Annotated in this window: 43 protein-coding genes (1 of these 43 running past the window's edge); 12 read left to right on the forward strand and 31 right to left on the reverse strand. The window is 72.5% G+C overall.

The features are described 5' to 3' along the window. Positions 1-329: 329 nt before the first annotated feature. From ACFV4P_RS32750 to eccD, 9 genes are all read right to left on the reverse strand, one after another. Positions 330-2,015: a ribonuclease J gene (locus tag ACFV4P_RS32750; protein ID WP_380477141.1), complete on the reverse strand. Its 1,686-nt coding sequence runs from the start codon at positions 2,013-2,015 to the stop codon at positions 330-332. 172 nt (positions 2,016-2,187) lie between these two features. Continuing rightward, positions 2,188-3,087 (reverse strand): 4-hydroxy-tetrahydrodipicolinate synthase, encoded by a 900-nt coding sequence (dapA, locus tag ACFV4P_RS32755; protein WP_380477142.1) that lies wholly within the window; start codon positions 3,085-3,087, stop codon positions 2,188-2,190. 317 nt (positions 3,088-3,404) lie between these two features. Next, the gene (gene thyX / locus ACFV4P_RS32760) at positions 3,405-4,190 is read right to left on the reverse strand and encodes an FAD-dependent thymidylate synthase (RefSeq protein ID WP_035866708.1); all 786 of its coding nucleotides are present in this window, start codon (positions 4,188-4,190) and stop codon (positions 3,405-3,407) included. Between the two features lie 33 nt (positions 4,191-4,223). Further along, entirely contained in the window at positions 4,224-4,685 is a 462-nt protein-coding gene (locus ACFV4P_RS32765) for a hypothetical protein (RefSeq protein WP_380477143.1), read from the reverse strand. 1 nt (position 4,686) lies between these two features. Next, the gene (gene dapB, locus ACFV4P_RS32770; protein ID WP_380477144.1) at positions 4,687-5,433 is read right to left on the reverse strand and encodes a 4-hydroxy-tetrahydrodipicolinate reductase; all 747 of its coding nucleotides are present in this window, start codon (positions 5,431-5,433) and stop codon (positions 4,687-4,689) included. A gap of 30 nt (positions 5,434-5,463) precedes the next feature. Continuing rightward, the gene (locus ACFV4P_RS32775) at positions 5,464-6,819 is read right to left on the reverse strand and encodes a M16 family metallopeptidase (RefSeq protein WP_380477145.1); all 1,356 of its coding nucleotides are present in this window, start codon (positions 6,817-6,819) and stop codon (positions 5,464-5,466) included. Positions 6,820-6,967: 148 nt separating this feature from the next. Next, complete coding sequence (locus tag ACFV4P_RS32780; RefSeq protein ID WP_380477146.1) at positions 6,968-9,178, reverse strand: polyribonucleotide nucleotidyltransferase; 2,211 nt, start codon at positions 9,176-9,178, stop codon at positions 6,968-6,970. A 376-nt stretch (positions 9,179-9,554) separates the two neighbouring features. Then, on the reverse strand, positions 9,555-9,845 hold the full coding sequence (gene rpsO / locus ACFV4P_RS32785) for a 30S ribosomal protein S15 (RefSeq protein ID WP_073818791.1): 291 nt from the start codon (positions 9,843-9,845) through the stop codon (positions 9,555-9,557). Between the two features lie 91 nt (positions 9,846-9,936). After that, entirely contained in the window at positions 9,937-11,403 is a 1,467-nt protein-coding gene (eccD, locus tag ACFV4P_RS32790) for a type VII secretion integral membrane protein EccD (RefSeq protein ID WP_380477147.1), read from the reverse strand. Between the two features lie 588 nt (positions 11,404-11,991). Here eccD and eccCa point away from each other — a divergent pair. Further along, complete coding sequence (gene eccCa, locus ACFV4P_RS32795) at positions 11,992-15,951, forward strand: type VII secretion protein EccCa (RefSeq protein WP_380477148.1); 3,960 nt, start codon at positions 11,992-11,994, stop codon at positions 15,949-15,951. 471 nt (positions 15,952-16,422) lie between these two features. Beyond that, positions 16,423-17,832, forward strand: a complete 1,410-nt coding sequence (locus ACFV4P_RS32800; RefSeq protein WP_380477149.1) for an APC family permease — start codon at positions 16,423-16,425, stop codon at positions 17,830-17,832. A gap of 101 nt (positions 17,833-17,933) precedes the next feature. Here ACFV4P_RS32800 and ACFV4P_RS32805 read toward each other — a convergent pair whose 3' ends face one another. From ACFV4P_RS32805 to eccB, 4 genes are all read right to left on the reverse strand, one after another. Continuing rightward, positions 17,934-19,241: a S8 family serine peptidase gene (locus ACFV4P_RS32805; RefSeq protein WP_380477150.1), complete on the reverse strand. Its 1,308-nt coding sequence runs from the start codon at positions 19,239-19,241 to the stop codon at positions 17,934-17,936. A 131-nt stretch (positions 19,242-19,372) separates the two neighbouring features. Then, positions 19,373-19,657 carry a WXG100 family type VII secretion target gene (locus ACFV4P_RS32810; protein WP_073818801.1) on the reverse strand — a complete coding sequence of 95 codons (285 nt, stop codon included), beginning with the start codon at positions 19,655-19,657 and terminating at the stop codon, positions 19,373-19,375. A gap of 72 nt (positions 19,658-19,729) precedes the next feature. Then, positions 19,730-20,032 (reverse strand): WXG100 family type VII secretion target, encoded by a 303-nt coding sequence (locus ACFV4P_RS32815; RefSeq protein ID WP_073818803.1) that lies wholly within the window; start codon positions 20,030-20,032, stop codon positions 19,730-19,732. A 181-nt stretch (positions 20,033-20,213) separates the two neighbouring features. Continuing rightward, on the reverse strand, positions 20,214-21,782 hold the full coding sequence (eccB, locus tag ACFV4P_RS32820; protein ID WP_380477151.1) for a type VII secretion protein EccB: 1,569 nt from the start codon (positions 21,780-21,782) through the stop codon (positions 20,214-20,216). 255 nt (positions 21,783-22,037) lie between these two features. On the opposite strand from eccB, the gene eccE reads away from it, so the two are divergent. The 3 genes from eccE (at position 22,038) to ACFV4P_RS32835 (ending at position 26,461) form a co-directional block, all read left to right on the forward strand. Further along, complete coding sequence (gene eccE, locus ACFV4P_RS32825; protein WP_380477152.1) at positions 22,038-23,423, forward strand: type VII secretion protein EccE; 1,386 nt, start codon at positions 22,038-22,040, stop codon at positions 23,421-23,423. Beyond that, positions 23,423-24,181 carry a hypothetical protein gene (locus ACFV4P_RS32830; protein WP_073818807.1) on the forward strand — a complete coding sequence of 253 codons (759 nt, stop codon included), beginning with the start codon at positions 23,423-23,425 and terminating at the stop codon, positions 24,179-24,181. Before eccE ends, ACFV4P_RS32830 begins: the two co-directional genes overlap by 1 nt. A 210-nt stretch (positions 24,182-24,391) precedes the next feature. Further along, on the forward strand, positions 24,392-26,461 hold the full coding sequence (locus ACFV4P_RS32835; protein WP_380477153.1) for an AAA family ATPase: 2,070 nt from the start codon (positions 24,392-24,394) through the stop codon (positions 26,459-26,461). A 60-nt stretch (positions 26,462-26,521) separates the two neighbouring features. Here the strand turns inward: ACFV4P_RS32835 and ACFV4P_RS32840 are convergent, their stop codons facing one another. Continuing rightward, entirely contained in the window at positions 26,522-27,466 is a 945-nt protein-coding gene (locus ACFV4P_RS32840; RefSeq protein WP_380477154.1) for a bifunctional riboflavin kinase/FAD synthetase, read from the reverse strand. 63 nt (positions 27,467-27,529) lie between these two features. Continuing rightward, complete coding sequence (locus ACFV4P_RS32845) at positions 27,530-30,970, reverse strand: serine protease (protein WP_380477155.1); 3,441 nt, start codon at positions 30,968-30,970, stop codon at positions 27,530-27,532. 199 nt (positions 30,971-31,169) lie between these two features. On the opposite strand from ACFV4P_RS32845, the gene ACFV4P_RS32850 reads away from it, so the two are divergent. Then, positions 31,170-31,679, forward strand: coding sequence for a GNAT family N-acetyltransferase (locus ACFV4P_RS32850; RefSeq protein WP_380477156.1), 510 nt, complete (start codon positions 31,170-31,172; stop codon positions 31,677-31,679). A 64-nt stretch (positions 31,680-31,743) separates the two neighbouring features. Here ACFV4P_RS32850 and truB read toward each other — a convergent pair whose 3' ends face one another. From truB to rimP, 8 genes are all read right to left on the reverse strand, one after another. Continuing rightward, complete coding sequence (gene truB / locus ACFV4P_RS32855; protein WP_380477157.1) at positions 31,744-32,649, reverse strand: tRNA pseudouridine(55) synthase TruB; 906 nt, start codon at positions 32,647-32,649, stop codon at positions 31,744-31,746. A gap of 240 nt (positions 32,650-32,889) precedes the next feature. After that, positions 32,890-34,008: a bifunctional oligoribonuclease/PAP phosphatase NrnA gene (locus ACFV4P_RS32860; protein WP_380477158.1), complete on the reverse strand. Its 1,119-nt coding sequence runs from the start codon at positions 34,006-34,008 to the stop codon at positions 32,890-32,892. Continuing rightward, positions 34,005-34,442, reverse strand: a complete 438-nt coding sequence (gene rbfA / locus ACFV4P_RS32865) for a 30S ribosome-binding factor RbfA (RefSeq protein WP_073818819.1) — start codon at positions 34,440-34,442, stop codon at positions 34,005-34,007. Before rbfA ends, ACFV4P_RS32860 begins: the two co-directional genes overlap by 4 nt. 144 nt (positions 34,443-34,586) lie before the next feature. Next, the gene (locus tag ACFV4P_RS32870) at positions 34,587-34,883 is read right to left on the reverse strand and encodes a DUF503 domain-containing protein (protein ID WP_073818821.1); all 297 of its coding nucleotides are present in this window, start codon (positions 34,881-34,883) and stop codon (positions 34,587-34,589) included. A gap of 124 nt (positions 34,884-35,007) precedes the next feature. Further along, positions 35,008-38,109 carry a translation initiation factor IF-2 gene (gene infB, locus ACFV4P_RS32875; protein WP_380477159.1) on the reverse strand — a complete coding sequence of 1,034 codons (3,102 nt, stop codon included), beginning with the start codon at positions 38,107-38,109 and terminating at the stop codon, positions 35,008-35,010. Positions 38,110-38,301: 192 nt separating this feature from the next. After that, positions 38,302-38,604, reverse strand: a complete 303-nt coding sequence (locus tag ACFV4P_RS32880) for a YlxR family protein (RefSeq protein WP_380477181.1) — start codon at positions 38,602-38,604, stop codon at positions 38,302-38,304. Between the two features lie 70 nt (positions 38,605-38,674). Next, positions 38,675-39,676, reverse strand: a complete 1,002-nt coding sequence (nusA, locus tag ACFV4P_RS32885; RefSeq protein ID WP_380477160.1) for a transcription termination factor NusA — start codon at positions 39,674-39,676, stop codon at positions 38,675-38,677. A gap of 2 nt (positions 39,677-39,678) precedes the next feature. Next, on the reverse strand, positions 39,679-40,221 hold the full coding sequence (rimP, locus tag ACFV4P_RS32890) for a ribosome maturation factor RimP (RefSeq protein WP_380477161.1): 543 nt from the start codon (positions 40,219-40,221) through the stop codon (positions 39,679-39,681). A 225-nt stretch (positions 40,222-40,446) separates the two neighbouring features. Between rimP and ACFV4P_RS32895 the strand changes: the two genes are divergently transcribed. From ACFV4P_RS32895 to ACFV4P_RS32905, 3 genes are all read left to right on the forward strand, one after another. Then, positions 40,447-41,409 (forward strand): ferritin-like domain-containing protein, encoded by a 963-nt coding sequence (locus ACFV4P_RS32895; RefSeq protein ID WP_380477162.1) that lies wholly within the window; start codon positions 40,447-40,449, stop codon positions 41,407-41,409. A 245-nt stretch (positions 41,410-41,654) separates the two neighbouring features. Continuing rightward, a complete protein-coding gene (locus ACFV4P_RS32900) occupies positions 41,655-42,569 on the forward strand; it encodes an aminoglycoside phosphotransferase family protein (protein ID WP_380477163.1) in 915 nt (304 codons plus the stop codon). A gap of 49 nt (positions 42,570-42,618) precedes the next feature. Next, entirely contained in the window at positions 42,619-43,170 is a 552-nt protein-coding gene (locus ACFV4P_RS32905) for a GNAT family N-acetyltransferase (RefSeq protein ID WP_073818831.1), read from the forward strand. Positions 43,171-43,177: 7 nt separating this feature from the next. On the opposite strand, the gene ACFV4P_RS32910 is transcribed toward ACFV4P_RS32905, so the two are convergent. The 7 genes from ACFV4P_RS32910 to ACFV4P_RS32940 form a co-directional block, all read right to left on the reverse strand. Next, entirely contained in the window at positions 43,178-44,053 is an 876-nt protein-coding gene (locus ACFV4P_RS32910) for a GNAT family N-acetyltransferase (RefSeq protein WP_380477182.1), read from the reverse strand. An 83-nt stretch (positions 44,054-44,136) separates the two neighbouring features. Further along, positions 44,137-45,297: a flavodoxin-dependent (E)-4-hydroxy-3-methylbut-2-enyl-diphosphate synthase gene (ispG, locus tag ACFV4P_RS32915; RefSeq protein ID WP_073818835.1), complete on the reverse strand. Its 1,161-nt coding sequence runs from the start codon at positions 45,295-45,297 to the stop codon at positions 44,137-44,139. Between the two features lie 122 nt (positions 45,298-45,419). Further along, positions 45,420-46,727, reverse strand: a complete 1,308-nt coding sequence (locus ACFV4P_RS32920; RefSeq protein WP_380477164.1) for a M50 family metallopeptidase — start codon at positions 46,725-46,727, stop codon at positions 45,420-45,422. A 25-nt stretch (positions 46,728-46,752) separates the two neighbouring features. Beyond that, on the reverse strand, positions 46,753-47,982 hold the full coding sequence (dxr, locus tag ACFV4P_RS32925; protein WP_380477165.1) for a 1-deoxy-D-xylulose-5-phosphate reductoisomerase: 1,230 nt from the start codon (positions 47,980-47,982) through the stop codon (positions 46,753-46,755). A gap of 229 nt (positions 47,983-48,211) precedes the next feature. Next, on the reverse strand, positions 48,212-49,654 hold the full coding sequence (locus ACFV4P_RS32930) for an aldehyde dehydrogenase family protein (protein WP_073818838.1): 1,443 nt from the start codon (positions 49,652-49,654) through the stop codon (positions 48,212-48,214). A gap of 139 nt (positions 49,655-49,793) precedes the next feature. Continuing rightward, the gene (locus tag ACFV4P_RS32935; RefSeq protein ID WP_073818840.1) at positions 49,794-51,359 is read right to left on the reverse strand and encodes a PucR family transcriptional regulator; all 1,566 of its coding nucleotides are present in this window, start codon (positions 51,357-51,359) and stop codon (positions 49,794-49,796) included. 344 nt (positions 51,360-51,703) lie between these two features. Next, a complete protein-coding gene (locus ACFV4P_RS32940) occupies positions 51,704-53,713 on the reverse strand; it encodes an ATP-binding protein (RefSeq protein WP_380477166.1) in 2,010 nt (669 codons plus the stop codon). Positions 53,714-53,937: 224 nt separating this feature from the next. On the opposite strand from ACFV4P_RS32940, the gene gabT reads away from it, so the two are divergent. From gabT to ACFV4P_RS32955, 3 genes are all read left to right on the forward strand, one after another. Beyond that, positions 53,938-55,278, forward strand: a complete 1,341-nt coding sequence (gene gabT / locus ACFV4P_RS32945) for a 4-aminobutyrate--2-oxoglutarate transaminase (RefSeq protein ID WP_380477167.1) — start codon at positions 53,938-53,940, stop codon at positions 55,276-55,278. Between the two features lie 381 nt (positions 55,279-55,659). Then, positions 55,660-56,292 (forward strand): phosphatase PAP2 family protein, encoded by a 633-nt coding sequence (locus tag ACFV4P_RS32950; protein WP_380477168.1) that lies wholly within the window; start codon positions 55,660-55,662, stop codon positions 56,290-56,292. 121 nt (positions 56,293-56,413) lie between these two features. Then, on the forward strand, positions 56,414-57,493 hold the full coding sequence (locus ACFV4P_RS32955; protein WP_380477169.1) for a hypothetical protein: 1,080 nt from the start codon (positions 56,414-56,416) through the stop codon (positions 57,491-57,493). Between the two features lie 2 nt (positions 57,494-57,495). Here the strand turns inward: ACFV4P_RS32955 and ACFV4P_RS32960 are convergent, their stop codons facing one another. Continuing rightward, positions 57,496-57,671, reverse strand: partial view of a DUF2218 domain-containing protein gene (locus ACFV4P_RS32960; protein ID WP_380477170.1) — the 3' portion only. 157 nt of this gene lie beyond the right edge of the window; only the last 176 of its 333 coding nucleotides appear in the window; its start codon lies off the right edge, out of view; the stop codon is at positions 57,496-57,498.

A 57,671-nucleotide genomic window follows, 5' to 3' on the forward strand; every position in this document is an offset into this window, starting at 1 on the left:
TATCTGGCGTTGACTTTTGGCACGCTGTTGAGTTCTCAAGGAACGGACGCTTCCTTCGAGCCGCATTCCTGCGGACCCTCCGGGCATTCGTTTCATGTTACTGCGTTCTTTCGTGTTTCCAGCTTATCAGATGTTTTCCGCTCCGTTTTCCGGAGTTTCATTCGATCCGATTTGCTTTTGCCTTTCGGCGCTCCCGAACTCTATCAGAGTTTCTCGGCCTGTTTTCCCCGCCCCATTCGAACGAATTCGAATCCGGAGCGAAGCCGCACGACCGTGGGGCAACCCGGAGAACATTACGCACCGGGCTGCCCCAGGTCAAATCAGGTCGGTCAGACCTCGACGACGACCGGGAGGATCATCGGGCGGCGCCGGTAGTTGTCGGCGACCCACTTGCCGACGGTCCGGCGGACCAGCTGCTGCACCTGGCGGACCTCCAGGACGCCTTCCCCGGCGGAGCGGGTGAGGGCTTCCTCCAGCTTGCCGGCGATGGACGCGAAGGCGCCGTCGTCGATGCCGGAGCCGCGGGCCTGGATGGTGGGGCTGCCGACCATCTTGCCGTTGGCGGAGTCGACCACCACGAAGACGGAGATGAAGCCCTCTTCGCCGAGGATGCGGCGGTCCTTGAGCGACGCCTCGGTGATGTCGCCGACGGAGGAGCCGTCCACGTAGACGTAGCCGGCCTGGACCTTGCCGACGATCCGGGCGACGCCCTTCTCCAGGTCGACGCAGACGCCGTCCTCGGCGATCACCACGCGGTTGCGCGGAATGCCGGTGGCGATGCCGAGGTCGGCGGCGGCACGCAGGTGCCGCCATTCGCCGTGCACCGGCATCAGGTTCTTCGGCTTGCAGATGTTGAAGAAGTACAGCAGTTCGCCGGCCGAGGCGTGGCCGGAGACGTGCACCTTGGCGTTGCCCTTGTGGACGACCTTCGCGCCCCAGCGGGTGAGGCCGTTGATGACCCGGTAGACGGCGTTCTCGTTGCCGGGGATCAGCGAGGAGGCGAGGACGACGGTGTCGCCCTCGACGATGCGGATCTGGTGGTCGCGGTTGGCCATCCGGGACAGCGCCGCCATCGGCTCGCCCTGGGAGCCGGTGCAGATCAGCACCACCTCCTTCTCGGGGAGGTCGTCGAGGGTCTTCACGTCGACGATCAGGTTGCCGGGGACCTTCAGGTAGCCGAGCTCACGGGCGATGCCCATGTTGCGGACCATCGAGCGGCCGACGAAGGCGACCTTGCGCTTGTACTCGTGCGCGGCGTCCAGCACCTGCTGGATGCGGTGCACGTGGCTGGCGAACGACGCGACGATGATCCGGCGGTCGGCGTTCGCGAAGACGTTGCGCAGCGCGGCGGAGATGTCGCGCTCGTGCGGGATGAAGCCGGGGACCTCGGCGTTGGTGGAGTCCACCAGGAGGAGGTCCATGCCCTCTTCGGCCAGCTTGGCGAAGGTCGGCAGGTCGGTGAGACGGCCGTCCAGCGGGAGCTGGTCCATCTTGAAGTCACCGGTGGCGACGACCATGCCCGCGGGAGTGCGGACGGCGACGGCCAGGGCGTCGGGGATGGAGTGGTTGACCGCGATGAACTGGCAGTCGAAGGGGCCGATCCGCTCGCGGTCGCCCTCGGTGACCTCCAGCACGTAGGGGCGGATCCGGTGCTCGGCGAGCTTGGCCTCGATCAGGGCGAGGGTGAGCTTGGAGCCGATCAGCGGGATGTCCGGGTTCTCCCGGAGCAGGTAGGGAACGGCGCCGATGTGGTCCTCGTGGCCGTGGGTCAGGACGATGCCGTCGATCTTGTCGAGGCGGTCCCGGATGTAGCTGAAGTCGGGGAGGATCAGGTCGACGCCGGGCTGCTCGTCCTCGGGGAAGAGCACGCCGCAGTCGATGATCAGGATGCGGTCGCCGTACTCGAGGACCGTCATGTTGCGGCCGATCTCGCCGAGACCGCCCAGCGGGGTGATGCGGAGGGCGCCCTCCTTGAGTGCGGGGGGAGCGCCGAGTTCGGGGTGCGGGTGGCTCAAAAGACTCTCCTCACGACGCACGCCATATGCCCGGGGGGTTCCTCCCCCGGTGACATATGGCGTGCGTCCATCGTGGTTACCTGACTGCCGATTGCCGCGCGCCTTCGGTCCCGGTCCAGCGGCGGACCCGGGTGGGGTCCGGCGAGCCGGGGGCGCGCACGTCTGTTGTTGGTTACAGGTGTACCCCGCCGGCGGCGAGATCCTCCTTCAACCGGGCGATCTCCGCGTCCGTGGCGGAGATCAGGGGCAGCCGGAGCGGGCCGGCCGGGTGTCCCTGCAGGTTCAACGCAGCCTTGGAGAGGATCACTCCCTGGGTGCGGAAGATTCCGGTGTAGACCGGCAGCAGGGTCTGGTGGACGGCGAGTGCCTCGGCGTGGTCGCCGGCGACGAACGCCTCGATCATGGCGCGCATCTCGGCGGCGACGACGTGGCCGACCACGCTGACCACGCCGACGGCTCCGACCGAGAGCAGCGGCAGGGTCAGGTTGTCGTCGCCGGAGTACCAGGCGAGGCCGGTGTCGGCGATGGCGCGGGCGGCGGCGGCGACGTCGCCCTTGGCGTCCTTGTTGGCGACGATCCGCGGGTGCTCGCCGAGGCGGACCAGGGTGTCGTGTTCGAGGGCGACGGCGGCGCGGCCGGGGATGTCGTAGAGCATGACCGGCAGGTCGGTGGCGTCGGCGACGGCGACGGTGTGCCGGTACAGGCCTTCCTGCGGGGGCTTGCTGTAGTACGGGGTGACCGCGAGCAGGCCGTGGGCGCCGGCGGCCTGGGCCTGGCGGGCCAGTTCGACGCTGTGGTGCGTGTTGTTGGTGCCGACGCCGGTGATGACGTGGGCGCGGTCTCCGACCGCCTCGACCACGGCCCGGACCAGCTGGGCCTTCTCCGCGTCGGTGGTGGTGGGGGATTCGCCGGTGGTGCCGTTGAGCACCAGGCCGTCGTTACCGGAGTCCACCAGGTGGGCGGCGAGGCGCTGGGCGCCGTCGAGGTCGAGCTCGCCGTCGGCGGTGAACGGGGTGACCATCGCGGTCAGGACCCGGCCGAAGGGCGTCTGCGGTGTGGAGGTCGGAGCCATGGGTCCAAAGCTACTCGTAGGGCGGGGTCCGTCAGCCACGCAGGTCCAGGGTTTGGACAGTCCCGGAGGCCGCGAACCGGGCCCGACATGGGATTCCGGTGCTGCGCGCTCGGGGGTTCACGCAGCACCGGAATCCGTGTCCTGAGCGTAGGGAGCGCCCGAGAACGCCGCAATCCGGGCATCTCGGGCGAGTCCGGCCATCTGCCCGTCGGCGCAGGTCAGCGGCCGGTTCGCGGCGCGCTGCGAGTGGCCGCACGAGTGAGCAGGCCCGGGCCGGGGTCCGACGGTCCGTCAGACCCCGGGTCCGAGGTCGGACGTCAGACCTTGCGCCAGCCGGGGACCCAGGCGCCGTCCTCGACCGTGTAGTCGCCGAACAGCGAGGGCGCTTCCTTGACCATCAGCTCGCCGATCTTGCCGAACAGCAGCCGGATCTCCTCCTCGGCGCCCGGCGCGGTGCGGTTCTCGATGACGTGGCGCAGGGTGCGCACGTTCGCCGTCCAGACCAGGCCGGTGGCCAGGCCCTCGGGGGCGAAGCGGCGCATGAAGGAGGTCTTCTCCTTCTTCTCGTGGAACTTGACGCCTTCCTCGTCCAGCCCGAAGTGGTCGGCCATCCAGTGCTGGAACTCCTCGATCTGCTGCATCAGGCCGGTGGCGCGGCCCATCAGCTCCTCGTCCTGCTGGGCCCACTCGGGGAACCAGAACGGGATGTCGTCGAGGCGGACGAAGCGCAGCGACTCCTGGGAGACGGCGACGCCGGCCCGGTGGCGGACCAGTTCGTGGGTGACCACACGGCTGACGTTGTGCAGCACGAAGGTGAAGGAGACGTGCTCCAGCACCGAGCCGTGCGCGCTGGCCAGGATGTTCTTCAGGTAGACGTCCTGGTCGGTGCGGACCTTGGTGACGTTCGGGTTGAGGCCCGGCTTCCACGAGCGGTAGCAGATCCGGCCGGCGAACTCGGCGAGGTTCTGGGCGTCGTCCAGGTCACCGCGGTCGACCCGCTCCAGCCAGCTCTCGCCGCCGACGTCCTGCAGGTAGGCCGCGACCTCGTCGTAGTCGAGCTCGGGGCGGGCGATCAGGTGGACCTGGGGTTCGACTGCGCGCATGGGTGATGTCCTGGCTGTTGGGGGCGGTACGTGTCAGTTTACGGCGGGCGCCGCGGCGTCCCGGCCATGCAGCTTGATCGCGTGCTGCATGGCCTTGCGGGCGCGCGGGACGTCGCCGGCGTCGGCGTAGGCGACGGCGAGCCGGAAGAAGTTCCGCCAGTCGGTCGGGTCGGCCTCGGCCTCGCGCTTGCGGCGGGCGAACACCGCGTCGGCGGAGGCCCGGTCGATGCGGCCGCCGCCGGTGCGCCGGAGCTCGTCCACGGGCAGGCCGCCCTCGGCCTCCAGCTGGCGGGCGAGCCGCTCGCTGGCCCGGCCGAAGCGGACGGTCTGGCGGAGGAACCAGACGCCGATCACCGGGATGACGAAGGCGCACGCGCCGATGCCGATGCCGAGCGGCTTGCCGGTGGCGACGAGCTGGACGCCCTCGCCCACGCAGACCGCGCTGACCAGCAGCAGGATGCCGGAGAGGACGAAGAAGCCGGTGCGAGAGGTCATGTCACAGGTCCAGGAAGTGTTCCAGGCCGAAGGTCAGGCCCGGGTGGTCGGCGATCTTCCGCACGCCGAGCAGGATGCCGGGCATGAAGCTGCTGTGGTGCATCGAGTCGTGCCGGATGGTCAGGGTCTCGCCGGTGTCGCCGAACATCACCTGCTGGTGGGCGAGCAGGCCGCGCAGTCGCACCGCGTGCACGGGGACGCCGTCCACGTCGGCGCCGCGGGCACCGGGCAGGCTGTGCGTGGTCGGGTCCTGCTGCGGCGGCAGGCCGGCCTCGGCGCGGGCGGCGGCGATCAGCTGCGCGGTGCGGGTGGCGGTGCCGGACGGGGCGTCGGCCTTGCGGTCGTGGTGCAGCTCGACCACCTCGACGGACTCGAAGTACTTGGCCGCCAGCTGGGAGAACTTCATCCCGAGGATCGCGCCGATGGAGAAGTTCGGGGCGATCAGCAGACCGACGGCCGGGTTCTGGTCGAGCAGGCCGCGGACGGTCTCCAGGCGCTCCTCGGTCCAGCCGGTGGTGCCGGTGACCACGTGGATGCCGTTGCGCAGGCAGTGGTCGAGGTTGCCCATCACCGAGTCGGGGTGGGTGAGTTCGACGGCGACGTCGACCCCGGCGTCGGTGAGTTCGGTGAGCTTCGAGTCACGGCCGAGGGCGGCCACCAGCTCCAGGCCGTCGGCGGCCTGCACGGCCTTGACCGCCTCGGAGCCGATCCGGCCCTTGGCGCCGATCACGGCGACGCGCAGCGTCATGTCAGTTGTCCTTCCGAACGAACGGGCGAATCAGGCGAGCAGGTCGGCCAGCTTGGCGGCCCGCCGGTCGTTGATCGGGCCGATCAGCGCGAGCGAGGGCCGCTGCGCCCCCAGCACATCACGGGCGACGGCGTGCACGTCCTCCAGGGTGACCTCGGCCATCTTGCGCAGCATCTCGTCCACCGACAGGTGGTGGCCGTAGGAGAGTTCGGCCTTGCCGATGCGGTTCATCAGCGAGCCGGTGTCCTCCATGCCGAGCACGGTGGAGCCGGAGATCTGGCCGATCGCGCGGCTCAGTTCCTCCTCGGTGATGCCTTCCTCGACGACCCGGGCGAGTTCCTCGCGGCAGATCTTCAGCACTTCCTCGACCCGCTTGGGCTGGCAGCCGGCGTAGATGCCGAACAGGCCGGTGTCGGCGTACGAGGAGGAGTAGGAGTACACCGAGTACGCCAGGCCGCGCTTCTCCCGGACCTCCTGGAAGAGGCGGGAGCTCATGCCGCCGCCGAGGGCGGCGTTCAGCACGCCCAGCGCCCAGCGGCGCTCGTCGTGGCGCGGGATGCCGGGGACGCCGAGGACCAGGTGGGCCTGCTCGGTGGGGCGGTTGAGGACGGCGGCCTTGCCGGAGGTGCGGACCGCCTTGACGCCGCGCCGGGGGTCGGCGGGGTGGCCCTGGGACTTGGCGAGCACCGGCGCGAAGGCCTTCTCGACCAGCTTGACCACCTTGCCGTGGTCGAGGTTGCCGGCCGCCGCGACCACCAGGTTCTCCGGCTTGTAGCGGCGGTGGTAGAAGCCCGCGATCTGCTCGCGGCTCAGCGCGGAGACGGTCTCCTGGGTGCCCAGGATCGGGCGGCCGAGCGGGCCGCTCCCGAAGATCACCTTGGCGAACAGGTCGTGCACCACGTCGCCCGGGTCGTCCTCGGCCATCGCCATCTCTTCCAGGATGACGCCGCGCTCGGACTCCACGTCCTCGGGGCGGATCAGCGAGCCGGTGAGCATGTCGCACACCACGTCGATGGCCAGCGGCAGGTCGGTGTCCAGCACCCGCGCGTAGTAGCAGGTGTTCTCCTTGGCGGTGAAGGCGTTCATCTCGCCGCCGACCGCGTCCAGCGCGGCGGAGATCTCCAGTGCGTCGCGCCGGGCGGTGCCCTTGAAGAGCAGGTGCTCCAGGTAGTGCGTGGCCCCGTTCAGGACGGGGGTCTCGTCCCGGGAGCCGACGCCGACCCAGATGCCGAAGGTGGCGCTGCGCACCGTCGGGAGAGTCTCGGTGACGACCCGCAGGCCGCCGGGGAGCACGGTGCGGCGGACGGTGTTCGCGCCGCCTTCGGTGCCCTTGAGCAGGGTCCGGGTGGTGCCGGGGCGCTGCTTCGCCGCCGAGGCCTGGGCCACGGGTGATCCTTCCAACTACTGCTTCACGAGGGGAGCTTCACGAACTGCACGAACCGCATCGACTGCGTGGTCCGCGCGGACTTCACGAACAGGGCGCGGCCCGCACGCGCCGAATGGGGCGTGCGGGCCGCAGGGTGTTACCGGGGTGTCACTCGGAGGCGGCGGCGTCGCCGCCCTCCTCGCCCTCGATGACGGGGATCAGCGACAGCTTGCCGCGCGGGTCGATCTCGGCGATCTCGACCTGCACCTTGGCGCCGACGCCGAGGACGTCCTCGACGTTCTCGACGCGCTTGCCACCGGCCAGCTTGCGGATCTGCGAGATGTGCAGCAGACCGTCCTTGCCCGGCATGAGCGAGACGAAGGCGCCGAAGGTGGTGGTCTTCACCACGGTGCCCAGGTAGCGCTCGCCGACCTCCGGCATGGTCGGGTTGGCGATCTGGTTGATCGTCGAGCGGGCGGCCTCGGCGGCCGGACCGTCGGAGGCACCGATGTAGATGGTGCCGTCGTCCTCGATGGTGATCTCGGCGCCGGTGTCCTCCTGGATCTGGTTGATCATCTTGCCCTTGGGGCCGATGACCTCGCCGATCTTGTCCACCGGGATCTTGATGGTGATGATCCGCGGCGCGTTCGGGGACATCTCGTCGGGCGAGTCGATGGCCTCGTTCATGACGTCGAGGATGTGCAGGCGGGCGTCGCGGGCCTGCTTCAGCGCGGCGGCCAGCACGGAGGCCGGGATGCCGTCGAGCTTGGTGTCCAGCTGCAGCGCGGTGATGAAGTTGCGGGTACCGGCGACCTTGAAGTCCATGTCGCCGTACGCGTCCTCGGCGCCGAGGATGTCGGTGAGCGTCACGTAGTGGGTCTCACCGTCGATCTCCTGCGAGATCAGGCCCATGGCGATGCCGGCGACGGCGGCCTTCAGCGGCACACCGGCGTTCAGCAGCGACATGGTGGACGCGCAGACCGAGCCCATCGAGGTGGAGCCGTTGGAGCCCAGCGCCTCGGAGACCTGGCGGATCGCGTAGGGGAACTCCTCGCGGGTCGGCAGGACCGGGAGGATCGCGCGCTCGGCGAGGGCGCCGTGGCCGATCTCGCGGCGCTTCGGCGAACCGACGCGACCGGTCTCGCCCACCGAGTACGGCGGGAAGTTGTAGTTGTGCATGTAGCGCCGACGGGTCTCCGGGGAGAGGGTGTCGAGCTGCTGCTCCATGCGCAGCATGTTCAGCGTGGTGACGCCCAGGATCTGGGTCTCGCCGCGCTCGAACAGGGCCGAGCCGTGCACCCGCGGGATGGCCTCGACCTCGGCGGCCAGGGTGCGGATGTCGGTGACGCCGCGGCCGTCGATACGGACCTTGTCCTTGATGACGCGCTCGCGGACGATCTTCTTGGTGAGCGCGTTGTAGGCGCCGCTGATCTCCTTCTCGCGGCCCTCGAACTCCGGGAGCAGCTTGTCGGCGGCGACGGCCTTGATGCGGTCCAGCTCGTTCTGGCGCTCCTGCTTGCCGGCGATGGTCAGCGCCTTGGCCAGCTCGTCCTTGACGGCGGCGGTCAGCGCGGCCAGCACGTCGTCCTGGTACTCCAGGAAGCGCGGGAACTCGCCGGTCGGCTTGGCGGCCTGCTTGGCCAGCTGGGCCTGCGCGGCGCACAGCACCTTGATGAACGGCTTCGCGGCCTCCAGGCCGGAGGCGACGACCTCTTCGGTGGGGGCGTCGGCGCCGCCCTCGACCAGCTTGATGGTCTTATCGGTGGCCTCGGCCTCGACCATCATGATCGCGACGTCGCCGTCCGGCAGGGCGCGACCGGCGACGACCATGTCGAAGACGGCCGACTCCAGCTCGGAGTGGGTCGGGAAGGCCACCCACTGGCCGTTGATCAGCGCGACGCGGACGCCGCCGATCGGGCCGGAGAACGGCAGGCCGGCCAGCTGGGTGGAGGCGGAGGCCGCGTTGATGGCCACCACGTCGTACAGGTGGTCGGGGTTGAGCGCCATGACGGTGACGACGACCTGGACCTCGTTGCGCAGGCCCTTGACGAAGGACGGGCGCAGCGGGCGGTCGATCAGGCGGCAGGTGAGGATCGCGTCCTCGGACGGCCGGCCCTCACGACGGAAGAACGAGCCGGGGATGCGGCCGGCGGCGTACATCCGCTCCTCGACGTCCACCGTCAGGGGGAAGAAGTCGAAGTGCTCCTTGGGCTGCTTCGAGGCGCTGGTGGCCGACAGCACCATGGTGTCGTCGTCCAGGTAGGCCACGGCGGAGCCGGCGGCCTGACGGGCCAGACGGCCGGTCTCGAAGCGGATGGTGCGGGTACCGAAGCTGCCGTTGTCGATGACGGCTTCGGCGTAGAAAACGTTCTCTTCCACCTGGAAGATCTCCTCTTTTGTACGTCTCCCCAGGAGCGCCGCTGCGCTTGCCTGCCGTGGCCCGGGCAGTTGGGCCGGTCTTCGATCGAAGCCACCGGGTCCGTCCCCGCGTGTCGGGGGTTCCGGCGGCCACTACCGAGGACCGGCGCCTTTCGGCGTGCGGCGGCGTCTGCGTGTGGACGCTCCTGCGGTGCGGGCGGCTTCCGTTTGAAGCCTTGTCGGCCCGCAAGGGCGGGCATGCCCTTTACCTTACAAATTCACACCCTATCGAGCGCGCCTTTACGGCCGGGCTGTTCGCGGGGTGTGGTCGCGGGGTGGCGCGGAAAGCGCCGAAGGGCGGCTCCCCCGGTGAGGGGAGCCGCCCCTACGAGCGGTGTCAGCGGGCGCCGCCGGCGGCACCGCGGCGGATGCCGAGGCGGTCCACCAGGGTACGGAAGCGCTCGATGTCCTTCTTGGCCAGGTACTGCAGCAGGCGGCGACGCTGGCCGACCAGGATCAGCAGGCCACGGCGCGAGTGGTGGTCGTGCTTGTGGAGCTTCAGGTGCCCGGTCAGGTCCGAGATGCGGCGGGAGAGCATGGCCACCTGGACCTCGGGGGAGCCGGTGTCGCCCTCCTTCTGGCCGAACTCGGCGATGATCTGCTTCTTGACGTCAGCGGCGAGGGCCACGGGCATCTCCTTCGGTGTGAGTGACCGAGCGGTCCTGGTCGAAAGCACAGGACCTGACAAGACTCGGACGGGTCAACGATACCAGCGCGGCTCAGCCGGTCGCGCCGCGCACCACGTTGTAGATGTTGAGCACGGCCAGCGCCAGCGGCACCAGGGCGATCAGCATCAGGCTGTCCACCATGTCCAGGATGCGGCCCCAGAACGGGGACACCCCGGAGCGGGGGACGATCAGGGCGATCGCGGTCATGATCGCCGCGCCGGCCGCGATGGACGCGGACAGCCACACGGTGCGCAGGTCGCCGCTGCCGCCGCCCGGGGTGGCCGCGGCCAGCGCCAGGTGCAGCGGGGTGTGCAGGGCGAGGCCGAGGATCAGCAGCGCCAGGCCGACCAGGCCGGCGATGGTGAGCGCGAACACCTGGGCGGTGTAGCGGAACAGCCGGGCGCGCAGCATGGTCGAGACGCCGATGGTCAGGGCCAGCAGTTCGGCCCAGGTGCGGTCGCTGAAGCCGAGCACGGTGCAGGCGCCGACGATGGTGGTGGCGGCGCCGCCCACCAGGCCGACCAGCACCTCGTGGCCGCGGCGGGCCTGGGCGGCGATCCGCTCGTACTGCACGGTCTCGGCGCTGCTGTTCTCCTCGCCGTAGGCGGTGCCGCGGGTGCGGGCCTGGCCGGGGGCGCTGAAGCCGACGGGCAGTCGGGCGAAGCGGGCGGAGAGCGCGGGCAGGAAGCCGACCGCGGCGACCGAGGCGACGCCGGTGACGGCGGCGATGTCGGTGATCGCGGTGCCGGACATCAGCACCGCGGCGAAGGTGGCCAGGGTTCCGGCCGCGGCGACGAAGGCGGCGGCGACGAACACCGAGTCCTTCTCCGGCAGCAGGCCGACCAGCAGGACGGAGACCACCAGCACGGTGACGCAGCCGACCAGGAACTGGAGGCGTCCGGGGCCGTCGCCCGCGTTCGGGACGTCGATGATGCCGGAGCCGGCCAGCATGGCGTGCGGCAGCGCGCCGAGGCCGAGCGCGAGCGCGGCGACGTGGTCGTCGTACACCCGGGCGCGGACGGCGGAGAAGGTCACCAGCACGACGGCGGTGACGCCGGACAGGATGCCCGGCAGGCCGAACATGTTGTGCCGCAGGTCGGAGAACCAGAGCGCGAACGCCAGCAGCACGAGCAGCATCGTGCCGGCGATCAGGCCGAAGGCCCGCATCAGGTCGGGGCTCCAGAACCGGCGGTCCGCCTCGACCGCGGAGGCGATGGCGTCGGCGACGTCGTCGTAGACGGCCGGCGGCAGCGACTCGGAGAACGGGCGCAGGCTCAGCAGGTCGCCGTCGCGAACCTGCTGGGCTGCCAGCGGAAGTCCGCTGTCGAGCACGGTGCCGTCCCGCCGCACCAGGTGGAACCCGGTCGGCGTCCCGTCCACCTGCGTCTGCCCGGAGAGCCGCAGCACTTCCGGGTAGATGTCGGCGAGCGGGACGTCCTCCGGCAGTGCGACGTCGATCCGGCTGTCCGGTGCCACCACGGTGACCCGGCAAAAACCGGTCGTAGCGTTGTTGCTCACCGGCCTTCTCCCCCTCGTTGGCTAGTCGGCAAGTCTGCAGACCACTCGTCGACGGGGTTCCGGAACTGTCACGGCCCGAACGAGAGTTGGCGCGGCGTCACCTTACCCCCTCAGGGCAAGGGTGCACTGCGGTGGGGGCGTGCACGGTGCGGAGGCGGCGTGCGGGGGTGGAGGCGGTGCGCAGGTGCGCCGAGGGTTGTGTGTTGACGGCAGGTCAGTACTCTGCGGGTTGCCGACCCCGTGGACGAACGGCTTGGCCCGCGCAGTAGGATCGGCCCCTGCGCACGGCGTACGGGGGCGGCGATCGAGACGCGACAGCCCCGCGCGCCTGCGGTTCGGCGGAGCGGGGGCGGCGTCATCACACGGGGCGCCCTCACCGTACGTATCCAGATGCGTGAGGGCGGATTGTGAGCGAGCGATGGGGGTGCCCCCGACCCTGTGCCCGGGGAGGGCGCACCGTTGACGACGGGGAGTCGCGCGCTGCGGCTGCCGCTGGGGGCGGGGTGGTCGCGTGAGTGAGCGAAGCGAGCTCACCATCAAGAGGCGCGTGTGTACGAAGTGCCCGCCGAGCGCCAGCGAGGTGGTCGCATGAGTACTGTGACGGTGAAGCGCCCGCCACGGGCGTTCCCGCCTCCGGTGTCGGAGGAGCCGGTCGAACTGGTTCCGCCGCCGGAGCTGCCGCGAGGCGGTGGCGAGGACTGGATGATGTCGCTGCTGCCGCTGCTCGGCATGGGCGGTTCGGCGGCGTTCTTCTTCTCTCCGGGCGCACAGGGCCCGATGAAGATGATGGGTGTCCTGATGGTCGCGTCGACCGCCGCGATGGCGGTGGCGCAGATCGTCAAGGCGCGCAAGGGCGGTAGTGCGGCCACCTCGGACGAGCGCCGCGACTACCTGAAGTACCTGCAGCAGAAGCGCCGCGAGGTGCGTCGAACGGCCGAGCGTCAGCGCGGGTCGCTGCTGTTCACCCACCCGGAGCCGGACCAGCTGTGGTCGATCGTGGCCGAGGGCCGCCGGCTGTGGGAACGCAGGCCGACGGATGCGGACTTCGCGCAGATCCGGGTGGGCCTCGGCCCGTTGCAGTTGTCGACGCCGCTGGTGGCGCCGCAGACCGCCCCGATGGACGAGTTGGAGCCGCTCGCCGCGGAGGCGATGGGCACCTTCATCAAGACCCACGGCACGCTGCAGGACCTGCCGTTGGCGGTGTCGCTGCGGGCCTTCTACCACATCACGGTGTGCGGCGACCCGGACTCGGTGTACGGCAACGTGCGGGCGATGGTGGCCCAGTTGGCGACCCTGCACTCCCCCGAGGACCTGATGATCGGGGTGGCCGCCGCGCCCGGCGCGGTGGAGGAGTGGGAGTGGGCGAAGTGGCTGCCGCACACCCAGCACCGCAAGGAGAGCGACGGCGCCGGTTCGCGTCGTCTGATCGCCGCCGGGCTGGGCGAGCTGGAGGAGCTGCTGGCCAACGAGCTGGCCGGCCGCAAGGGCTTCTCCCGTGACAGCACGCCGAGCTCGGACCAGCCGCACCTGGTGGTCATCATGGACGGCGCCTCGGTGCCGGTCGACTCGATGATCGCCGGTCCGGAGGGCGTCCAGGGCGTCACCGTGATCGAGGTCGTCCCGGGTGACCTGGACGAGCCGAACGGCCACCTGGTGATCACCGTCGGCAAGAACGAACTGCTGCTGGAGGCCGCCTCCGGGGCGAGCTACCCGGGCACGCCGGACACCCTGTCGAGCTGGCAGGCCGAGGCGCTGTCACGCCAGTTGGCGCCGTTCCGGGCGTCCGCGGGCGGCGACGACAGCGACCCGTCGCTGGTGTCGATGGACTTCACCGAGATGATGCACACCGGCGACCCGGGCTCCTTCGACCCGGCCCGGCACTGGCGTCCCAAGCCGATCCGGGAGAAGCTGCGCGTCCCGCTGGGCGTCGGCTCGAACGGCGAGTACGTCTGGCTGGACATCAAGGAAGCCTCGCTGGAGGGCATGGGCCCGCACGGCATGTGCGTCGGCGCGACCGGTTCCGGCAAGTCCGAGGTGCTGCGCACCATCGTGCTGGCGCTGGCGGTCACCCACTCGTCCGAGGTGCTGAACCTGGTCCTCGCGGACTTCAAGGGTGGTGCGACCTTCGCCGGTATGTCGGAGATGCCGCACACCGCGGCCGTGATCACCAACCTTGAGGGCGAAGCCACCCTGATCGACCGCATGCGCGACGCGATCGAGGGCGAGATGAACCGCCGTCAGGAGCTGCTGCGCGCGGCGGGCAACTACGCGAACATCAACGAGTACGAGCGGGCCCGTACCGCGGGCGCGCCGCTCGACCCGCTGCCCTCGCTGCTGATGATCATCGACGAGTTCTCCGAGCTGCTCACCGCGAAGCCGGACTTCATCGACCTGTTCATCCAGATCGGCCGTATCGGCCGTTCGCTCGGTATGCACATGCTGCTCGCCTCGCAGCGACTGGAGGAGGGCAAGCTCCGCGGTCTGGACACCTTCCTCTCCTACCGCCTGGGTCTGCGCACCTTCTCGGCCGCCGAGTCGCGGGCCGCGATCGGCGTGCCGGACGCCTACCACCTGCCGCCGATCCCCGGCGTGGGCTACCTCAAGTTCGGCTCCGACGTGATGGAGCGCTTCCGGGCCGCGTACGTGTCCGGCAAGTACCGTCCGCCGGGCCAGCAGCGCGCGGTCGGTGGCCGGGTGGTCACCGCCCAGGCGGTGCTGTTCACCGCCGCCGAGGTCGAGGTCATCGAGCCCGAGGTGGAGGAGATCCTCCCCGACCCGACCGAGGAGGAGGAGAAGGACGACGCGCTGCTGGACACCATGCTCGACGTGTTCGTCCAGCGCATGATCGGCCAGGGCCCGCCGGCCCACCAGGTGTGGCTGCCCCCGCTGGAGGCCCCGCCGTCGGTGGACAGCCTGCTGGAGCCGCTGCTGGTCAGCCCGGAGCGCGGTCTGACCCCGGCCTCGATCCGCCAGGGCAACCTGGTCGTCCCGGTCGGCATCGTCGACAAGCCGCGCGACCAGCGCCGCGACGTGATGTACCTGGACTACGCGGGTGCGGCCGGTCACGGCATGATCGTCGGCGGTCCGCGGTCCGGAAAGTCGACCATGGTGCGCACCATCGTGGCGGGCTTCTCGGTCACCCACACCCCGGTGGAGACGCAGTTCTACCTGCTCGACTTCGGCGGTGGCGGTTTCGGCTCGCTGGCCGACCTGCCGCACGTCGGCGGCGTCGCGGGCCGACTGGACGTCGAGAAGGTCCGCCGCATGGTCAGCGAGGTGCATGGGGTGCTCAACCGCCGCGAGGAGCTGTTCCGCTCCTCCGGCATCGACACCATCACCACCTACCGCACCCGTCGGGCCAACGGGCAGCTGCCGGACGAGCAGTTCGGCGACGTGTTCCTGTTCATCGACGGCTGGCTGACCTTCAAGCAGGAGTTCGAGGTCCTGGAGCCGGTCATCGCCGACATCGCACTGCGCGGTCTCGGTTACGGCGTCCACGTGGTGATCACCGCGGCCCGGTACGCCGAGGTCCGCCCGGCACTGAAGGACCAGCTGCAGAACCGTGTCGAGCTCAAGCTCGGTGACTCCATGGAGTCGGAGATCGGCCGCAAGGCCGCCGCGAACGTGCCGGCGATCCCGGGTCGTGGTCTGACCCACGAGCAGCTGCACTTCCTGTCCGGTCTGCCGCGCATCGACGGTGCCAGCTCCACCGAGGACCTGGTCGACGGCGTCGCCGACATGGTCGCCCAGATCAACGCGGGGTGGACCGGCCCGCGCGCGCCCCAGGTGCGCATGCTGCCGCCGGTGCTCGACGGCAACTCGCTGCCCAAGGGCTTCGAGCACCCCGAGCTGGGCATCGCGTTCGGTGTCGACGAGGTCGAGCTGGCGCCGGTGTTCATCAACTTCGACACCGACCCGCTGTTCGTCGTCTTCGGCGAGAGCGAGTCCGGCAAGTCGGCGATGCTGCGCATGCTGATCAAGCAGATCACCGAGCGGTACACCCCGGACCAGGCCGGCATCGTGGTCGGCGACTTCCGCCGCTCGCTGCTGGGCGTGGTTCCGCCGGAGTACCTGGTGGAGTACGCGGCCGCCGCGCCCGCCATGTCGGCGATCGTGGAGATGCTGCGCGGCGCCTGCGGGCGTCGTCTGCCCGGTCCGGACGTCACGCCGGAGCAGCTGCGCAACCGCAGCTGGTACACCGGCAAGGACATGTTCGTGATCGTGGACGACTACGAGCTGGTCGCCACCCAGTCGGGCAACCCGATGGCGCCGCTGGCGGAGTTCCTGCCGTTCGCGCGCGACATCGGTCTGCGTCTGATCATCGCCCGTAACGCGGGCGGCGCCGGCCGCTCGCTGTTCGAGCCGGTGATGCAGCGCATGCGCGAGCTGGGCGGCCAGGGTCTGGTCATGTCCGGTGACAAGGGCGAGGGCGCGCTGCTGGGCACGGTCAAGCCGCAGCCGCAGCCGCCGGGCCGTGGTGTGTTCGTCTCCCGCCGCATTCAGGCGGGCCAGACGGTGCAGACGGGTTGGCTGCCGATCCAGCAGTAGCCGCGGGGCGGACGTCACGCACCGTGACCGATGGGGCCGGGTTCCGAAAGGGATCCGGCCCTTCGGCATCCCGGACCCCGAACGGTGCCAGAACGTTATCTTCTGACTTTTGGCCGCTTCCTTCGGTTCCCGTACCTCGAAGGCCGGGCGGCCTTGGTTTTCGGGCCATCGGCCGTCCCGGCGCAGTACCTTTGAATCGGAGTTGCGCAGATCACTTCACCTTCGATTCAAGCGCAGTTCACCGGAGTTGACACCGCCGAAACATGCGCCCGACCGACCGCGGGGCTGTGTTCCGCAGGAAAAGCTTGGTTTCCGCAACGGATTCCGCAGCCGATCGCGCGTTGACGACACCTTTTCCCCCAGGCAACCTGGCGCATCAGGGAGCGATGCAGAACCAGACCCACGAGAACGTGTTTCGGAGGCGATACCGCTCCCACCCCCATCACCGCCGTACAGCCGATCGGATGCCCCATGACCGACACGCTTCCTCCGCAGGCAGCCGCCCCCGCCACGGGGACCGCCACTGGCGCGGACGCCCCGAAGAAGCTCGCCCGATCGCTCGGCGTCGTGGGCGGCACGCTCCTCACGCTCTCCTGCGTGACTCCGGCGTCCTCGCTCTTCGTGCTCGTCCCCGAGCTGTTCAAGGGCCTCGGCACCTTCACCCTGATGGCGATCGTCATCGGCACGGTGATCTGCATCGCGGTGGCGTTCTGCTACTCCGAGCTCGGCACCCTGGTGCCCTCGGCCGGCGGCGAGTACGCGATGGTCGGCACGCTGGCGGGCAAGTTCGCGGGCTGGCTGGTCTTCATCCAGTCGCTGATCGTGGTGATGATCGTCCCGTCGATCATCGCGATGGGAACCGCCGAGTACCTCGAACCGATCATCCACGTCGACCCGATGATCGCCGGCGCCGTGGTGATGATCGCGGCCACCGTCGCGGGTCTGCTGGACCTGCGGGCCAACGCCTGGATCACCGGCATCTTCCTGGTGCTGGAGGTCATCGCCTGCGCGGTCGTCTCCTTCCTCGGCTTCACCCACACCGAGCGCGGCGCGGACACCATGCTGCACGGCACCGTGGCCGACGCCGCCGGCACCACCTCCGGCGTGGGCCTCGGCGCGATCCTGGCCCTGATGGGCACCGCGCTCTTCGTCACCCAGGGCTTCTCCACCGCGATCTACCTCTCCGAGGAGCTGGAGAACCCGCGCAAGAACGTCGCCCGCACCGTGCTGTGGACGCTGGGCCTGTCGGTCGCCATCATCGTGATCCCGGTCGCCGCCATCACCATGGGCGCCCCGGACCTCACCGCGCTGTCCGAGGGCAACATCTCGCAGCTGGTGATCGGCTGGAGCAACAGCGGCGTCGGCACCTTCATCAGCCTCTGCATCGCGCTGGCCATCATCAACGCCGGCATCGTGATGGTCATCCAGAACTCCCGGGTGCTGTTCGCCTCCGGCCGCGACAAGGCCTGGCCCGAGCCGGTCAACAACGCCTTCGGCACCCTCAACAAGTTCAGCGCCCCGTGGGTCTCCACCCTGGCGGTCGGCATCCCCGGCGCGGTGCTCTGCTTCGTGCCGCAGACCCTGCTGATCGACATCACCGGTGTCGCGGTCGCCGCGCTGTACCTGCTGGTCGCCGTCGGCGCGCTGTTCTCCCGCCGCGGCCACCACAAGCACGCCCCGGCCTGGCGCCAGCCGCTCTGGCCCGCGCTGCCGATCCTGGTGATCGTGGCGCTCTGCTTCACCCTCTTCAAGTTGGCCGGCCCCGGCCTCTGGTGGACCCTCGGCATCACCGCCGCCGCCAGCCTGTACTGGCTCGTCTACCTGCGCCCCCGCCAGGAGACCCGCTGGGTGATCACCCTCCCCGAGGACGAGCGGGTCTGACCCCCCCCTGCAGTCCGCTCCCTCCCGGCCCCGTCGGTTCCCCGAAACCGACGGGGCCGACCCCTCTCCAGGAGCCGGCCCCGCACGGTGTCCACAGGCCGTCAGGGGCGGCGACGACGCCCCAGGTCACGGGTGACGATCGCCCCGCCGGCCAGGCCCGCCACCAGCAGGCCGCCGGCGCCGAGCACGAAGGTGGCGGTCCTCCGGTCCCGGTCGGCCTGGGTCTCCGCGATGCCGAGCGGCTGCGCGATCAGCGGAGCGGCGTCCAGCTTGGTCGGCGCGTCGGGGTGCGGGGTGGCCTCGGGCACGCCTTCGAAGTTGACCGCCTTGACCGGGTCGACGACGCCCCAGCCGATCCACTTGTTCGGGCCGTGCTCGGTGCGCTGGGCGGTCTGCTCGATCACGGTACGGATCTGCTTGGCGGTCCAGTCCGTGTGCTGGCCCTTGAGCACCGCGGCCAGGCCGGCGACGTAGGGCGCGGAGAAGCTGGTGCCGTTGTCGGTGCACTGGCCGCCCCCGGGGACGGTGGAGAGCATGTCGACACCCGGCGCGACCACGTCGACGAAGTCGCCGTACTGCGAGAACGGAGCCCGCTCGTTGTTGCGGTCGGACGCGCCCACGGCCAGCACGGTCTCGTACTTGGCCGGGTAGGTGGGGCCCTCGGCGCCGTCGTTGCCGGACGACGCGACCACCACGATCTGCCGGGACTCGGCCTTGCTCAGCACTGCCTGCAGCTGCGTGTCCTCGGCGAACGCCGGCGCGTCGGCGGGCTTGGTGGGATCCACCTCGACCCGGACGTCCTGCGAGATGTTGATGACGTCGACCTTCGCGTCGATCGCCGCGTTGATGGCATCGATCAGCGTCTTGACGCTGCCGTGGCCCTCCGCGTCGTTCTGCCGGATCGACAGGATCGTGGCGTCCTTGGCCAGGCCGACGAAGCCGACCTTGTCCTTCTGCGCGGCCCCGATGATGCCCGCCACCTTGGTGCCGTGCCCGACCGGATCGGTCCGGCTGTCGCCCTCCGGCTTCTTCTGGTCGGCCGGCGTCGAGGAGCCGAGCAGGTCCGGCCCCGCGATCACCTTGCCCGGGGCGCTCAGCTGCTGGTTGACGACGTCCACGCCGGTGTCGATCACCGCGACCTTGACCCCGGCCCCGGTGTGCGGGTTCTTGGAGTTGGTCCCCCACAGCTCGTCCAGGAAGACCCGCTGGAGGGCCCAGGGCTTGGCCTCGACGTCCTTCGAGGGGAAGGTGCAGTCACCGGCCGCCGCGATGACCAGCGAAGCCCGCTGCTTGTCCCCCTCCGACGCTGTGGGTGACGGCTCGGCGAAAGCGGGTCCGGCGGCGGTAGTGCCGACCACACCGAGCACCAGCAGCACCGCGCCGGCCCGGCGCAACGATCCTGACGACACCTGAACTCCACCCCTCATTGCATCCACCCGTGTTCGGCGCGTGCCCCGTGCAACGCGCGAAGGGCGGGCGCCCCGTGGGACGCCCGCCCTTGAGAAGTGCGCTGGTCGCGCAGAGTCCCCGAGTGGGAAACTCAGCCCCAGAGCGACGCGTTCGAGTTCTCGGTCTGCTGGTAGCTCTGCGCGGCGTTGTCCAGCGCGGTCGCGATCTGGGTCAGCGTCTGCTGCAGGTCGGCGGCCTTGGCGTCCCACTGGGCCTGGCGGGCCTGGTAGCCCTCCTGAGCCGAGCCCTCCCACGAGGAGGCGATGCGCTGCACGCCGGACTTCAGGTCGTCGAGCTGCGACTGGACACGGGCCGCGGTCTGACGGACCTCGGAGCTCGCGTTCTGGATGGTCTGGAAATTGACGAGAATGGCCATGATTGTCTCCCCTTCGATGGATGCACGGCGCGCCCCCGCGAGGGCGCGATGTGGCGGTTACCGAATCCGGCGTCAGCCGGAGACGCCACCGACCGCAGCAGCCTGCTCGTCTTCGGTCATCGAGTAGGCCTTGGTGGTCGCCTCGATCGCCTGACGGATCTCGTCGAGCACCTTGTTGAGCGCGTTCGCGTCGTCGTTGACCCGCGACTGCATCTGCTGGTACGCGGTCGCAGCCGCGCCCTTCCAGCCGGACGCGATCTCGGAGACCAGGTTGTTCAGGCGGCTGATCTCGCCCTGGACCTGCTGGTTGACCTCGCCGATGCGGTTAGCGAACGCGGTCATTTCCTCCGCGGTCGTCGTGAACTGACCTGCCATGATCCACCGTCCCCCATGAGACAGATTTCGTCCGGGCGCCCCTGTGGCGAACGCCCGCACGGGCACCACTTGGTGTGGTGCTCTGTAGCACTGTAACGGCCAAGTGCGGTTGGCCCAACACCGGGTAGCGGGTAGTTACCAGACCATGACACTGAACTCCCGCACCGGCGTTGACGATTCGTCAGGCGTTCTGGGCCTGAAGTGCGGTGTTCGTGTTGAGCACCGGTCCGGCCGGCACCAGCCGCGACCATTCGTCCGGTACGAACTGCGGGTTGATCGACTTGTAGCCCAGTCGCACCTGGGACTCGTTCGTGCCCTTCTTGTCGCCGCCCTGCGCGTTCGGGCTGGGGCTCGGCGTCGCACCGGTGCCGCCGTCGTTGTTGGCGGGCAGCGAGTAGCGCAGACCGGAGTCGGTGATCAGGAAGTCGCGACCGGAACTGCCGTCGTTGGGCCCGACCTTGCCCTCCAGCGCGCGGTACAGCAGGCCGTGGCCGGGCGTCATGTGCGCGCTGACCGCGTCCCCGCTGACGTCCGTCGGGTACGCGGTGCCGGCCCACACCGTCTGCTGGATCTTGTTGTCCACGTAGCCGTTGAACGTCGAACAGACCACCGTGCGGGCGTCCTTCTCGCCGAGGTTGACCGCCGGGGACTTCTGCTTGGGCAGGTTCCCGGACTTGTTCAGGAGTTCCGTGGAGGTCTTCCCGGCGAGGTTGTTCAGGTCGCCCGCGCCGAGCGTGCCGAAGGCCGGCGGGCTGCTGTACGCCTTCTGCGTCTCGGGGTCGTTGAGCATCAGGTTCGCCTGGAACTCGGTGATCTCGTACAGCTTGCTGAGCCCGACCACGTAGTACTTGTTGTCCTGGAACTTCAGCAGGCGGCCGACCTTCTTCTCCGAAGGCTGCGAGAGGTCGAGCGTGGACGCGGCGCCGACCGCGCCGTCGACCCGGGTGAACTCCACCGGGTCGCCGTCCTCCAGGGTGGCGAGCCACTCCTTGGTGACCTTCTGGGCCTGCGCGTTCGGGCCGAACAGCGCGGTGACCAGCGCGGTCCGGTCCGTGCCGGTGGTCTCCATGACGCCGACCGCGTGCCGCTTGCCGCTGGGGTCCACCAGGAACCTCGTCCCCGGCTGGGTCGCCGACAGGTCCGGCTCCTGGACGAACAGCGACTGCCCGTCGCCGAGCTTCCGGTCCCCCTGGAGGGTCTTGGTGTCCGCCCCGGCCGCCACGAACACCGACTGGGCGATCGAGGACTGCAGGTTGTCCTTGCCCTGCTTGTCGCACACCGACCACAGCTTCACGGCGCTCGCGTCGTCCGCCTTGGGCAGCTTGTCCGGGGCGTACGGGATGCCGATCGCCGCGCCGCGGCGCGGGTACTTGTCGAGCACGTCGTCGGCCACGGTCTGCACGGTGGCGCCCTCGGAGAGCACCAGGCGGGCCGAGGACATGTTCAGCACCTGGTGCAGCGTCGGCTGGCCGGTCTTCGAGTCGGGCAGGATCACGTAGCGCGTGGTCGACGACTTGCCCTGCAGGATGTACTTGCCGTTGTCCCAGTTCGGCGGCGCACTGGGCTTGATGACGCCCCACATGCCGAAGCCGGCGACGACCACGGCGCCGATCACGAAGCTCGGCAGCACCGCGCGGATCGGACGCGGCGCGTCCTCGTCGTTGCCGCCGCCCCCCGGCTGCAGGAAGGCCCCGACCATCCGCTTGCGGGCGAAGGTGTAGGCGTTCAGCTCGTCCCGGCGTGATGCCATGCTCGTCCCCGTCTCCCCTGTGTGACCCGACGTGCGGGTGTCAACGCGCTTGTGCTGTGCGTGAGTCTGCCACCCGACGGGCGTCCGGAGCGGCCAACCCTCTACGATGCGACAGCAGACGGTGAGTACGGTAACGGGTAGGCTCCGACGGTCCGCCATCCGGGCTGTCGACCCGGCCCGCGACCGACGGCCCTGATGGCCGCAGCCGCACGGGGATCTGACGGCACATCTGAAGCAGAGAGGGCAATTCGGGGGATGCCAAGCCAGTCCGCTCCAGCACGACGACGCTCCACCTCGCACGGTCGGAGGCCGGACGCCCAGGGCGGGCGGCGGGCCCGTACCGCCCCGGTCGCGGCGGCCACCGGCCCGGTCGGCCTGCGGCTGCTGCCCAGGCCCGGGCTGCTCGCGCGTCGGCTGGAGCTCAAGCAAATCGTCCAACTCGAGGTAGCCGTCGCCCTGGTGGCGGTCGGCTGGTCGGTGAACAAGCTGGTGGCCGCGGTGCTCGCGGTGCCCGCGGTGATCCTCGTGGTGGTGGCGCTGCTGCGTCTCGGCGGCCGCACCACGGGCGAGGCGATGGGGGTCCGCTCCGCGTACAACTCCCGTCGCCGCGAGGCCAAGTACAACGTTCCGCCGCCCGGCACCGACCCGGCGCTGGCGCCGGTGATGGAGCTGGAGCCGGCGCTGAGCACCTGCACCCACGCCATCGAGACCGACCTCGGCGACGGGCGTCCGCTGCGCCGGGAGACCGGCATGGTCGGCGACGGCACGTTCTTCACCTCGGTGCTGCTGGTGCAGTCCAAGGACCAGCCGCTGCGTCCGGGTCGCGCCAACTCCGCGCTGCCGCTGGACATCATCTGCTCGGTCCTGCGGGTCGACGACATCCCGCTGGAGTCGGTGCAGCTGATCCAGCACACCCAGCCGGCGCCCGCGCCGCACCTGCCGGAGCACGCGCTGGCCGCGCGCGCCTACCAGCAGGCACCCGGAGGAGTGAATACTCCTGCGCTGCGGTTGACCTGGGTCGCCATCAAGCTCGACCCCGAGCGCGCCTCCACCGCCGTCGTGGCGCGCGGCGGCGGCGAGGAGGGCGCCCGCAAGGCCCTCCAGCGCGTCACCGACCAGCTGGCCGGGCGGCTGAACAGCGCCGGCTTCACCGCCACCGTCCTGGACGAGCGGGAGCTGATCGCGGCGCTGGCCATCTCGGTGTGCGCCAACCCGGTGGCGGTGGCGGGCCGTCAGGGCTCCGGCGGCGGCGGGGTCGGCGTGCGCCGGGCCCAGGAGTCCGCGAAGTTCTGCCGGATCGACGACCGCTGGCACGCCACCTACTGGATCTCCAAGTGGCCGGAGCTGACCCGGCCCGGCGCCGGCGGCGGCCGGGTCACCGCGCCCGAGCTGGTCAACCAACTCACCAGCACCCCGGCGGCGTTCGCTTCCACGTTCTCGGTCACCGCGACCCGCGCGATGGGCGGCGCGGTGGCGCTCAGCGGGCACGTCCGGCTGACCGCGCGCAGCGAGAGCGAGATCGCCCAGGTGGGCCGTCTGGTGGAGTCCCGCGCGCAGCACTCCGGCACCGCGCTGACCCGCCTCGACCAGGAGCACGGCCCGGGCCTGCTCGCCACGCTGCCCCTGGGAGGGACGTCCTGATGGCCTACCAGACCTACTCCGGCCAGGCCCCGCAGCCCGCCGATCAGCAGCGGGTGCGGGTCCGTCCCGGCTTCGGCCTGCGCGGTCCGCGCCGGGAGAAGCACGTGCTGACCGTCGAGGACCTGGCGGCGCTGGCCTTCCCGGTCGGCGACGACGGCGTCGTGATCGGCCTGGACCAGCAGCAACAGCCCGCCGTGATAGGGCTGTTCCGGCCCACCCAGTACGACGTGGTGCTGGTCGGCGGCATGTGGACGGCGCAGCTGATCGCGCTGCGCGCCGCGGCCACCGGCGCCCGGATCGCGGTGGAGACCGGCCGTCCGCAGGCCTGGGCGCCGATGGCGCAGGCGGCGGGCGGCGGGCAGCCGTGCGTGACGGTCCACCAGGTCGGCCGTCTGGGCGCGCAGGGCGCGTCGGTGGCGTCACCCGTCCTGGTGGTTCGCGACCTGGGCGCGCGGCCCTCGCGCAGCCGGCTGTCGGCGGCGCCGTGGCAGACCACGCTGACGGTGCTGCCGTACCTGGGCCCGAACGCGAGCCGGGTGCTGAACGCGGCCGACCTGGTCGGCCTGCAGCGCGTGTCGCCGCAGGAGGCCGAACTCGTGGGCCGGCTGCTGTCGTTGTCGCCGGGCGACGTGAGCACGCTGCCGACGATGCCGGACCACATCACCCTGTGGGCGACCCGGATGCGCCGTCAGTACGTGATGACCAATCCGGGCGAGGCCGAGACCCAGGTGCTGGGCGGCCCGCGCCGCATGGACTGAAGCGGTGCGGCCGGGCGGGCCGCGTCGCACGGGCCGGCCGGCCGGTGCGCCTGACGGGGACGGTGTTTCCCGAGGGACGGACCGGTCGGCCGACCCGCTCCGATTCGCCGTCAGGTCGGGCTCCGCCTTCAGCGAAGCCGCCTGCACGGCCTAGTCTTGTTGCCCGAAGGCAACCGCCGAAGCAATGTCGGCGAGAACGAGGGAGCCCCAGTGAGCAGCGATCGGGACGGCGTCTACGTCGGCGACAACGCGGCCGAGGACGACGATGACTGGTCCGATGCCCCGGACTACACCGCTCCGTCCTGGTACACCCAGAGCGCCGCTCCCGGCCCGGCCCAGCCGCCCGTCCAGCAGCAGCCTCCGGTGCAGCAGGCTCCCGTCCAGCAGGCTCCGGTGCAGCAACCGCCGGTCCAGCAGGCCCCCGTGCAGCCCGAGGTGCAGCAGCAGGCGCCCGCGCCGCAGCCTCCGGTGGTCCCCGAGCAGCCCCAGCCTCAGCCCATGCAGCCCCAGCCCGTACAGCCCCAGCCCGTGCAGGCGCAGGTTCCGCCGGTCGCCGCACCGCCGGTGACGGGTGTTCCGGAGGCGGCTCCGCCGCCGCCCGCGCCGGGTCCCCAGCAGCACGCCGGTCCGGCCACCAACGGGCAGGGCGTGGCCTCGCCGCCGGTCGAGCTGGCGTCCGCGCCGCCGCCGGTGCAGGAGGCCCCGCAGCAGCAGCCCCCGGTCCAGCAGCCGCCCGTGCAGCAGCAGCCTCCCGTGTACCCGCAGCAGGGTCAGCAGCCCCCGGTCCAGCAGCCGTGGCCCAACCAGCCGCAGCCGCCGGCGTATCCGCAGCAGGGCCAGCAGCCGCCCGTACAGCAGCAGCCCGTGCAGCAGCCGCCGGTCCAGCAGCCGCCCCCGGCGTATCCGCAGCAGGGTCAGCAGCAGTGGGGCGGGCAGCCTCCGGCCGATCCGCGGGCGGGCGGCTGGCCGCAGGCCGGCCCCGGCCCCGGCCCGGCGTACCAGCAGCACTCGGGCCCGCAGAACGCCCCGCAGGCGCCGGCCCATTTCCAGCAGCCCGGCCCGCAGGCGGCGGCGCACGGCGCGGCACTGGGCTACACGGCGGCCGTCGAGCTCTCCTCGGACCGGCTGCTGCGCGGCCAGCCGAAGGTGCAGAAGCAGCCGCGGTTCCAGTTCGGCGGCAAGTCGGCGCAGGCCGGCAAGCAGCAGAAGCTGGAGCTGATCCGGCACCCGGTGATGACCTGCTACCGGATCGCGGTGATCAGCCTCAAGGGCGGTGTCGGCAAGACCACGACCACCACCTCGCTGGGTGCGACGCTGGCCAGCGAGCGGCAGGACAAGGTCATCGCGATCGACGCGAACCCGGACGCGGGCACCCTGGGCCGCCGCATCAAGCGGCAGACCGGGGCGACCATCCGCGACCTGGTGACGGCGATCCCGCACGTGCGCAGCTACATGGACATCCGTCAGTTCACCTCGCAGGACCCGAACTCGGGCCTGGAGATCGTCGCCAACGACGTGGACCCGGCGGTCTCCACCACCTTCGACGACTCGGACTACCGCCAGGTCATCCAGGTGCTCGGGCAGCACTACCCGATCATCCTGACCGACTCGGGCACCGGTCTGCTGTACTCGGCGATGCGCGGTGTGCTGGACCTCGCGGACCAGCTGATCGTGGTGGCCACGCCCAGCGTGGACGGTGCGTCCAGTGCCTCCACCACGCTGGACTGGCTGTCCGCGCACGGCTACGCGGACTTGGTGCAGCGGTCGATCACGGTGGTCTCCGGGGTGCGCGAGACCAGCAAGATGATCAAGATCGAGGACATCGTGGCGCACTTCCAGACCCGCTGCCGCGGCGTCGTGGTGGTGCCGTTCGACGAGAGCCTGGCGGCCGGCGCCGAGGTCAACCTGGCGATGATGCGGCCGAAGGTCCGGGACGCCTACTTCGAGCTGGCGGCGCTGGTCGGCGAGGACATCGCCCGGGCCCAGCAGCAGGGCGGCTGGCAGGCGCAGCAGCAACAGCAGCAGGGCGGCTGGCAGCAGCAACAGCAGGGCGTCCCGCCGCAGCAGCAGCCCTACCCGCAGCAGTACCCGCAGCAGGGCGGCTACCCGGCGGCCGGTCAGCCGTGGCAGCAGCCTCCGCAGCAGCCGTACCCGCAGCAGGGGCCTCCGCAGCAGGGCGGCTACCCGCCGCAGGGCCCGCCGGCGCCCGGGTACGGCTACCCGCCGCCGCACGAGGCGCCGCCGCCCGGTTACGGGTACCCGCCGCCGCAGCACGGCTGAGCGAGCGACAGAAAGCCCCCCGCGAAGGGTTCTTCGCGGGGGGCTTTCCGACGGCCGGGGTCAGGGGCGCTCGGTGAGCTCCCGGGCGCGCTTGACGTCCTCGGCCATCCGCTCCAGCAGGGCGTCGATGCTGTCGAACTTCTCCATGCCGCGCAGCCAGGTGAGGAAGTCGACGGCGACGTGCTTGCCGTACAGGTCGAGGCCGACGCGGTCGATGGCGTACGCCTCGACGGTGCGGGCGGTGCCGTCGAAGGTCGGGTTGGTGCCGACCGAGATCGCGGCGGGCATGGTCTCGCCGTCGGCGGTCAGCCAGCCCGCGTACACGCCGTCGGCGGGGATCGCCGAGTGCGGCACGGTGTCCACGTTGGCGGTGGGGTAGCCGAGTTCGCGGCCGCGCTGGGCGCCGCGGACGACCTCGCCCTCGACCCGGTGCGGGCGGCCGAGGACCTCGGCGACGCCCGCCATGTCGCCGGCCGCGACCAGGCGGCGGCACAGGCTGGACGAGAACGGCTCGCCGTCGCCGGCGGCGCCGCGCACCTGGAGGTCGACCACCTCGACCGCGAAGTCGTCGGCCCGGCCGAGTTCGGCGAGCAGTTCGACGTTGCCCGCCGCGCGGTGTCCGAAGCGGAAGTTGGGGCCCTCGACGACGGCCTTCGCGCGCAGCGCGTCGACCAGCACCGACTGCACGAACTGCTCGGGCGACTCCTTGGAGAACGCCGCGGTGAACGGCAGCACCAGGACGGCGTCCACGCCGAGCTGCTCGACGAGTTCGGCCCGCCGGGGCTGCGGGGCGAGCAGCGGCGGGTGGCTGCCCGGGCGGACCACCTCGCTGGGGTGCGGGTCGAAGGTGACGACGACGGACTTCGCCGCCAGTTCCCCGGCGAGCTCGACCACCCGATTGATGATCAACTGGTGTCCGCGGTGGACCCCGTCGAACGATCCGATGGTGACGACGCTGCGCCCCCAGTCCCCGGGGATCTCCTCCAGGCCGTGCCAGCGCTGCACCTGACCGCTCCTTGTTCCTACGGTGTGCACACCTGGTGCACTCGAAAGACCGAAACCGAACCCCTATAGCGTGCCATGCGACCGGCCCTGCCCAGGTACCGGAAGGCCTCCGGTGTGACCGGTCAGACGGCCGCCGGGGCGGTCGACCTGCCGTTCGGCCTCCGCGGCGGCGTACTGCGGGTCGCGGCCGGCCGCGGTGAGCGTCCGCATCCTGGTCAGTCGGGGCCCTTCGGGCGGCGGTGCGGCGTCGGCGGGCCAGTCGGCCAGCAGCCTGGCGAAACCGGCCCAGCGGCCCGCGCAGCGCACCAGGACGGCGTCCGCGCCGGGCCAGTGGTCGGCGATCCGGCGGAGCAACTCGCGCACCCGGGACGGCGGGTGGCCGGCGTGGCGGGCCGCCAGCGCCTCCACGACGGCGCCCAGCACCACGGGTGCCCGCTCGGCGGCCAGCAGGGCGTCCAGCAGCCCTGCACGGCCCGTGCCGGGGGCGGCCAGCACCGGGGCGAAGCGGGCCCGCGCCGGGGGCGCTGCGGCGAGCACGGCGGGCAGCAGCGGGCGGCCGTCCCGTCCGGCGTCCAGCAGCCGGTCAAGGTGGTCGGCGACCTGCCCGGCCCGCTCGGGCTGTTCGCGCAGCAGTTCGGCGGCGAACAGCAGCCCGGACCGCACCACCTCCGGGTCCGCGGCCCGGCCGAGCGCCCGCAGTCCGTCGCCGCCCCGTGCCCCGGGCAGCCGCAGCCGTTCGCGGACGGCGGCCAGCACCTCGGCCGGGTACTCCTCGACGAGGTCGCCGAGGACCTCCTCGGTGAGGAACGGGTCGCCGTCCCGGTAGGCGGCCAGCGCGGCGGGCAGGTGCTCGGCGCGGGCCTGCGGGTCGCGCACCAGCAGCGCCAGCGCGGCGCCGTGCAGCGCCGGTTCGTCGTCCCGGCCGAGCAGGGTGCGGGCGGCCAGCCGCAGCAGTTGCGCGCCGGATCCGCCCGCGTGCGGCGCGGTGCGCAGGGCGTGGACGGCGGCCGCGACGTGGCGTTCGGGGCGCGGGTCGTGGCTCCAGCGGTCGACGGCGCGGCACAGCGCGGACGGTTCGCGTTCGGCGAGGCGGCCGAGCAGTGCGTCGGCCCGGGGGTGCGCGGCGGCGACCAGAGCCTCCGTCAACTCGTCGAGGGCGAACTCCCGATGGTCGAACAGCAGGGTGTCGGCGAGGTCGGCGGCGCCCGGACCGGCGTGCTCGTACCAGCCGCACAGCAGCGGCAGCACGGTGTGCGGGTCGGCGGCGAGCAGGTCGGCGACCCGCTCGCGGACGGCGCGGGCCAGGTCGGCGGGGCCGTCGGCGAGGCGGCCGAGCAGCGCGACCCGGTCGGCGGCGGGCAGCGGCAGGGCGGCCCAGAACGCCGGGCCGAAGCGTGCGTCCCGGCCGGCCCGGTCGGTGAGCAGCTCCACCAGCTCGCGGTGCGCGCCCGGTTCGGGGCTGCCGGCGATCCCGGCGGCCAGCAGGCGGCCGGCCCACCAGTCGGGGTCGCCGCCGGGTTCGGCGCGTTCCAGGGCCAGCCGGATGCGGTGCAGCCAGCCGTCCAGCGCGGCCGCGCCGCGGGCCGCCGCGACCCGGCGCAGCGCCCCCGCCACGACGCCGACCCGGGCCCGGCCGACGGCGCCCTGGCGGCTCTTGGCCGCGGCCGCCGCCGCGGGCGGGAGGACGTTGCGGGCCACCGGGTCGCCGGGGGTGTCACGGGGAATGTCGGCGGGAGTGCCGCCGGTGGCCTCGTCCTCGGCGAGCAGCAGGCGCAGCGCCGCGTCGAGGTCCAGGTGCAGGCTCTGCAGCCACTCCCCCCACTCCTCGTGGCCGGCCCGGTGGCCGGTGCCGGCGGGCACCAGCAGGCGTTCCTCGTGGACGGCCCGCGCCCAGCCGCCGGCGGCGGGGAACAGCCGGTCGAACTCCTCGGCGGGCAGCGCCCCGTCGCCCGCGCCGAGCATCAGCCGGGCGGCCTCGTGCAGCCGTCCGGCGGCGACGGCGGCCAGTCGGCGCACCTGGCGGGCGTCCTCGCCGGGCGGGACGGGGCCGCCGCGCCGGTGGCGGCGCTGGCCGCCGGAGGCGAGGGCGATCCGGCGGGCGACGGTCAGGCAGGCCAGGTCGAGCCAGCCGTCGAAGAGTTCGGTGCGGTCGGCGACCGGCCCGTGCACGCCGGCGCCGTGCAGGTCGCCGGCCAGTCGCAGGGCCAGCGGGTGGCCGTGGTCGGCGGGGCCGAGGAAGGACTCGGGCAGGCCGTAGCGCCGGCCGGCGCGGGCGGCGGCGTCGTCGGTGAGCGGGCCGAGCCAGAGCGCCCGGGCGGCGGCCCGCCAGGGGCCGAGCTGCTGCCAGCCGTCGGGGCGGCAGGCGACCAGGGCGCGCGCCCGGCGGGCCCGCAGCCAGTCCAGGGCGTCGGCCAACCAGTGGGCGGAGAGCGCGAGTTGGGCCTCCTCGGGCCCGTCGAGGACGAGCAGCAGCGGGCGTCCGCCGTCGGCGCAGCGTTCGGCGAGCTCCGCCGGGGCGACCTCGGGGACGCCCAACTGCCGTGCGGCGGCGGCGAGTCGGCGGCGCAGGGTGTCGTCGAGGGCCTGGTCGTCGAGGGCGAGGTCGGCGCCGCGCAGCCAGAGCGTGGGCAGGGGTTCGGCGGCGCCGGCCCGGCGGACGGCGAGCGCGGCGAGTTCGGTGGTGCGCCCGCTGCCGGCTTCGCCGAGCAGCACGGTGAGGGTGTCCTGCGGTTCCTCGCCGCTGAGGCCGTCGGGCCGGTCGACGCGGTCGGCGGCGAGTTCGGTGATCCGGCCGGGCCCGGCGGTGGCGGCGTCCAGCTGGGTGGCCGTCAGGCGCAGTCCGCCGGCCAGGTTGAGGGCGCGGCCGAACGCGGGCACGCCGGAGGCGTTGCGGGCCAGCAGCAGGCCGAGCGGGCCGTCTCCCGGCGGGCCGGCCACGGACAGCGGGACGGCGGCCACCCCGGCCCCGCCGGCGGTGCGGACCCGGGGTGCGACGACGGCCAGCACCGCGCCGGTCTCGGGGTCGATGACGGGCGCGCCGGCCACCGGCGCCGCCGGGAGGTCGAGCAGCAGCACGCCCGGCACGGTGCGGGTCTGCGCGCCCTCCCCGCAGCGGCCGTTCTCCCGGCCGAGCAGGCCGCCGCGGGCCAGTGCGGGCGCGCCGTCCTCCCAGCGCTGGTGCGGCACCACGACGGTCCCGCCGACGTCGCCGCGCCCGATCGGCAGCGCGCGGCCGGGCACGCCGCCGACGGCGGTGGTGCGCAGCAGGGCGAGGCCGTGTTCGGGCAGCAGGTCGACGCTGTCCGGTCCGAGCACCCTGGACTGCCCGCCCGGGGTGTGCAGCACCAGCCTGGGCAGGCCTGCCACCGCCTCGTGCGCGGTCACCACCGTGCCCTGCCGGTCGGCGACGAACCCGAGGCCGCACAGCCGGCCCTGCACGTCCCGGATCCGCAGCAGCCCGTGCGCCGGGTCGCCCGCGAAGCCGGCGCTCGCGCCCTCGCCCATCCCGCCAGTCCTCCGTCCGCTCTTCCGGCCGCTGTTCCGGCCGCCGGTCAGCCTGCCCCCCACCAGCCCCACAGCACCCCGCGCGCCCCGCTCACCACACCCGTTCACCTCGCGCGCCCCCGCCGACACGCCGCGCAATGCCGCGTCCGCCCCCGAAAACCGGTGGGCCGGGCGGCGGCCGCTCTGCCACCATCCCGGCATGGACGTCCGCCTCGACCCCTGGTCCGACTCCCGTTTCGCGCTGCTGGAGCGCATCAACACCCCGGCGATGCGCCGGCACGTGGGCGGCCCGGAGACGCCGGAGCAGCTGCTGCACCGCCACCGCCGCTACCTCGCACTCCCCGCGCAGGGCGGCGTGATGTTCGCGGTCCTGGCCGACGGCGCGCCCGCCGGTTCGATCGCCTACCACCGCCGCGAGTGGCGGGGCGAGGAGATCTGGGAGACCGGCTGGAACGTGCTGCCCGAGTTCCAGGGCCGCGGCCTGGCCGTCGCGGCCGGGCGCCTGATGCTGGCCGCGCTGCGTGAGGCGGTCGCCGCGGACGCCGCCGCTCCCGGCACGCTGCACGCCTTCCCGGCCGCCGACAACGCCGCCTCGAACGCCCTGTGCGCCCGCCTCGGCTTCACCGACGCGGGCCCGTGCGAGTTCGAGTACCCGCAGCGCTCCGGCCGCTTCCTGCGCAGCCACGACTGGCGCCTGGCCCTGCGGTGAAACGCCGGGCGGCCCCGGCGGAGAATCTCCACCGGGGCCGCGCCGCAAGCTTGTTGACGCCGCGTCAGCCGACGAACACCGCGACCGGCTTGGCCTTGCCGCCGTGCTCCTCGACCAGCGCCAGGAACCGGCCGTCCGGGTCGAAGACCGCGATCGGCCCGTCCACGCCGAGGCCGGGCGCGGGCAGCCGCACGCCGTTGGAGAGCAGCTTGGCCTGGTCGGCGTCGATGTCCCAGCGCGGGAACGCGGCCGCGGCGGCGTCGGCGATCGGCAGGACCTCCAGCTTCTCCTCCAACTGCTCGATGGTGTGCGCCGATTCGACCGAGTACGGCCCGACCTTGGTGCGCCGCAGCATGGTCAGGTGCCCGCCGACGCCGAGCGCGGCGCCCAGGTCGCGGGCCAGCGCGCGGATGTACGTGCCGGAGGAGCACTCGACGGTGACGTCGAGGTCGAGCACCGGCGTGCCGTCCTCGGCGACCGCGGGGCGCACCTCGTGCACCGTGAAGGAGTGCACGGTGGTCGGCCGGGCGGCGAGTTCGAAGTCCTCGCCCTCGCGGACCCGCGCGTACGAGCGCTTGCCGTCGATCTTGATGGCGCTGACCTTGGACGGCACCTGCATGATCTCGCCGGTGAGCTTCGCGATCTCGGCGTCGATCGCCTCCCGCGCCACCCCGTCGGCGGGGGCGGAGGCGGTGACCTCGCCCTCCCGGTCGTCGGTGATCGTGGTCTGCCCGAGCCGGACGGTGGCCTCGTAGGTCTTGGCGGTGAGCATCAGGTGCCCGAGCAGCCGGGTGGCCCGCTCGACGCCGATCACCAGCACGCCGGTGGCCATCGGGTCGAGGGTGCCGGCGTGCCCGACCTTGCGGGTGCCGGCCAGCCACCGGAGCTTGGCGACCACGCCGTGCGAGGTGATGCCCTCCGGCTTGTCGACGATGACCAGCCCGTCGGGGCCCGTCCCTTTACGCTTCATCGCTCATCGTTCCAAAATCCGTGCGCATTCTCTGCGCAACCGCCTAGGGTCTGTCCGGTCGATCTTGTCGGAAAGGCGCGCGGCGTCGGGCGCCCGGCTGGGCGTGCCGGCGAACCGTCCTCGTACTGGGTGTACTTGGATGGTTTGCCGGTGCGTTCAGGCGGGATGATCCGGCGTCGCGCGCCCGGCAAGATCGGCCGGACAGACCCTAGCGCGGACCGTCCACCGAACCGGACGAGCCTAGCGCGCGGTCTCCTCCGCCAACGCCGCCCGGAACCGTTCGACGGTCTCCGTCACCCCGGCGCGGGCCGAGAACCCGGCCGCGAAGACGTGCCCGCCGCCGTCCATCCGGGCGCACGCCGCGGCCACGTCGACCGCGCCCCGGGAGCGGCAGGAGCCGCGCAGGGTGCCGTCGGGGTCCTGCTTGAGCACCAGCGCGACGTCCGCCTCGGCGGGCTTGCGCAGCACGTCGATCAGGCCCTCGATCTCCTCGACGGTGACGCCGAACAGCGCGAGGTCCTGGTACGGCACCCAGGTCCACACCAGCCCGTGCCCGCCGGCCTCCTCGGGCTCGAACACGGCGCGCTCCAGCGCCCCGGCGAGCACCTTCAGGTAGCCGAACGAGGTGGTGTCCCACAGCTGCCGGGAGATCAGGTCGTGCCGGATCCCGGTGGCCAGCATCCGTCCGGCCATCTCGTGGGTGGCGGGCGTGGTGGCCCGGTACTTGAACGAGCCGGTGTCGGTGGCGATGCCGGTGTACAGGCAGGCCGCGATCGCCCGGTCCGGCCGGACGCCCAGCCGCCGCAGCAGCTCGTCGACCAGGACGGCGGTGGCGGGCGCGGACGGGTCGATCAGCCGGACGTCGCCGAAGCCGGGGTTGGAGGCGTGGTGGTCGAGGACGACCAGGTCGGCGGCGGCGAACGCCTTGTCGCGCAGCAGGCCGAGCCGTTCCTCGGAGGCGGCGTCGAAGGCCAGTACCAGCGCGGGTGCGTCGGGCACCGCGGCGGCCGGGACGATCAGCTCCTGCCCGGGCAGGAAGGACAGCGACTCGGGGATGATCTGCGGGTCGTCGCCGAACGACACCCGCACCCGCTTGCCGAGGCCGCGCAGCGCCAGCGCGGCGGCCAGCGCGGAGCCCAGCGCGTCGCCGTCGGGGCAGATGTGGCAGATCAGGTCGATCTCGTCGGTGCCGGCGATCAGTTCCAGGGTCCGTGCCCAGGCGGCCTCGAACGGCCGGCCGGGCTCGGGCGTCGACGACCCGCTGCGCGGGCCCGGAAGCACCGCGAGGGCGGTCTCCACCTCGACAGTGGAGACCGCCCCCGCGGCGCCGGACTCGGCCGGGATCCCGGCCGTGGTCACTCGTCCTCGTCGTCGTCGCGGGCCGACTTGTACGGGTCGGCCTCGCCTGCGTAGTCGGCCCCGGCAGCGACGGTGCGGACGGCGGCGTCGGAAGCCCGGGCCTTGTCCAGCAGGTCGTCGATGTTCCGGGCGTTGTCCGGCAGGGCGTCGGCGACGAAGGTCAGGGTCGGCGTGAACCGCACCCCGGTCTGCTTGCCGACCTCGGAGCGCAGGATGCCCTTGGCGCTCTCCAGCGCGGCCGCGCTGGACTCCCGCTCGGTCTCGTCGCCGTAGACGGTGTAGAAGACGGTGGCCTCGCGCAGGTCACCCGTCACCCGGGCGTCGGTGATGGTGACGTACCCGAGTCGCGGGTCCTTGATCCGGCGTTGCAGGGTCTCCGCCACGACCACCTGAATGCGGTCCGCGAGCTTGCGCGCCCTTGCGGTGTCGGTCACGTTGCCTTGCCTCCTCGTGCAGTAGGCGCGTACCCGGGTCATGACCTCGACCCGGTGGGGCCCTCTCCCCAACGTACCCGCCCGCGCCCAGCCTTGTGGGCGCTCCGGTTCCGATGCGGGTGTGACGGTGGTGACGCCCGCAGGTCATTCGTCGTCGTCGTGGTGGTGGCGCCTCCTCGCGGAGAGCAGCATCACCTCGGGGCGGCCCGCCACGAGCCGCTCACAGCTGTCCAGGATCTCGTTGACGTACCCGGCGTCGCCGGACACCACCGCAACGCCGATCTCGGCCCTGCGGTGCAGATCCTGGTTCCCGACCTCTGCGGCGCACACGCTGTACTTGCGCTGCAGTTCGGCCACGATGGGCCGCACGATCGACCGCTTCTCCTTCAGCGAGTGAACGTCGCCGAGGAGCAGGTCGAAGGTGAGAGTACCTACATACATGTAGTGACAGGCCTGGCCGGCCTGGGGGCCTCGAAGGATTCCCGACAGCCAGGACCCTAACAGCGCGGCCGGGGCCGGTCGACGGGATAACTGCACCCCGTCGGCCGACCCCGGTCAGCAGCCGTTACGCGCGCGGCTTCTCGCGCATCTCGTAGGTCTCGATGACATCCTCGATCTTGATGTCGTTGAACGAGCCCAGCGTGACACCGGCCTCGAAGCCCTCGCGGACCTCGGTCGCGTCGTCCTTGAAGCGGCGCAGACCCTCGATGTTGAGGTTCTCCGCCACGACCTTGCCGTCGCGCAGCAGGCGGGCCTTGGTGTTGCGGCGGATGATGCCTTCGCGCACCAGGACACCGGCGATGTTGCCGAACTTGGAGGAGCGGAACACCTCGCGGATCTCCGCGGAGCCGAGGCGCACCTCCTCGTACTCGGGCTTGAGCAGGCCCTTGAGCGCGGCCTCGATCTCCTCGATCGCCTGGTAGATGACCGAGTAGTACCGGATGTCGACGCCTTCGCGCTCGGCCGCGGTACGGGCACGCCCCTCGGCGCGCACGTTGAAGCCGATGATGATGGCGTCCGAGCCCATCGCCAGGTCCACGTCGGACTCGGTGATGGCACCCACACCGCGGTGCAGGACCCGCAGCTCGACCTCTTCGCCCACGTCCAGCTTGACGAGAGCGTCTTCCAGGGCCTCGACCGAACCGGAGACGTCACCCTTGATGATGAGGTTGAGCTTCTCGATGTTGCCGGCGGCCAGCGCGGCCTCGAAGCCCTCCAGCGACACGCGGACGCGGCGCTGGGCCATCGAGGCGTTGCGGTCGCGGGCGGCGCGCTTCTCGGCGATCTGACGGGCGGTGCGGTCCTCGTCGACGACGATGAAGCTGTCGCCGGCGCGGGGCACCGAGGTCAGACCGAGCAGCAGCACCGGACGGGACGGGCCGGCCTCGGAGAGGCTGTTGCCGTTCTCGTCCAGCATCGCGCGGACGCGGCCGTAGGAGTCGCCGACGACGATCGAGTCGCCGACCCGCAGGGTGCCGCGCTGGACGAGCAGCGTCGCCATGGCGCCGCGGCCCTTGTCCAGGTGGGCTTCGATCGCGATGCCCTGGGCGTCCTGCTCGGGGTTGGCGCGCAGGTCGAGCGAGGCGTCCGCGGTCAGGACCACGGCCTCCAGCAGCTCCTCGATGTTGAGGCCCTGGCGCGCGGAGATGTCGACGAACATGGTGTCGCCGCCGTACTCCTCGGCCACCAGACCGAACTCGGTCAGCTGACCGCGGACCTTGGTCGGGTCGGCGCCCTCGACGTCGATCTTGTTGACGGCGACCACGATCGGCACACCGGCGGCCTTGGCGTGGTTGAGCGCCTCGACCGTCTGCGGCATGACACCGTCGTTGGCCGCGACCACCAGGATCGCGATGTCGGTGGACTTCGCACCACGGGCACGCATGGCGGAGAACGCCTCGTGACCCGGGGTGTCGAGGAAGGTGATCGGACGCTGCTCGCCGTTCACCTCGGTGACCACCTGGTAGGCACCGATGTGCTGGGTGATGCCACCGGCCTCGCCCGCGACCACGTTGGTCTTGCGGATCGCGTCCAGCAGTCGGGTCTTACCGTGGTCGACGTGACCCATGACGGTCACCACCGGCGGACGCGGAGCCAGCTGCTCCTCGTCGCCCTCGTCGACACCGAAGTCGATGTCGAACGACTCCAGCAGCTCACGGTCCTCGTCGTCCCGGCTGACGATCTCCAGCACGAAGCCCATCTCGTCCGCCAGCAGCTGCAGCGTGGCGTCGGAGACCGACTGGGTGGCGGTGACCATCTCACCGAGGTTGAACATGACGGAGACGAGCGCGGCCGGGTTGGCGTTGATCTTCTCCGCGAAGTCCGTCAGCGACGCACCGCGCGACAGGCGAACGGTCGAACCGTTGCCACGCGGCAGCATCACACCGCCGACGGACGGGGCCTGCATGGCCTCGTACTCCTGGCGCTTCGCGCGCTTCGACTTCCGGCCACGCGCCGGACGGCCACCGGGGCCGCGACCGAACGCACCCTGCGTGCCACCACGGGCACCCGGGCCGCCGGGACGACCGCCGAAGCCACCGGGACGGGCACCGCCGCCACCGAAGCCGCCGCCACCGGTGCCACCCGGACGGGGACCGCCGAAGCCGCCACCGGCCGGACGCGAGCCCGGACCGGCCGGACGGCCCTGGAAGCCCGGACGGGCGCCACCCGGAGCACCCGGACGCGCACCGGGACCACCCGGACGCGCACCGGCACCCGGACCCGGACGCGGGCCCGGACGCTGCGGCATCATGCCGGGGTTCGGACGGGGCATGCCGGACGGGCTGGGCGCGCCGGGGCGCGGACCGGCCGGACGGGGCATGCCGTCGGGACGCGGAGCACCGGCACCCGGAGCACCGGGACGCGGGGCGCCACCGGGACGGGGACCGCGCTCACCGGCCGGGGCACCGCCCGGACGCGGAGCACCGGCACCCGGACCGCCGGGACGGGGACCGCGCTCGCCACTGGGACGGGGACCGCGCTCGCCGGCCGGACCGCCCGGACGCGGAGCACCGGCGCCCGGAGCACCCGGACGCTGGCCGCGCTCGCCGGACTGGCCGCCCGGACGCGGGGCGGACGGACGGGCCATGCCCGACGCGCCACCCGAGGTGAAGGGGTTGTTGCCCGGACGCGGACCGGCCGGACGCGGGCCCGGACGGGCCGCGGGGTTGGCCGGAGCCGGCCGCGGGGCGGCCGGACGCGCCGGAGCCTCACCGGCCGGAGCCGGGGAGGAGAACTCGGCCGCCGGGGCGGGCGCGGCAGGCGCGGCCGGCGAAGCCGGACGGGCAGCCGGGCGCGGACCCGGGGTCGGCGCCCCGGCGGGCTTCGGCGCAGCCGAGCCCGCAGCGGGCGCGGGAGTGGTCGGACGGGGGCCCGGCGTCACGGTCGGACGCGGGCCGGGGGTGGGGGCACCCGGCTTGGGTGCGGCCGAACCGGCGGTGCCGGACGGCTGGGGCGCCGCGGGCTTCCGCGGGCCAGGCTTCGCGGAGGACGCGCCGCCGGACGGCGGGGTCGCTCCCAAAGCGTCAGTCAACTTGCGCACGACCGGCGCCTCGATCGTCGAGGACGCCGAACGCACGAACTCGCCCAGCTCGGTGAGCTTGGCCATGACGGCCTTGCTCTCCAGACCCAGCTCCTTGGCGAGTTCGTAAACCCGGACCTTAGCCACTTCGCTCCTGTCTATACGTCCGGGGTATTCGTCCGCCGGACTGTCGCTACTTCATGGGCGTACTCATCGCGTACTCATCGAGTGCTCATCGCAATCTCGACCTACTTCCATCTCGCGAGGTACCTGACTTTGTGGCACACGGCGATGTACCCACTGCCGTGCACTGGTGCGTGTTGCCGGACGCAAGGCCCGTCAGCGGGCCGACTGACCGTCGGCCGGACTTGCTCCTGCCCCGACGTACTCCCGCAGGGCGCCGGGTTCGAGCGTGCCCTGGACCCGGAAGGCCCTCGGGAACGCCCGGCGGCGGACCGCGAGGTCGAGGCAGTTCGGTACGGGATGCAGATACGCGCCCCGGCCCGGCAGTGTGGCGCGGGGATCGGGGACACACTCGCCCTCGCCCGCCACGACACGCAGCAGCTCATGCTTGGCCGCCCGCTTGCGGCAGCCCACGCAGGTGCGTTCAGGGCATGCACGGGCATGCGTCCGGCCAGACACGCTCAAGTCTACCCCTCCGAAGGGACTCGCCGCCGCCGAGTAGATCTCCGGAGGCTGGGAACAACGCTTGCTACCGGCTCGCCGATTCCTCGACCGGGACTTCGGTGTCCGGACGGATGTCGATCCGCCAGCCGGTGAGACGGGCGGCGAGGCGGGCGTTCTGCCCCTCCTTGCCGATCGCCAGCGACAGCTGGTAGTCCGGCACGATCACCCGGGCGGACCGCTGCGCCAGGTCGACGATCTCGACCTTGGTCACCCGCGCGGGCGACAGCGCGGCCGCGACCATCTCGGCCGGGTCCTCCGACCAGTCGACGATGTCGATCTTCTCGCCGTGCAGCTCGGCCATCACGCCGCGCACCCGCATGCCGTTCGGGCCGATGCAGGCGCCCTTGGCGTTCAGGCCCTGGCGACGCGACCACACCGCGATCTTGGTGCGGTGGCCGGCCTCGCGGGCGATCGCCGCGATCTCCACCGAGCCGTCCGCGATCTCCGGGACCTCCAGCGCGAACAGGCGCTTCACCAGGCTCGGGTGGGTCCGCGACAGGGTCACGGACGGGCCGCGGACACCGCGACGCACGCCCACCACGTAGCACTTCAGGCGGGTGCCGTGCCGGTAGTCCTCGCCCGGGACCTGCTCCTGCGGCGGCAGGATGGCCTCCAGCTTGCCGATGTCGACCAGGATGTTCTTCGGGTCGTTGCCCTGCTGGACGACACCGGTGACGATGTCGCCCTCCTTGCCGGCGTACTCGCCGAAGGTCTTGTCGTCCGCGGCGTCCCGCAGCCGCTGCAGGATGACCTGCTTGGCGGTGGAGGCGGCGATCCGGCCGAACCCGCTCGGGGTGTCGTCGAACTCCTTGGGCTCCACGCCCTCGTCCAGCTCGGCCGCGTCCTCCAGGGCCCACACCGTCACGTGGCCGCTCTTGCGGTTCAGCTCCACCCGCGCGCGGCGGCGCGAGCCCTCGGTGCGGTGGTACGCGATGAGGAGGGCCGACTCGATCGACTCGACCAGCAGGTCGAACGGCACGCCCTTCTCGGTGACCAGCCCGCGCAGGGCACTCATGTCGATGTCCACGATTACGCCTCCTCTTCCTCTTCGTCCGTGTCCGCGATGTCGGCGGCGGCGTCGAGCAGTTCCTCGTCCTTGCGGTTGAACTCGACCTGCACCCGGGCCCGCGCGATCTCCGCGAACTCCAGTCGGCGCTCCTTGGGGCGGCCGCGCCCCTTCACCGGCTGCACCTCGACCAGCGCGCCGTCCTCGTCGCTCTCCAGCACCTGCGCGGTCAGTTCCGCGCCGTCCACCAGCTTGATCGCCGCCAGCCGGCCGGTCGCCCGGCGCCAGTGCCGCGGCTCGTTCAACGGGCGCTCGGCGCCCGGCGAACCGACCTCCAGCAGGTACGCGGCGTCGCCCATCAGGTCCGACTCGTCCAGCGCCTGGCCGACCAGGCGGGAGAACTCCGCGATCGCGTCCAGGTCGACGCCGCCGTCGGCGTCCACGTCGATCTGCACCTGGCGGCGGCTGCCGGCCTGGGTCACCTTGACCTCTTCGAGATCCAACCCTGCCTCGGCGGCCAGCGGCTCCAGCAATGTGCGCAGCCGGTCAGTGGGGGTGGTGCTCATCCGGGTGACTCCTCGGCCGCGTCTGCTGTTGTCAGAGGTGCTAACTCAGGTGGAAGCCTATCCGGTCAACCCCCGAACCGCCGATTCCGACCCGGGCCCCGGCCACCCCGCTGCGAGCAACGTCACAACCACCCGGTACTGTCCGAGCTTTCGCCGGGAGTGCCCGGCTCCGGTAGAGATTCTCCCGACGGGGGCGTCCGGCCCCACGAACACGCTGGAGTGCCGATGCCCGCGCCCACACGGCGGTCCTTCCTGGCCCTCGGGGCGCTCGCCCTGCTGTGCGGCTGCACCTCCGGCCCCGACAAGGCCCGGCGCCCCGCCGTCGAGGACGCCGACCGGCCGCTGCGACTGCGCCAACTCGCCGCCACCGACGCGCTGCTCGCCGACTACGACGCGGTGCTCGCGGCGAACCCCGGCGACGCGGACCGGCTCGGCAACCTGCGCGACGACGTCGTCCAGCACCGCGAGGCGCTCGCCCAGTCGCTGCCCGCCGCCTCGCCCGCCTCCTCGCCCGCGGCCTCTCCCTCGGCCTCCTCGCCCGCCGCCCGCACCGTCGCCGACCTGGCCGCCGCCGAACTCCGCACCGCGGGCCTGCGGTTGGCCGACCTGGCCGCCGCCTCCCCCGCCCTCGCCAGGATGCTCGCCTCCGCCTCCGCCTCCGGCGCCGCGCACGCTGCCGCCCTCGGCGACACCGGGCCGATCGCCGCCGACGGGCCCTCGCCCGCACCCTCCGCGTCGGCCGCCGCCGACACCGAGGCGCTCCAGTCCGCGCTCGCCGCCGAGCACGCCGCCGTGTACGGGTACGGCGTGGTCGGCGCGTTCCTGCCGGCCGGCCCGCAGCGCGAGGACGGGCGCGCCGCCTACGCCGCCCACCAGTCCCGCCGGGACGCCTGGCAGCGCCTGCTCGCCGCCGGCGGCGCCTCCCCCACTGCCGCCGCACCCGGCTACCGGCTGCCGTTCCCCGTCAAGGACGCCGCCACCGCCGGCCAACTGGCCGCCCACCTGGAGATCCAACTCACCGCCGCCTACGCCGACCTGTGCGCCACCACCGCACTGCGCCCGCAGGCCGCCACCGCCCTCCGCGAATGCACCCTCCGCGCCGCCCACTGGGGCGCCGACCTCCCCGCCCTCCCCGGCCTCACCCCCGCCGACCCCGCCGACCCCGCCCCGACCACCGGCGCCGGCTAGGGCCTGTCCGGTCGATCTTGTCGGATCAGCGCGCGGCTCCCCCAGCCCTTGCGGGCCGGGAGGTGCCCCCATTTCGCGCCCGGCTGGGCGTGCCGCCGGAACGTCCTCGTACTGGGTGTACTTGGATGTTTCGGCGGTGCGTCCAGGCGGGATGATCCGGCGTCGCGCGCCCGGCAAGATCGGCCGGACAGGCCCTAGGGCCTGTCTCGCCGTCCGCGGTCGCCGCTCTGCGCGATGATGGCGGCATGTCCGCACAGCCTCCGCAGTTCACCGTCCCCGAGCGTCTGGCCGCGTCGGTCCGGGCTGGGGGTGATCCCGCCGAGGCGGAGTGGCTGGCCGCGCTGCCCGGCCGGTTGGCGCGTCAACTGGCTGGCTGGGGGCTGGTGTTGGAGCGGGTGGCCGAGCCCGGCGGGGGCCGCGGGCTGGTCGGGTACGGGTACCGGGTCGAGGACCGTACGCCGGTGGCGGTGAAGGCGGTGCGGCCGGCCGCCGACCCGGCGGCCGAGGCGGCGGCGCTGCGGGTCTGGGCCGGTCGCGGGGCCGTGCTGCTGCTCGCCGACGCCGACCGGACGCTGCTGCTGGAGCGGCTGCACGGGGAGATCCCGCTGCGTTCGCTGGTGGAGGCGAAGGCCACCCTGGAGGCGACCAGCCTGCTGCGCCGCCTCTGGGTCGAGCCGCCCGCCGGGCACGCGTTCACCACCCTCGCCGAGCACGCCGACGCACTGGCCGGGCGGATCGCCGAGCGGCGGACACTGCCGGGCGCGGCCGACGCGGGGCCGCTGGTGGACGAGGCGCTGGAGGCGGTGGCGCTGGCCGCGGACGGCGGCGGGTGGCTGCTGCACGGGGACTTCCACCACGGGCGGGTGCTGGCCGCCGACCGTTCGCCGTGGCTGGCGGTCGGCCCGCGTCCGGTGGTCGGCGACCGGGCGTTCGACCTGGCCCGCCTGGTGCTGGACCGGGTGGAGACGCTGGCGGCCGCACCGGGCCCGCGCGGTGCGGCCCGGCGGCGGCTGGCGCAGCTGTCGGAGGCGGTGGAGCTGCCCGCCGACCGGGTGCGGGCCTGGACCCTGCTGCGGGCCGTGGACACCGCGTTGGCGGCGCTCGCCCGGGGCGACTCGGCGGGCGCGGAGCTCCATCTGGAGTTCGCGGCCTGGCTGTGAGGACGGGCCGCGCGTCCGCCCGCGACGGCAGGTAGTAACGTCCCGCTTCATGGAGCAGCGCACCGGGGTGACGATCGAGGCCATCGACCTGGCGGCGTGGGCGCCTGCCGTGCTGGAGGTCCAGGCGGTCGCGTTCGGGCTGGGTCCGCAGGAGGTGGCGGTGCGGCTGCCGATCGTCGGCCGGCACGCGTTGCAGCCGGGGGTGCTGGCGCTGGGGGCGATGGCGGAGGGCCGGCTGGTCGGGTTCGGCTACGGGATGCCCAATCAGCGCACCCACTGGTGGTCGACGGTGATCGAGCCGTACCTGGCCGCGCGCGGCCACGAGAGCTGGCTGGACGGGGTGTTCGCGGTGACGGAGCTGCACGTGCTGCCCGAGTTCCAGGGCCTGGGGGTGGGCACCCGGCTGATCCGCACCCTGTGCGGGCACTCGGGTCTGGACCGTTCGATCCTGTCGGCGATCGACGCGGAGACGCCGGCGCGCCGGCTGTACCGCTCGCTCGGCTACCGGGACCTCGCGCCGGCGGTGCGTTTCCCGAACACGGCCCGGCCGTACGCGGTGATGGGCGCCCACCTGCCGCTGCGCGACCCGGCCGAGGCCTGACGGATCGTCAGAACAGCACGCTCATGAAGGTGCCGACCTCGCGGAAGCCGACCCGGCGGTAGGCGGCGCGGGCCCGCAGGTTGAAGTCGTTGACGTACAGCGACACCACGGGGGCGACCTCGGCGAGCGCGGTGTTGACCACGGTGGCCATGCCGCTCTCGGAGAGCTTCCTGCCGCGGTGCTCGGGGGCCACCCAGACGCCCTGGACCTGGCAGGCCCCGGCGGTGACGGCGCCGATCTCGGCCTTGAAGACGACCTTGCCGTCCTCGTCGAAACGCGCGAACGACCGTCCGGAGGAGACCAGTTCGGCGACCCGGGCCTGGTAGAGCAGGCCGCCGTCGCCGGCCAGCGGGGAGATCCCGACCTCCTCGGTGAACATGGCGACGCAGGCGGGGATCAGCGCCTCGATCTCGGGGCGCTGCACCCGTCGCACCAGCGGGTCGGGTTCGACGTCGGTGACGGGCGTGGAGGTGGCCATCAGCGGCTGGTGGCCGCGCACCTCGCGGGCCGGGCCCCAGGAGCGTTCCAGCAACGCCCACAGGGCGGCGGTGGCGGCGGCCGGGCCGACGATCGAGGAGCAGCGGCGGCCCTGTCGGCGGGCGCGTTCGGCGAAGGCCCGGACGGCCTCCGGGCCGGCGTTGACGGGGACCAGGTTGGCGCCGGCGTAGCAGAGCGATTCGAGTCGCCCGTCGGCGTCGTGCCAGCCCCACATCTCGCCGCCGAGCCGCCACGGGTCGAGGCCGACGGCCTCCACCCGGGTGGCGACGAAGGCGTTGGCGACCGGGTCGCGGCGCAGGATCTCCAGCGCGTCGTCGAGGTCGGGCGTCTCCAGCACGCGGGTTGCGGCCAGCGCCCGGGCGACCTGGAACGGGCCGGGCAGCATCACACCTCGATCGAGCACGGGAGGCACCTCTCGCAGCGGGCGGGACCGCCGAAAGAAGCGGTCCCGCCGGGAACTTCAGACCGTCACTCGGCGGCCACGACGACGGGGGCGCCCGACTCGACGCCCTCTTCCTGCATCTGCTCGGCCAGCTTCATGGCCTCTTCGATCAGGGTCTCGACGATCTTCGACTCGGGCACGGTCTTGATCACCTCGCCCTTGACGAAGATCTGGCCCTTGCCGTTGCCGGAGGCGACGCCGAGGTCGGCCTCGCGGGCCTCGCCGGGGCCGTTGACGACGCAGCCCATGACGGCGACCCGCAGCGGCACCTCCATGCCCTCCAGGCCGGCGGTGACCTCCTCGGCGAGCTTGTAGACGTCCACCTGGGCGCGGCCGCAGGACGGGCAGGAGACGATCTCCAGGCCGCGCTGGCGCAGGCCGAGCGACTCCAGGATCTGGTTGCCGACCTTGATCTCCTCGGCCGGCGGGGCGGACAGCGAGACCCGGATGGTGTCGCCGATGCCCTCGGCGAGCAGCGCGCCGAACGCCACGGCGGACTTGATGGTGCCCTGGAAGGCGGGTCCGGCCTCGGTGACGCCCAGGTGCAGCGGGTAGTCGCAGGCGGCGGCGAGCTGGCGGTAGGCGTTGATCATCACGACCGGGTCGTTGTGCTTGACCGAGATCTTGATGTCGCGGAAGTCGTGCTCCTCGAACAGCGAGCACTCCCACAGCGCGGACTCGACCAGCGCCTCCGGGGTGGCCCGGCCGTACTTCTCCAGCAGGCGCTTGTCGAGGGAGCCGGCGTTGACGCCGATCCGGATCGGCACGCCGGCGCCCTTGGCGGCCTTGGCGATCTCGCCGACCTTGTCGTCGAAGGCCTTGATGTTGCCGGGGTTGACGCGCACCGCGGCGCAGCCGGCGTCGATCGCGGCGAACACGTACTTGGGCTGGAAGTGGATGTCGGCGATCACCGGGATCTGCGACTTCCTGGCGATGATCGGCAGCGCGTCGGCGTCGTCCTGCGAGGGGACCGCGACCCGGACGATCTGGCAGCCCGAGGCGGTCAGCTCGGCGATCTGCTGGAGCGTCGCGTTGACGTCGGAGGTCAGCGTGGTGGTCATCGACTGCACCGAGACCGGCGCGTCACCGCCCACCGGTACGTTGCCGACCATGATCTGCCGCGAGTACCGGCGCTTGGCCAGCGGCTTGAGCGGCAGGGAGGGGATACCGAGCGAGATCGCGGTCATGTGCGCAGTGTTTCCTCTGCAGAAATTCGGTGAGCCGACGCGCGCCGTATCCGGCGCGCCCGGCGTCCAACGGTACGGCACGGCCGGGTGGCGGAGCACACCCGGCCGTGGGTGGCGCGCGGCTAGTTGATGCGCACCGGGTTGATGATGTCGGCGGCCATCACCAGGGCCGTGAAGCAGATGAACACCCCGGCGACCACGTAGGCCAGCGGCATCAGCCGGGCCACGTCGAACGGTCCGGGGTCGGGGCGGCGCAGCACCCGGGCGGCGCCGCGGCGCAGCGACTCCCACAGGGCGCCGGCGATGTGTCCGCCGTCCAGCGGGAGCAGCGGCAGCATGTTGAACAGGAACAGCATCAGGTTGATGCCGGCCAGCAGTTGGACGAAGAACGCGAGCTGCTGGGTGGCGGGCAGGTCCATCGCGAACACGTCGCCGCCGAGCCGGGCGGCGCCGACCATGCCGATCGGCGAGTCGGTCTCGCGCGGGGCGCCGTCGACCACGGCGTGCCACAGGCCGGGGATCTTGCCGGGCAGCTGGGCCAGCGACTCGACGCTGTGCCGGGCCATCGAGTCCATCTGGTCGACGCTCTCGCCGAGCGACAGGTGGTGCACGCCGGTGGCGGGGGTGATGCCGAGGAAGCCCGCGGTGACGGTCCGGCCCTTGACCGGGTTGTTGTCCTTGTCCAGCGCCTGCAGCGTGTTGGTGGTGATGTCGGCGTTCAGCGTGGCGAGGCCGCCGTCCTTGTGGCGGACCTCGATGGCGACCTGCTTGCCCGCCGAGTCCCGGATCAGGTTGGACAGCTGCGGGTAGTCGTGGATCTGCACCCCGCCGAAGCTCAGCACGGTGTCGCCGGCCCGCAGGCCCGCCAGGTTGGCCGGGGACTTCGCGTCCTCCGGCTTGCAGGTGTCGGTCTTCTGGCTGACCGGCACCACGCACTCGCTGACGGACTGCACGGTGGGCACCGACTGCTGGACGCCGATGCCCATGAACAGCGTCAGGAACAGGCCGATCGACAGGATCAGGTTCATGCCGGGGCCGGCGAACATCACGATGACGCGCTTCCACGGCTTGCGGGTGTAGAACAGCCGGGTCTCGTCGCCGGGCCGGACCTCCTCGTAGGAGGCCTCCCGGGCGTCCTCGATCATCGATCGCCAGGGCGAGCTGGAACGCTTCGTTATCCGGCCGTCCGCGCCGGGCGGGAACATGCCGATCATCCGGATGTAGCCGCCGAACGGGATCGCCTTCAGGCCGTACTCGGTCTCGCCCCGCTTGGTCGACCAGATGGTCTTGCCGAAGCCGACCATGTACTGCGGCACCCGGATGCCGAACAGCTTCGCGGTGGAGAGGTGGCCGAGCTCGTGCCAGGCGATCGAGAAGAGCAACCCGATCACGAAGATCAGGACGCCCAGCACCCACATCAGCTTGTCCACCGCGTCGCCTCCGTCGTCCTACCGCTCAGCCTGCCGCCAGTTCGCGGGCCCGGGCCCGGGCCCAGCTCTCCGCGTGGAGGACGTCCTCCACCGTGAGCGAAGTTCCCGCCCGGGGGGCGCCGTGTTCGGCGACCACCTTCGCCACAGTGTCCACGATTCCGGTGAAGGGCAGAGCGCCCTTCAGGAAAGCGTCCACACATTCCTCATTGGCGGCGTTGAAGACCGCCGGGGCGGTCCCGCCGAGCGTACCCACCTCGCGGGCGAGCTCGACGGCCGGGAAGGCCTCGTTGTCGAGCGGGAAGAACTCCCAGGTCGCGGCCTTGGTCCAGTCGCAGCCGGGGGCGGCGTCCGGCACCCGGTCCGGCCAGCCGAGGCCGAGCGCGATCGGCATCCGCATGTCCGGCGGGCTGGCCTGGGCGAGCGTGGAGCCGTCCAGGAATTCCACCATCGAATGAACGACCGACTGCGGATGGACGACCACCTCGATCCGGTCGAAGGGCACGTCGTACAGCAGGTGCGCCTCGATCACCTCCAGGCCCTTGTTCACCAGGGTCGCCGAGTTGATCGTCACCACCGGGCCCATCGCCCAGGTCGGGTGCGCCAGCGCGTCGGACGGCGTGACGCCGGCCAGCTGCTCGCGGGTGCGGTTGCGGAACGGGCCGCCGCTGGCCGTCACCACCAGCTTGCGGACCTCGGCGCGGGTGCCGCCGGCCAGCGCCTGGAACAGCGCGGCGTGCTCGGAGTCGACCGGCACGATCTGGCCGGGCTGCGCCACGGCCTTCACCAGCGGGCCGCCGACGATCAGCGACTCCTTGTTCGCCAGCACCAGCACCCGGCCGGCCCGCAGCGCGGCCAGCGTCGGCGCCAGGCCGATCGAGCCGGTGATGCCGTTCAGCACCGAGTGGCACTCCGTCGCGGCCAGCTCGGTGGCCGCGTCCGGGCCCGCCAGCACCTGCGGCAGCGGGGCGCCCTGCGCCTTGGCGGCCAGCGCCTCGCGCAGCGGCCGCTCGGCGGCCGGGTCGGCCACCGCGACGGTGTGCACGCCCAGCGCGACGGCCTGCTCGGCGAGCAGCTCCACCCGGCCGCCGGCGGCGGACAGCGCGACCACCCTGAACCGGTCCGGGTGGCGGAGCACCACGTCGATGGCCTGGGTGCCGATCGAGCCGGTGGAGCCGAGGATGACCAACTCCCGCGGCCCGTCCGGGTCGGCGACGGTCGGGGTGAAGCGCAGCTGCGGGTGGGCGAGCGAATTCATGCCCCCCATTGTGGCCTGTGCTGCGCGGTGGTCACCGCCATCTCCGGAGCTTCCCGGCGGCCCCGCCGTCGACCGGGGCCACCCACTCGAACACGCCTGCGACGCCGCGCAGTCCGATCGAGAACTCCCCCGCAGGCGGCTGGCCGTGCTCATCCGCCCGCAGGGTGTCGAGGCAGGCCGACGCCCCGCCGCCGCTGGTGCGGTGACGGGGCGTCGGGTCCGGGCTCGATCAGAGGTCGAGGCCGGTCAGCACCATGACCTTCTCGAAGGTGAAGTCGTCCATCGCGTAGCGGACGCCCTCGCGGCCCACGCCGGAGTCCTTCACGCCGCCGTACGGCATCTGGTCGGCGCGGTAGGACGGCGCGTCGCCGATGACCACGCCGCCGACCTCCAGCTCGCGGTGGGCGCGGAAGGCGGTCTGCACGTCGTGCGTGAAGACGCCGGCCTGCAGGCCGAAGTCGGAGTCGTTGACCATCGCGAAGGCCTCCTCGGTGGAGGACACCTTGTGCAGCGACAGCACCGGGCCGAACACCTCGCAGGTGGCCAGGATGGCGTCCGCCGGCATCTCGGCGAGCACGGTCGGCTCGACGGCCGCGCCGTCCCGCTTGCCGCCGGTGAGCAGCTTGGCGCCCTTGGCGACGGCGTCCTCGATCCAGGACTCGACGCGCTTGGCGGCGTTCTCGTCCACCAGCGGGCCCACGTCGGTGGCCGCGTCCCGCGGGTCACCGGTGACCTGCGCCTGCACCTTGGCGACGACCTTCTCGACCAGGCGGTCGTAGACGGTCGCGTCGGCGATCACCCGCTGCACCGAGATGCAGGACTGGCCGCCCTGGTAGTTCGCGAACAGCGCGATCCGGCTGGCGGCCCAGTCGAGGTCCGCCTCGGAGCTCCAGTCCGCCAGCACCACGGCCGCGGCGTTGCCGCCGAGCTCCAGGGTGACGTGCTTGCGCGGCACCGAGTCCATGATCTGGTAGCCGACCTTGTCCGAACCGGTGAAGGAGATCACCGGCAGGCGCTTGTCCTGCACCAGCGCGGGCATCTTGGCGTTCTCGACCGGCAGGATGCTCCAGGAGCCCACTGGCAGGTCCGTCTCGGCCAGGATCTCGCCCAGCACCATGGCGGAGAGCGGGGTGGCCGGGGCGGGCTTCAGGATGATCGGCGCGCCGACCGCGATCGCCGGGGCCAGCTTGTGGGCCACCAGGTTCAGCGGGAAGTTGAACGGCGCGATGCCCAGCACGACGCCGCGCGGGAAGCGGCGCACCAGCGCGTAGCGGCCGGTGCCGCCCGGGTCGGTGTCCAGACGCATGGTCTCGCCGTTGGTGCGGCGGGCCTCCTCGGCGGCCCAGCGGAACACCGACACGGCACGGCCCATCTCGCCGCGCGCCCACTTGATCGGCTTGCCGTTCTCGGCGGTGATCAGCTGGGCGATCTCCTCGGTGCGCTCGGTCAGCCGCTTGGCGACGTGGTCCAGCGCGGCGGCGCGCACGTGCGCCGGGGTCGCGGCGAACACCGGAACAGCGGCGGCGGCGGCCGCGACGGCCTCCTCGACCTGCGCGTCGGTCGGCACACTGACCTTCGCCACCAGGCTGTTGTCGTGCGGGTGGCGGACCTCGAAGTCCGTCTCACCGCTCGCGCGCTGCCCGGCCAACCAGAACTCGTACGTGGTGGTCACGGTCGCACCGGCCCCTTCCCTCGAAGACTTCGCTTTCCCATTCACGGTAGGGGGAGGGGGACGGCTTTCCGATTGGACGGACGGGTGGAAAGCACCCGTTCGATTACTACGGACAGGACAGGGCCGTCCGGGGCGGGGCTCAGTCCTCGCCCGCCCGCAGCGCCAGCCACAGCTCCATCCGGACGTCCGTGTCGTCCAGCGAGCGGCCCAGCAGCTCCTCGACCCGCCGCATCCGGTACCGCAGCGTGTGCCGGTGCACGCCGAGGTCGGCGGCGGCCGCGTCCCACTGCCCGTGCCGGGACAGCCAGGCCCGCAACGAGGCCACCAGGTCGCCGCGGGCGGTGCGGTCGTGGTCGCGCAGCGGGCGCAGCAGGCCCTCGGCGAACGCGGTGACGGCCTCCTCGCCGAGCAGCGGCAGCAGCGAGCCCGCGCCGACCTCCTCGTGGTCGACGGTGCGGCGGCCGCCGCGCTGGGCGACCGCGAGGGCGCGCTCGGCCTGGGCCTGCGCGGTGCCGGCGTCCTCCAGCGCGGCCGGGGCGGAGACGCCGAGCGCCAGGCCCTCGTGCTCCTCGACCGCGCCCAGGCAGGCCCGGTGCACCGAGCCGTTGTCGATGGCGAGCACCGTCAGGCGCGGCCCGTGCGCGCCGTCCTCGCGGGCGACCAGCAGCTTCTCGCCGACCTTGCCGCCGGCCTGCTCGACGCGGTCGCCGAGCTCGCCGAGCGCCTCGGCCGCCTCCGGGCCGGGGCCGGCGGCGGCCACCAGCACCCGGACGGTGCCCTCGGGCAGGCCGCCGAACAGCCCCGACGCGACCTGCCGCGCGGTGCCGACCTCACCGGCCAGCACCATCCGCAGCAGCGCAGCGCCCATCTTCTCCTCGGCCTGCCGCAGCTCCCGGGAGCGCTCCAGGGTCAGGGTGAGCAGCGCGACGGCGGCGTTCAGCACGTACCGCTCGGTCGGGGTGATGCGGTCCTCGGTGCCGACCGCGAGGAAGCCGCGCGGGCGGCGGTCCGCACCCAGCGACTGCACCACCACGTAGTCCTCGTCGGCGGTGTCGATGGTGCCGGCCCGACCCTGCAGCGCGGCGCTGGACGGCGCGGGGCGGCGGCGCAGCCGGTCCACCTCGGCGGCCAGCCGGCCGGCCCGCCGGGCGGCCCAGTCCGGGGCGACCGCGGACAGCGCACCCGAACCGTCGTACAGCGCCGCCCAGCCGCCCAGCCGGGCGGCCAGCCGACGCACGATCGCGGTGGTGCCGTCCTTGCCGAGCGCGGCCCGGGTCAGCTCCTCCTGCGCCTCGAAACTGGTGGTGACGGCCTCGTACTGCTCGGCGGCCAGCGCCGCGGAGACCGCCTTGGAGATCGCGATGAACGGCGTCGCCTCGGGCACCCGCAGCAGCGGCAGCCCGCGCTGCGCGGCCGCGTCCACCAGCGCCTGCGGCACCTCGGTGTGCGACAGGCCGACCCCCAGCCCGAGCCCGACCACGCCGGCGTCCGCCAGCCGGTGCACGTAGGCCTGCAGCCTGGCGGCGCTCTTGCCCAGCTTGATGCCGGTGGTGAGGAGCAGCTCGCCGCCCTCGAGGAAGGGAGTGGGATCGTCCAGCTCGCTGGTGTGCACCCAGCGGACCGGGCGTTCCAGGTGGTCCGCGCCGGCCAGGACCGTCAAATGGAGCGTGCTGGTACGGACGACGGAGGCGAGTGTGGGGGGCATGGCACCTTCGGTGGTTCGACCTGGTCGCGCCGTTGCGATCCGGGCGAGTGAGGGTTCTCCTCCCATTATGGACGCTCCGGACAACCCGGGATGCCGAAATCCGCCGGTCCGTACCTTCCGTGACCCAACGCTGACCGCTCCGCGACCCGCCGCCGCCACCTCCGGAGGCCGGACAGGCCCCAGGGCCTGTCCGGTCGATCTTGTCGGATCAGCGCGCGGCGTCGGGTGCCCGGCTGGGCGTGCCGGCGAAACGTCCTCGTACTGGGTGTACTTGGATGGTTGGCCGGTGCGTCCAGGCGGGATGATCCGGCGTCGCGCGCCCGGCAAGATCGGCCGGACAGGCCCTAACTGCGGAGGTCGACCAGCAGCGGCGGCACCTGCTCCCCCGTCACCGAGGTCAGCGAGATCACCGCGTGCCCGGACGGCAGCGCGTGCGCCAGGTCGGACGGCGACCAGCGGTGCCGCTCGACGTCCCGGGTGGTGACCGACTCGGTCTGCGCCGTGGTGCCGGACAGCGCCTTGCGCACCAGCCGGCCGGCCCGGCGCACCGTGCCGCCGGAGGTGTCCGGGGTGTGGGTGACGGCGGTCTCCCGGACCAGGTGGGTGCCCCAGGCCTCGGAGAACAGCCGGCCGTCCCAGGGCGCGATGCCCGGGAAGGCCATCCGGTTGCCGACCGCGCCGAACAGCGGCGCCCGCAGCGCCTCCGGCAGGTCGGACAGCGTGCGCAGCAGCAGTACCACGCCCGCGTTGACGCCTCGCAGCCGCTGAATGCCGCGGATCGTCTGCGCGTCCACGGCGGCGGTGGCGTCGTCCAGCACCAGGCCGGCGAACAGCTCGCGGTCGCCGCGGTCGGCGGCGGCCTGGGTGAACTGGCCCAGCAGCAGCCGCGACAGCATCCGCGCGGCCTCCGGGTGCGCCCGCTCGGGCAGCTTCACCCGCACCCGCAGCGGGTGCTCCAGCGCCCGCATCGCGAACGCCGGTTTGGCGCCCGGACCGCCGGAGAAGCCGGCGGCGAGCGCGGGACGGTCCAGCAGCGCCAGCCGGTCGGCGAGCAGCGCGCCCGGGTCGTCCACCCGGCCGTGCATCCGCTCGCGCTGCTGCAGATCCGCCTCGAACTCCGGCCGCCGACCCGACTTCTGCAACTGCTCCGCGAGCTCCGCCCACCCGTCCCGGTCGCCGGACAGCAGCCCGCGCAGCTCCCGCACCCCCGGGTAGCGGCCGTACGCCGCCCGGAACGGCCCGACCACCTGCTGCATCGACGTCCGCGCACTCTCCGCGCGCGACGCCAACTCGTCCGGCAGCAGCGCGTCCGCCAACCGCGCCGCCGCCTCGTCCGGGTTCGGCGCCGCACCGTACAGGTCCAGTCCGTACGGGGCGGACGGATCGCCGGGGGCGATCACCACGTCGTACCAGTCGTCCGGGCCGAGGTCCGAGTCGGCCGCGCCGACCACCACCGCGCAGGCCGCACCCGCCAGCGCCTGCAGGCACAGCGCCTCCGCCACCGGGCGGGCCAGCGCCGCGGTCTTGCCCGTGCCGGCCGGGCCCACCGCGAGCAGCGAGGTGCCGAGCAGCGCCGGGTCCAGCGCGAAGCCCGCCTGGCGATGGGTGGCCGGGTTCTTCGGCACGTCCTGCGCGACGCCCAACCGCACCTGCCGCACCATCAGGTCGTGCCGGGCGCGTCTCCCGCCGGGCAGGTCGCGCTGCTCCGAGGGGTGCGCGCAGGCAGCCGCGCCACGGCTTCCCACCTGCACGGCGAACTCCTGCCGGCCCGCCGCATCGACCCCGACACTCCGCCACGCCTGGTGCAGCCGCACATAGTCCACATCCCCGACCGCCTCACCCTCCAGCCGCCGCACCACCTCCCCGACCGGCCGCAACTCGGCCCACACATCCACCACGGGCACCGCCTCGGGCTCGGGCGGGACATCGGTGACGGTCTGCGACACGAGCGGCAGCAGGAAGCGTCGGCCGACTTCGCGCCAGCGGCCCATGCGGCCGAACACCCAGATCAGCAGGACTGCGGCGACCGCGCCGAGGAGCAGGGCGAGCGGGTTGGCAAGCGCGCTGGTGAGCTGCTGGCCGAGTCCGACCGCCTGGATCAGGAAGACCTCCAGCTCCACCACATAGGGATAGAGGACCGCGGCCACCACCAGATTGAGCGCCGCCCGCAACAACAGCGGCCCCACAGCAACATCCCCACCCCCCGCCTTCTTCGGGTCGTACGGCACGTGGTGCTGCCGGTAGACGCCGGGCGGGGCCTGGGGGCGGGGGGCGGTGACCCAGGTGGGGAGGTGGAAGGGGTTGCGGGGTGGGGGAAGGTGGGGGTGCTGGGTTCGCGCGTCGTTCAGTTCCACTTCGGGGCCCCTCCTACGTTGCCGGCGGTGCCATACCCGCTCCGCCGTCCCACCGACACACCCGGGGCCAATGTAGTGGAGGGCCCGGGGGCGGGAGCCGATCTTCGGCCACTGGCCGCGCCGGACAATTCGTACAGCGCAGCAGTACCGAGTGGCGCATGCCCCCCGAACAGGGCCGGTCGTAGCCTGCGCTTACCGCGCCTTGAGAATTTGGAGAACACACGATGAGCGCTGCAACGCCGCTCCCGCAGGAGCGCCGCCTGGTCACCGCGATCCCCGGCCCGAAGTCGCAGGAGCTGCAGTCGCGCAAGCTCGGCGCGGTGGCCGCGGGCGTGGGCACCACGCTGCCGGTGTACATTTCGCGCGCCAACGGTGGCGTGCTGGAGGACGTGGACGGCAACCGCCTGATCGACTTCGGTTCGGGCATCGCCGTCACCAACGTGGGCAACAGCGCCGAGGCCGTGGTGGAGAAGACCACCGAGCAGCTGGCCGCGTTCACCCACACCTGCTTCATGGTGACCCCGTACGAGGGTTACGTCGCGGTTGCGGAGCAGCTGAACGAGCTGACCCCGGGCGACCACGCGAAGAAGACCGCGCTGTTCAACTCGGGCTCCGAGGCCGTCGAGAACGCGGTGAAGATCGCCCGCGCCTACACCAAGCGCCAGGCGATCGTGGTCTTCGACCACGGCTACCACGGCCGCACCAACCTGACCCTGGCGCTGACGGCGAAGAACATGCCGTACAAGCAGGGCTTCGGCCCGTTCGCCCCCGAGGTCTACCGCGTGCCGGTGGCCTACCCGTACCGCTGGCTGACGGGCGCGGAGAACGCCGCGACCGAGGCCGCCAAGCAGGCCATCGAGGCGATCAACAAGCAGATCGGCGCCGAGAACGTCGCCGCGATCATCATCGAGCCGATCCAGGGCGAGGGCGGCTTCATCGAGCCGGCCAAGGGCTTCCTGCCGGCGATCGTGGAGTTCGCGAAGGACAACGGCATCGTCTTCGTCGCGGACGAGATCCAGACCGGCTTCTGCCGCACCGGCCAGTGGTTCGCGTGCGAGGACGAGGGCATCGTCCCGGACCTGATCACCACCGCCAAGGGCATCGCCGGCGGTCTGCCGCTGTCGGCGCTGACCGGCCGCGCCGAGATCATGGACGCCGCGCAGACCGGTGGTCTGGGTGGCACCTACGGTGGCAACCCGGTGGCCTGTGCGGCCGCGCTGGGCGCCATCGAGACCATGAAGGAGCAGGACCTCAACGGCAAGGCGCAGCGCATCGGCGAGATCATGCTGGGCCGCCTGCGGGCGATGCAGGAGAAGTTCGAGATCATCGGTGAGGTCCGCGGTCGCGGCGCGATGATCGCCGTCGAGCTGGTGAAGCCGGGCGGCAAGGAGCCGAACGCGGAGGCCACCGCGGCCATCGCGAAGGCCTGCCACGCCGAGGGCCTGGTCGTGCTGACCGCCGGCACCTACGGCAACGTGCTGCGCTTCCTGCCGCCGCTGGTGATGCCGGAGCACCTGCTGGTCGAGGGCCTGGACATCCTGGAGACGGCCTTCGCGGGCGTCTGAGCACCGGGCAGTACCCCCTGAGCGGCGCGGGGGCCGGACGGAAGCGGATCCCGTCCGGCCCCCGCGCGTTCCGCTGTTCGACCCAAGGTGTTCGACCTGGGCTGTTCGACCCGGGTGGAGGTTGCCCCGCCGGTGGTGAAGATGCTGTGCACGAAAGCCCGTCGGCCGTTGGCGCGCCTCGGCTTTGACGTACTGTCATCACAGATGGACAGCGAACCTCAACCACTGCCCACCTCACCGTCCGCCGTCGAGGCGGACGCATTGGACCGATCGACCGGCCGTCCCGCCCACACCCCCCGGGCCGCACGGTGCGGCGATCGCCTTGGCCGCCCCGGAGCTCTCCCCCCTGCTCCGGGGCGGCCGACTTTTGCTGTCCTGCCCATGACACTCGCGGTGCTGCTGGTGGTGATCTCCTGGCAGGTGGCGGTGGACGGCCCGCTGCTGGGGATCGACCCGGCGGTGCGCGACGCGGTGCGGCAGGTCCGCCGCTCGCTGCACTCCACACTGCTGAACCACCTGGGCGTGGCGCTGTCCGACCTGGGCGGCGGGGTGCCGGCCGTGCCGGTGCTGCTGGGCTGCGCGGGGCTGGCGGCCTGGCTGGCCCGGCGTGACGGTCGGCCGCGCTGGTGGACGCCGGTGCCGGTGGCGGTGGCCGCGTCGGTGCTGATCCCGCTGCTGGTGGTGCCGGCCAAGGCCTGGTTCGCCCGGCCGGGCCCGTTCGACGTGCCGCTGGCCGCGGACCAGTGGGGCTGGTACCCGTCGGGCCACACCGCGACCTCGGCGATCGCGTACGGGACGGCGGCGCTGCTGCTGTCCCGGGTGCTGGAGCCCGCGCGGGCCCGGCAGGTCGGGTGGGCCGCCGCGGCCCTCTGCCTGGGGGTGGGCTTCGGGCTGGTGTGGAGCGACTTCCACTGGCTGCTGGACGTGGTCGCCAGCTGGTGCCTCTCGGGACTGCTGCTGCTCGGCCTGCGCCGCCTCCTCCCGCGCCTGCTGCCCGACCGCGCCGACACCTGACGTACCGTCAATTTGCCGCGCCGTCCGGGCCATTGACGCGCCCCCGGCCCGTGCGCACCCTGTTCCCCACCCCTCCGCACGCGATCGCCGGGAGGCGAATGTGCGTTCCCCGGTCATGCCCATGACGCGCCTCTCGGCGGCGGCCTCGCTGCTCGCCCTGGCGGTGACGGCGCTTCCGGCGCCGAGCGCGGCGGCGGCGGCCGCCCCGATGCAGGTCTACGGTGCCTGGCACTGCAGCAACGACGCCTGCACCTGGGCGAAGGTCCGGGACATGGCGGACTTCGACGCCGCCAATCACTGGCTGATCGACCGGGGCGACGGCCGTCCCTCGGTGAACGTGGTGGTGCTGAGCTTCGTCAACCCGCTGCGGCTGCTGGACGGCACCACCGACGCGGGGGACGCCGCCGGAGTGCCGGTGGGCATGAACCAGCAGGTGGTGGACTACTTCACGGCCCGCGGCGTCCGGGTGATGCTCTCCATCGGCGGCATCACCTACACGGGCGACTGGGACTCCGCGCCGGCCCGGAACGGCACGCTGCTCGGCCAGAAGGCCGCGACGCTGGCGTCGAAGCTCGGGGTCGGCATCGAGATCGACTACGAGAACAGCAGCAGCCCGAACCTGACGGGCCTGCAGGCCTTCGTGGACGCCTACCGGGCCGCCCACCCGTACGACACCTCGGGCGCCGACCCGACCGCCCGGCCGACCATCGACGTCGCGGCCGGCGACCGCTGGCTGAGCGGCATCGACCAGTACGCGACCGCGCACTGGCTGACCACCGCGAACCCGGTGCTGGACTACGCCAACGCGATGGTGCCCAACAAGCAGCCCTCGGCGTCCACCGCGATCGCCAACTGGCAGGAGCACCTGGACGGCAAGCCGACCTACAGCCCGCCGATCCCGCCGCTGGCGCCGGCCAAGTTCACCGGCAGCCTGTACATCGCGGAGGGCTCGCAGGTGCGGCCGGAGTGCACGAGCTTCGCCAATTCGGTGCAGAGCGCCACCGGCAGCTGGGTGCAGAACGCCGCACCGAACGGCGCGGGCGCCAGTGCGGGCCTGCTGGGCTTCATGTTCTGGGCGGCCGAGAAGCCCTCCACCCGGGGCGTGACCACGGTGCCGCCGAACGGCTGCGCGGGCGGCGTCGGCGCGGGCGCGACGGCGTTCTCGGCGCCGGTGCCGATGCCGCCACTGCGGCAGGGCTGAGGTCAGGCCTCTTCGCCGGTCAGGCGCTGGACGGTGCCGGGCTCGCCGCCGTCCCGCTGCCAGGCGACGACCAGTTCGTCGCGGCTGCCGAAGCGGACCAGGTGGCGGCCGACCACATCCTCCAGCTGGGCGAGGTCCTCCGCGGCGCCCTCGACGGCGAGCAGCAGCGCGCCCTCCT

It is taken from the genome of Kitasatospora sp. NPDC059795 (genome assembly GCF_042732175.1).
In the GTDB taxonomy this organism is placed as follows: domain Bacteria; phylum Actinomycetota; class Actinomycetes; order Streptomycetales; family Streptomycetaceae; genus Kitasatospora.

Excerpts from the sequence above, each read along its gene's own strand:
- dapA (WP_380477142.1), bottom strand. The coding sequence starts at position 3,087 with ATGGCTCCGACCTCCACACCGCAGACGCCCTTCGGCCGGGTCCTGACC.
- thyX (WP_035866708.1), bottom strand. The coding sequence starts at position 4,190 with ATGCGCGCAGTCGAACCCCAGGTCCACCTGATCGCCCGCCCCGAGCTC.
- ACFV4P_RS32765 (WP_380477143.1), bottom strand. The coding sequence starts at position 4,685 with ATGACCTCTCGCACCGGCTTCTTCGTCCTCTCCGGCATCCTGCTGCTG.
- dapB (WP_380477144.1), bottom strand. The coding sequence starts at position 5,433 with ATGACGCTGCGCGTCGCCGTGATCGGCGCCAAGGGCCGGATCGGCTCC.
- eccCa (WP_380477148.1), top strand. The coding sequence starts at position 11,992 with ATGAGTACTGTGACGGTGAAGCGCCCGCCACGGGCGTTCCCGCCTCCG.
- ACFV4P_RS32800 (WP_380477149.1), top strand. The coding sequence starts at position 16,423 with ATGACCGACACGCTTCCTCCGCAGGCAGCCGCCCCCGCCACGGGGACC.
- ACFV4P_RS32810 (WP_073818801.1), bottom strand. The coding sequence starts at position 19,657 with ATGGCCATTCTCGTCAATTTCCAGACCATCCAGAACGCGAGCTCCGAG.
- ACFV4P_RS32815 (WP_073818803.1), bottom strand. The coding sequence starts at position 20,032 with ATGGCAGGTCAGTTCACGACGACCGCGGAGGAAATGACCGCGTTCGCT.
- eccB (WP_380477151.1), bottom strand. The coding sequence starts at position 21,782 with ATGGCATCACGCCGGGACGAGCTGAACGCCTACACCTTCGCCCGCAAG.
- eccE (WP_380477152.1), top strand. The coding sequence starts at position 22,038 with ATGCCAAGCCAGTCCGCTCCAGCACGACGACGCTCCACCTCGCACGGT.
- ACFV4P_RS32830 (WP_073818807.1), top strand. The coding sequence starts at position 23,423 with ATGGCCTACCAGACCTACTCCGGCCAGGCCCCGCAGCCCGCCGATCAG.
- ACFV4P_RS32845 (WP_380477155.1), bottom strand. The coding sequence starts at position 30,970 with ATGGGCGAGGGCGCGAGCGCCGGCTTCGCGGGCGACCCGGCGCACGGG.
- ACFV4P_RS32850 (WP_380477156.1), top strand. The coding sequence starts at position 31,170 with ATGGACGTCCGCCTCGACCCCTGGTCCGACTCCCGTTTCGCGCTGCTG.
- truB (WP_380477157.1), bottom strand. The coding sequence starts at position 32,649 with ATGAAGCGTAAAGGGACGGGCCCCGACGGGCTGGTCATCGTCGACAAG.
- ACFV4P_RS32870 (WP_073818821.1), bottom strand. The coding sequence starts at position 34,883 with ATGTATGTAGGTACTCTCACCTTCGACCTGCTCCTCGGCGACGTTCAC.
- rimP (WP_380477161.1), bottom strand. The coding sequence starts at position 40,221 with ATGAGCACCACCCCCACTGACCGGCTGCGCACATTGCTGGAGCCGCTG.
- ACFV4P_RS32895 (WP_380477162.1), top strand. The coding sequence starts at position 40,447 with ATGCCCGCGCCCACACGGCGGTCCTTCCTGGCCCTCGGGGCGCTCGCC.
- ACFV4P_RS32900 (WP_380477163.1), top strand. The coding sequence starts at position 41,655 with ATGTCCGCACAGCCTCCGCAGTTCACCGTCCCCGAGCGTCTGGCCGCG.
- ACFV4P_RS32905 (WP_073818831.1), top strand. The coding sequence starts at position 42,619 with ATGGAGCAGCGCACCGGGGTGACGATCGAGGCCATCGACCTGGCGGCG.
- ACFV4P_RS32910 (WP_380477182.1), bottom strand. The coding sequence starts at position 44,053 with ATGCTGCCCGGCCCGTTCCAGGTCGCCCGGGCGCTGGCCGCAACCCGC.
- ispG (WP_073818835.1), bottom strand. The coding sequence starts at position 45,297 with ATGACCGCGATCTCGCTCGGTATCCCCTCCCTGCCGCTCAAGCCGCTG.
- dxr (WP_380477165.1), bottom strand. The coding sequence starts at position 47,982 with ATGAATTCGCTCGCCCACCCGCAGCTGCGCTTCACCCCGACCGTCGCC.
- ACFV4P_RS32935 (WP_073818840.1), bottom strand. The coding sequence starts at position 51,359 with ATGCCCCCCACACTCGCCTCCGTCGTCCGTACCAGCACGCTCCATTTG.
- gabT (WP_380477167.1), top strand. The coding sequence starts at position 53,938 with ATGAGCGCTGCAACGCCGCTCCCGCAGGAGCGCCGCCTGGTCACCGCG.
- ACFV4P_RS32950 (WP_380477168.1), top strand. The coding sequence starts at position 55,660 with ATGACACTCGCGGTGCTGCTGGTGGTGATCTCCTGGCAGGTGGCGGTG.
- ACFV4P_RS32955 (WP_380477169.1), top strand. The coding sequence starts at position 56,414 with ATGACGCGCCTCTCGGCGGCGGCCTCGCTGCTCGCCCTGGCGGTGACG.